The organism is Sinorhizobium kostiense (assembly GCF_017874595.1).
In the GTDB taxonomy this organism is placed as follows: Bacteria; Pseudomonadota; Alphaproteobacteria; order Rhizobiales; family Rhizobiaceae; genus Sinorhizobium; species Sinorhizobium kostiense.
In genome coordinates, this window is sequence record NZ_JAGILA010000012.1 from 54114 (window position 1) to 111784 (window position 57671).

The 57671-nt window shown below is 62.3% G+C and carries 50 protein-coding genes, 4 tRNA genes and 1 pseudogene (2 of these 55 cut by a window edge); 22 read left to right on the forward strand and 33 right to left on the reverse strand.

All coding sequences use genetic code 11. The annotated features are described in order from the left end of the window. Positions 1-214 carry the 5' portion of a 30S ribosomal protein S12 gene (gene rpsL / locus J2Z31_RS28430; RefSeq protein ID WP_003507760.1) on the reverse strand. It extends 158 nt beyond the left edge of the window, so 214 of the gene's 372 nt are visible here — the first part of the coding sequence; the start codon lies at positions 212-214; its stop codon lies off the left edge, out of view. 554 nt (positions 215-768) lie between these two features. Here rpsL and J2Z31_RS28435 point away from each other — a divergent pair. Beyond that, a complete protein-coding gene (locus tag J2Z31_RS28435; RefSeq protein WP_209607026.1) occupies positions 769-1065 on the forward strand; it encodes a transcriptional regulator in 297 nt (98 codons plus the stop codon). 105 nt (positions 1066-1170) lie between these two features. Here the strand turns inward: J2Z31_RS28435 and rpoC are convergent, their stop codons facing one another. From rpoC to J2Z31_RS28505, 14 genes are all read right to left on the reverse strand, one after another. Further along, positions 1171-5376, reverse strand: a complete 4206-nt coding sequence (rpoC, locus tag J2Z31_RS28440) for a DNA-directed RNA polymerase subunit beta' (protein ID WP_209607028.1) — start codon at positions 5374-5376, stop codon at positions 1171-1173. A 184-nt stretch (positions 5377-5560) separates the two neighbouring features. Continuing rightward, on the reverse strand, positions 5561-9703 hold the full coding sequence (rpoB, locus tag J2Z31_RS28445) for a DNA-directed RNA polymerase subunit beta (protein WP_209607030.1): 4143 nt from the start codon (positions 9701-9703) through the stop codon (positions 5561-5563). 264 nt (positions 9704-9967) lie between these two features. Further along, positions 9968-10351, reverse strand: coding sequence for a 50S ribosomal protein L7/L12 (gene rplL / locus J2Z31_RS28450; protein WP_209607032.1), 384 nt, complete (start codon positions 10349-10351; stop codon positions 9968-9970). A 58-nt stretch (positions 10352-10409) separates the two neighbouring features. Beyond that, positions 10410-10928 (reverse strand): 50S ribosomal protein L10, encoded by a 519-nt coding sequence (gene rplJ, locus J2Z31_RS28455; protein ID WP_209607034.1) that lies wholly within the window; start codon positions 10926-10928, stop codon positions 10410-10412. 326 nt (positions 10929-11254) lie between these two features. After that, positions 11255-11953 (reverse strand): 50S ribosomal protein L1, encoded by a 699-nt coding sequence (rplA, locus tag J2Z31_RS28460; protein WP_209607036.1) that lies wholly within the window; start codon positions 11951-11953, stop codon positions 11255-11257. 4 nt (positions 11954-11957) lie between these two features. Then, a complete protein-coding gene (gene rplK / locus J2Z31_RS28465) occupies positions 11958-12386 on the reverse strand; it encodes a 50S ribosomal protein L11 (protein WP_034858872.1) in 429 nt (142 codons plus the stop codon). A gap of 208 nt (positions 12387-12594) precedes the next feature. After that, positions 12595-13125 carry a transcription termination/antitermination protein NusG gene (gene nusG, locus J2Z31_RS28470; protein WP_209607038.1) on the reverse strand — a complete coding sequence of 177 codons (531 nt, stop codon included), beginning with the start codon at positions 13123-13125 and terminating at the stop codon, positions 12595-12597. Positions 13126-13142: 17 nt separating this feature from the next. Continuing rightward, positions 13143-13343, reverse strand: coding sequence for a preprotein translocase subunit SecE (secE, locus tag J2Z31_RS28475; protein WP_209607040.1), 201 nt, complete (start codon positions 13341-13343; stop codon positions 13143-13145). Positions 13344-13539: 196 nt separating this feature from the next. Beyond that, positions 13540-13615, reverse strand: a tRNA-Trp gene (locus J2Z31_RS28480). 194 nt (positions 13616-13809) lie between these two features. Further along, positions 13810-14709, reverse strand: a complete 900-nt coding sequence (locus tag J2Z31_RS28485; RefSeq protein ID WP_209607042.1) for an NAD-dependent epimerase/dehydratase family protein — start codon at positions 14707-14709, stop codon at positions 13810-13812. Between the two features lie 171 nt (positions 14710-14880). Then, on the reverse strand, positions 14881-15543 hold the full coding sequence (locus J2Z31_RS28490; protein WP_209607044.1) for a hypothetical protein: 663 nt from the start codon (positions 15541-15543) through the stop codon (positions 14881-14883). 235 nt (positions 15544-15778) lie between these two features. Next, positions 15779-16954, reverse strand: coding sequence for an elongation factor Tu (gene tuf / locus J2Z31_RS28495; RefSeq protein ID WP_209607046.1), 1176 nt, complete (start codon positions 16952-16954; stop codon positions 15779-15781). A gap of 263 nt (positions 16955-17217) precedes the next feature. Beyond that, positions 17218-17291: transfer RNA gene (locus J2Z31_RS28500), tRNA-Gly, on the reverse strand. A gap of 23 nt (positions 17292-17314) precedes the next feature. Beyond that, positions 17315-17399, reverse strand: a tRNA-Tyr gene (locus tag J2Z31_RS28505). A gap of 215 nt (positions 17400-17614) precedes the next feature. On the opposite strand from J2Z31_RS28505, the gene J2Z31_RS28510 reads away from it, so the two are divergent. Beyond that, entirely contained in the window at positions 17615-18490 is an 876-nt protein-coding gene (locus tag J2Z31_RS28510) for a TrmH family RNA methyltransferase (RefSeq protein ID WP_209607048.1), read from the forward strand. Between the two features lie 4 nt (positions 18491-18494). Here J2Z31_RS28510 and J2Z31_RS28515 read toward each other — a convergent pair whose 3' ends face one another. Further along, on the reverse strand, positions 18495-18770 hold the full coding sequence (locus J2Z31_RS28515) for a hypothetical protein (protein WP_209607050.1): 276 nt from the start codon (positions 18768-18770) through the stop codon (positions 18495-18497). A 107-nt stretch (positions 18771-18877) separates the two neighbouring features. Beyond that, positions 18878-19498 (reverse strand): FMN-dependent NADH-azoreductase, encoded by a 621-nt coding sequence (locus tag J2Z31_RS28520; RefSeq protein ID WP_209607051.1) that lies wholly within the window; start codon positions 19496-19498, stop codon positions 18878-18880. A 160-nt stretch (positions 19499-19658) separates the two neighbouring features. Here J2Z31_RS28520 and J2Z31_RS28525 point away from each other — a divergent pair, with 160 nt between their 5' ends. Further along, positions 19659-20600, forward strand: coding sequence for a LysR family transcriptional regulator (locus J2Z31_RS28525; RefSeq protein WP_209607053.1), 942 nt, complete (start codon positions 19659-19661; stop codon positions 20598-20600). A gap of 56 nt (positions 20601-20656) precedes the next feature. Here the strand turns inward: J2Z31_RS28525 and J2Z31_RS28530 are convergent. Next, a tRNA-Thr gene (locus tag J2Z31_RS28530) sits at positions 20657-20732 on the reverse strand. Positions 20733-20877: 145 nt separating this feature from the next. Here J2Z31_RS28530 and J2Z31_RS28535 point away from each other — a divergent pair. Together J2Z31_RS28535 and J2Z31_RS28540 are read left to right on the forward strand one after the other, a co-directional pair. Beyond that, on the forward strand, positions 20878-21648 hold the full coding sequence (locus J2Z31_RS28535) for an NAD kinase (protein ID WP_209607055.1): 771 nt from the start codon (positions 20878-20880) through the stop codon (positions 21646-21648). 103 nt (positions 21649-21751) lie between these two features. Continuing rightward, positions 21752-22249 (forward strand): hypothetical protein, encoded by a 498-nt coding sequence (locus tag J2Z31_RS28540; protein WP_209607057.1) that lies wholly within the window; start codon positions 21752-21754, stop codon positions 22247-22249. Between the two features lie 141 nt (positions 22250-22390). Here J2Z31_RS28540 and prfB read toward each other — a convergent pair. The 3 genes from prfB to J2Z31_RS28555 form a co-directional block, all read right to left on the reverse strand. After that, positions 22391-23522 (reverse strand): peptide chain release factor 2 gene (gene prfB, locus J2Z31_RS28545; protein ID WP_209607059.1). Its coding sequence is split into 2 segments (ribosomal slippage): positions 22391-23452 and positions 23454-23522, totalling 1131 coding nucleotides; the frame shifts between segments, so codons are not numbered across the junction. A gap of 93 nt (positions 23523-23615) precedes the next feature. After that, on the reverse strand, positions 23616-26072 hold the full coding sequence (locus tag J2Z31_RS28550) for a penicillin-binding protein 1A (RefSeq protein ID WP_209607062.1): 2457 nt from the start codon (positions 26070-26072) through the stop codon (positions 23616-23618). 362 nt (positions 26073-26434) lie between these two features. Beyond that, on the reverse strand, positions 26435-27676 hold the full coding sequence (locus J2Z31_RS28555) for an N-acetylmuramoyl-L-alanine amidase (RefSeq protein WP_408022072.1): 1242 nt from the start codon (positions 27674-27676) through the stop codon (positions 26435-26437). 749 nt (positions 27677-28425) lie between these two features. Here J2Z31_RS28555 and J2Z31_RS28560 point away from each other — a divergent pair. Further along, positions 28426-31221, forward strand: coding sequence for an Rne/Rng family ribonuclease (locus tag J2Z31_RS28560; RefSeq protein WP_209607065.1), 2796 nt, complete (start codon positions 28426-28428; stop codon positions 31219-31221). A 118-nt stretch (positions 31222-31339) separates the two neighbouring features. Here the strand turns inward: J2Z31_RS28560 and J2Z31_RS28565 are convergent, their stop codons facing one another. Beyond that, entirely contained in the window at positions 31340-32497 is a 1158-nt protein-coding gene (locus J2Z31_RS28565; protein ID WP_209607067.1) for a pyridoxal phosphate-dependent aminotransferase, read from the reverse strand. A gap of 230 nt (positions 32498-32727) precedes the next feature. On the opposite strand from J2Z31_RS28565, the gene J2Z31_RS28570 reads away from it, so the two are divergent. From J2Z31_RS28570 to aat, 5 genes are all read left to right on the forward strand, one after another. Further along, a complete protein-coding gene (locus J2Z31_RS28570; protein ID WP_209607069.1) occupies positions 32728-33492 on the forward strand; it encodes a DsbA family protein in 765 nt (254 codons plus the stop codon). A 128-nt stretch (positions 33493-33620) separates the two neighbouring features. Continuing rightward, complete coding sequence (aroQ, locus tag J2Z31_RS28575) at positions 33621-34067, forward strand: type II 3-dehydroquinate dehydratase (protein ID WP_209607071.1); 447 nt, start codon at positions 33621-33623, stop codon at positions 34065-34067. 23 nt (positions 34068-34090) lie between these two features. Beyond that, a complete protein-coding gene (gene accB / locus J2Z31_RS28580; protein ID WP_209607073.1) occupies positions 34091-34570 on the forward strand; it encodes an acetyl-CoA carboxylase biotin carboxyl carrier protein in 480 nt (159 codons plus the stop codon). A gap of 10 nt (positions 34571-34580) precedes the next feature. Continuing rightward, positions 34581-35924 (forward strand): acetyl-CoA carboxylase biotin carboxylase subunit, encoded by a 1344-nt coding sequence (accC, locus tag J2Z31_RS28585; protein WP_209607075.1) that lies wholly within the window; start codon positions 34581-34583, stop codon positions 35922-35924. 9 nt (positions 35925-35933) lie between these two features. Beyond that, a complete protein-coding gene (gene aat, locus J2Z31_RS28590; protein ID WP_209607077.1) occupies positions 35934-36548 on the forward strand; it encodes a leucyl/phenylalanyl-tRNA--protein transferase in 615 nt (204 codons plus the stop codon). Positions 36549-36598: 50 nt separating this feature from the next. Here aat and J2Z31_RS28595 read toward each other — a convergent pair whose 3' ends face one another. The 4 genes from J2Z31_RS28595 to gatB all read right to left on the reverse strand — a co-directional run bounded on the left by J2Z31_RS28595 (position 36599) and on the right by gatB (position 39813). Then, on the reverse strand, positions 36599-36991 hold the full coding sequence (locus J2Z31_RS28595) for a DUF2155 domain-containing protein (protein ID WP_408022073.1): 393 nt from the start codon (positions 36989-36991) through the stop codon (positions 36599-36601). A gap of 178 nt (positions 36992-37169) precedes the next feature. Continuing rightward, positions 37170-37565 (reverse strand): NADH:ubiquinone oxidoreductase subunit NDUFA12, encoded by a 396-nt coding sequence (locus J2Z31_RS28600; protein WP_209607080.1) that lies wholly within the window; start codon positions 37563-37565, stop codon positions 37170-37172. A gap of 245 nt (positions 37566-37810) precedes the next feature. After that, positions 37811-38308 carry a GNAT family N-acetyltransferase gene (locus J2Z31_RS28605; RefSeq protein ID WP_209607082.1) on the reverse strand — a complete coding sequence of 166 codons (498 nt, stop codon included), beginning with the start codon at positions 38306-38308 and terminating at the stop codon, positions 37811-37813. 2 nt (positions 38309-38310) lie between these two features. Beyond that, entirely contained in the window at positions 38311-39813 is a 1503-nt protein-coding gene (gatB, locus tag J2Z31_RS28610; RefSeq protein WP_209607084.1) for an Asp-tRNA(Asn)/Glu-tRNA(Gln) amidotransferase subunit GatB, read from the reverse strand. A gap of 312 nt (positions 39814-40125) precedes the next feature. On the opposite strand from gatB, the gene J2Z31_RS28615 reads away from it, so the two are divergent. Further along, positions 40126-40380, forward strand: coding sequence for a YjhX family toxin (locus J2Z31_RS28615; RefSeq protein ID WP_209607086.1), 255 nt, complete (start codon positions 40126-40128; stop codon positions 40378-40380). Positions 40381-40470: 90 nt separating this feature from the next. Here the strand turns inward: J2Z31_RS28615 and J2Z31_RS28620 are convergent, their stop codons facing one another. The 4 genes from J2Z31_RS28620 to J2Z31_RS28635 form a co-directional block, all read right to left on the reverse strand. Further along, positions 40471-40959 carry a GNAT family N-acetyltransferase gene (locus tag J2Z31_RS28620; protein WP_209607088.1) on the reverse strand — a complete coding sequence of 163 codons (489 nt, stop codon included), beginning with the start codon at positions 40957-40959 and terminating at the stop codon, positions 40471-40473. A 71-nt stretch (positions 40960-41030) separates the two neighbouring features. Beyond that, entirely contained in the window at positions 41031-42512 is a 1482-nt protein-coding gene (gene gatA, locus J2Z31_RS28625) for an Asp-tRNA(Asn)/Glu-tRNA(Gln) amidotransferase subunit GatA (RefSeq protein WP_209607090.1), read from the reverse strand. A gap of 49 nt (positions 42513-42561) precedes the next feature. Next, complete coding sequence (gatC, locus tag J2Z31_RS28630) at positions 42562-42849, reverse strand: Asp-tRNA(Asn)/Glu-tRNA(Gln) amidotransferase subunit GatC (protein ID WP_209607092.1); 288 nt, start codon at positions 42847-42849, stop codon at positions 42562-42564. Positions 42850-42953: 104 nt separating this feature from the next. Next, complete coding sequence (locus tag J2Z31_RS28635; protein WP_209607094.1) at positions 42954-43658, reverse strand: metal-dependent hydrolase; 705 nt, start codon at positions 43656-43658, stop codon at positions 42954-42956. A gap of 119 nt (positions 43659-43777) precedes the next feature. Here J2Z31_RS28635 and ruvX point away from each other — a divergent pair, with 119 nt between their 5' ends. Further along, entirely contained in the window at positions 43778-44266 is a 489-nt protein-coding gene (gene ruvX / locus J2Z31_RS28640) for a Holliday junction resolvase RuvX (protein WP_209607096.1), read from the forward strand. A 51-nt stretch (positions 44267-44317) separates the two neighbouring features. On the opposite strand, the gene J2Z31_RS28645 is transcribed toward ruvX, so the two are convergent. Both J2Z31_RS28645 and J2Z31_RS28650 read right to left on the reverse strand, forming a co-directional pair. Then, positions 44318-44626, reverse strand: coding sequence for a DUF6105 family protein (locus tag J2Z31_RS28645; protein ID WP_209607098.1), 309 nt, complete (start codon positions 44624-44626; stop codon positions 44318-44320). Further along, positions 44623-44775, reverse strand: a complete 153-nt coding sequence (locus tag J2Z31_RS28650) for a hypothetical protein (RefSeq protein WP_209607135.1) — start codon at positions 44773-44775, stop codon at positions 44623-44625. The genes J2Z31_RS28645 and J2Z31_RS28650 overlap by 4 nt, the downstream gene beginning before the upstream one ends. Positions 44776-44940: 165 nt before the next feature. On the opposite strand from J2Z31_RS28650, the gene J2Z31_RS28655 reads away from it, so the two are divergent. Continuing rightward, the gene (locus J2Z31_RS28655; RefSeq protein ID WP_209607100.1) at positions 44941-45876 is read left to right on the forward strand and encodes an AEC family transporter; all 936 of its coding nucleotides are present in this window, start codon (positions 44941-44943) and stop codon (positions 45874-45876) included. Here J2Z31_RS28655 and J2Z31_RS28660 read toward each other — a convergent pair. Next, a complete protein-coding gene (locus J2Z31_RS28660; protein WP_209607102.1) occupies positions 45858-47510 on the reverse strand; it encodes an acyl-CoA dehydrogenase family protein in 1653 nt (550 codons plus the stop codon). The genes J2Z31_RS28655 and J2Z31_RS28660 overlap by 19 nt on opposite strands. 157 nt (positions 47511-47667) lie before the next feature. On the opposite strand from J2Z31_RS28660, the gene J2Z31_RS28665 reads away from it, so the two are divergent. The 8 genes and pseudogenes from J2Z31_RS28665 to J2Z31_RS28700 form a co-directional block, all read left to right on the forward strand. After that, positions 47668-48609, forward strand: coding sequence for an aspartate carbamoyltransferase catalytic subunit (locus J2Z31_RS28665; RefSeq protein ID WP_209607104.1), 942 nt, complete (start codon positions 47668-47670; stop codon positions 48607-48609). Continuing rightward, positions 48606-49898, forward strand: coding sequence for a dihydroorotase (locus J2Z31_RS28670; RefSeq protein ID WP_209607106.1), 1293 nt, complete (start codon positions 48606-48608; stop codon positions 49896-49898). Before J2Z31_RS28665 ends, J2Z31_RS28670 begins: the two co-directional genes overlap by 4 nt. A gap of 23 nt (positions 49899-49921) precedes the next feature. Then, positions 49922-50533, forward strand: coding sequence for a glycerol-3-phosphate 1-O-acyltransferase PlsY (plsY, locus tag J2Z31_RS28675; RefSeq protein WP_209607108.1), 612 nt, complete (start codon positions 49922-49924; stop codon positions 50531-50533). Continuing rightward, a pseudogene (dprA, locus tag J2Z31_RS28680) lies at positions 50533-51689 on the forward strand (DNA-processing protein DprA). The gene plsY and the pseudogene dprA overlap by 1 nt, the downstream one beginning before the upstream one ends. A 228-nt stretch (positions 51690-51917) precedes the next feature. Then, a complete protein-coding gene (gene topA, locus J2Z31_RS28685; RefSeq protein ID WP_209607111.1) occupies positions 51918-54581 on the forward strand; it encodes a type I DNA topoisomerase in 2664 nt (887 codons plus the stop codon). Between the two features lie 2 nt (positions 54582-54583). Next, positions 54584-56950, forward strand: a complete 2367-nt coding sequence (gene rnr / locus J2Z31_RS28690) for a ribonuclease R (protein ID WP_209607113.1) — start codon at positions 54584-54586, stop codon at positions 56948-56950. 36 nt (positions 56951-56986) lie between these two features. Continuing rightward, entirely contained in the window at positions 56987-57442 is a 456-nt protein-coding gene (locus J2Z31_RS28695) for a DUF983 domain-containing protein (protein WP_209607114.1), read from the forward strand. Further along, a protein-coding gene (locus tag J2Z31_RS28700) for an NUDIX hydrolase (protein ID WP_209607116.1) crosses the window boundary here: on the forward strand, positions 57439-57671 show its beginning. 487 nt of this gene lie beyond the right edge of the window; the window shows 233 of its 720 coding nt (coding positions 1-233); the start codon lies at positions 57439-57441; its stop codon lies off the right edge, out of view. The genes J2Z31_RS28695 and J2Z31_RS28700 overlap by 4 nt, the downstream gene beginning before the upstream one ends.

Consider the following 57671-nt stretch of genomic DNA (forward strand, 5'->3'; position numbering starts at 1 on the left):
GGCCTTCACCGGGAATGTAGCCGATCACCTCAAAGCCGTTCGTCAGGCGGATCTTTGCAACCTTACGCAGAGCCGAGTTCGGCTTCTTCGGGGTCGTCGTGTAGACGCGAGTGCAAACGCCACGCTTCTGCGGGTTTTCCTGCAGGGCAGGAACCTTGTTGCGCTTTACCTGTGCCTGACGGGGCTTGCGGATCAGCTGGTTTACGGTAGGCATGTAACCATCCCTTGCAAAAACTTGTCACGTTACCCTTTCGGGCGGATCGTTGCCGTCGCCGGCGGTGTCGAACGCCTATGAGATGCGCAAAACGAGGGCCGATCCGCCGGTTGCGGATGGCCCCATCAAAAGCAGAGGACGCGCTATCTTGCGCGTCTTGCGTGCAGCATTGTGTCTTCAGCGTGCGTTTTGAACCTTGTTTGAGGCGAACTCCAGAACGCGCCGTTCCGAACCAGCCAGCCTCACATGGGCTCTGATGCGGCGGGGTGTAATGTTTTCAGGCCGATCCGTCAAGGGCAATTAACAAATAATCTCGGCGTTGCAGCCCTGATATGCCTGAAAAACAAGGCTTTGCGCCGAGACAGCAGCCGCAACCGCGGCATTGGGCGGCGAGACTCCCGCTTTCCGGCAAAAATTTAAGGAATCGGCAACTTCGCTGCGAAGTTCCGTCCCGCACCGAGTCGGCCCGTGCCGTGGGTGGAGACCGGCGTTATTTCCTTACCATGGCGATCCAAACCGGGCTAAGGTGAAATCACTTCAGGAAGGAACCTCTTATGACGATCACACCCGACAACGACAATCTGCCCGAAGAGCCGCTGGTCTTCATCATTATCGGCAAGGCCTACGAAGCCAACGGAGACGACGAGGGTGTCGAGATCCACGTGATGCTGCGAGCGCCGGATGACGACACGGCCGTGCGGGAAGCGCTGAACGCGCTCGCCGAGGAAGGCTTCCTCCAGGCGGATCTCGATCAGATCGGCACCTTGACCGACATACCCGACGAGGAGCCGCACGCTTCGGCATATCAGGGAGCCCTTGAAGGCGAGGTCGCGATCATTCGCTTCAGTTGATGATAAGCCGCCGCCCGACTGACAGAAGATAAAGACAAAGAGGCCGCCCGGCGCAAACCGGGCGGCCTCTGAAATTCTCGAAAGGGCGGTGGCCGCCCTTCCCTATCACTCCGCTGCGGCGTTCTCGTTCGCCATGTCGGCGAGCATCGGGGTAGCGGCCTCCGCGCCGGTGCCCTTGCGACGCTCTTCGAGGATGAGCTCGTCGCGCGCCGTCGCGATGCGGCGGATCTGCGTCATCGTACCGCCGGTACCGGCCGGGATCAGGCGGCCGACGATGACGTTCTCCTTGAGCCCCTGCAGGCCATCCGTCTTGCCGGCGACCGCGGCTTCGGTCAGGACCTTGGTGGTTTCCTGGAACGAAGCGGCCGAGATGAAGGACGGCGTCTGCAGCGATGCCTTGGTGATGCCGAGCAGGACCGGCTCGCCGAAGGCGGGCTTCTTGCCTTCCTCGATCAGCGCATCATTGACGTCCTCGAGCTCGATGCGGTCGACATTGTCGCCGACGATGTAGGTCGAGTCACCGGCATCGGTAATTTCAACCTTCTGCAGCATCTGCCGGACGATGACCTCGATGTGCTTGTCATTGATGACAACGCCCTGGAGGCGATAGACTTCTTGGATCTCGTTGACGAGGTAGGAAGCAAGCGCTTCCACGCCCTTGATCGCCAGGATGTCGTGCGGCGCCGGATTGCCGTCGAGGATGTAGTCGCCCTTTTCGATGTAGTCACCGTCCTGAAGATGGAAGGGCTTGCCCTTCGGGATCAGGTATTCGACCGGTTCGACGCCGTCTTCGGCCGGCTCGATCAGCACGCGACGCTTGTTCTTGTAGTCGCGGCCGAAACGGACTGTACCGTCGATCTCGGCGATGATGGCGTGATCCTTCGGACGACGCGCCTCGAAGAGTTCGGCAACGCGCGGCAGACCACCGGTGATGTCCTTGGTCTTGGCGCTCTCCAGCGGCGAGCGGGCAAGAACGTCACCCTGGCTGACCTTCTGCCCCGGCTCGACGGACAGGATCGCGTCGACCGAGAGCATGAAGCGGGCCTCGCCGCCGCGGGCAAGCTTGGCAATGTTGCCGTTCTTGTCCTTGACGACGATTGCCGGCTTCAGGTCCGTACCGCGCGGCGTCGAGCGCCAGTCGATGACCTGGCGCTTGGTGATGCCGGTCGACTCGTCGGTCGATTCGAGAACCGAGATGCCGTCGACCACGTCTTCGAAGTGAACGGTGCCTTCCACTTCCGTCATCATCGGACGAGTGTAGGGGTCCCACTCGGCGAGGCGCTGGCCGCGCTTCACCTTGTCGCCATCGTCGACGAAGATCTTCGAACCGTAGGCGACGCGCTGCGAGGACCGCTCGACGCCGCGCTCGTCCAGGATCTGGATCGCCATGTTGCGGCCCATGGCGACGAGTACGCCATCGGAATTGCGCAACATGTTGCGGTTCTTGATCTGAACCGTGCCCTCATAGGAGGCTTCCAGGAACGACTGGTCGACCACGGTCGCCGTACCGCCCAGGTGGAAGGTACGCATGGTGAGCTGCGTGCCCGGCTCGCCGATCGACTGCGCCGCGATGACGCCGACGGCCTCGCCCATATTGACCGGCGTACCGCGCGCCAAGTCGCGGCCGTAGCAGACGCCGCAGACACCGGTCTGGATTTCGCAGGTCAACGCCGAGCGAATACGGACGGACTGGATGCCGGCCTTCTCGATCTCGACGACATCGGCTTCCAAGATCATCTTGCCGGCATCGACGATGCGCTCGCCGGTGACCGGGTTGTCGATGTTGTCGAGCGCCGTGCGGCCAAGGATGCGTTGGCCGAGCGACGCCACGACCTGACCGGCATCGACGATCGCCGTCATCGTCAGGCCCTTGTCGGTACCGCAATCCGTGTGGGTGACGATGCAGTCCTGCGCCACGTCGACGAGGCGACGCGTGAGGTAACCGGAGTTCGCCGTCTTCAAGGCGGTGTCCGCCAGCCCCTTACGGGCGCCGTGGGTCGAGTTGAAGTACTCGTTCACGGTCAGGCCTTCCTTGAAGTTCGAGATGATCGGCGTTTCGATGATCTCACCCGACGGCTTGGCCATCAGGCCGCGCATGCCGCCGAGCTGGCGCATCTGGTTCGGAGAACCGCGGGCACCCGAGTGCGACATCATGTAAATCGAGTTCATCGGCTTCTGGCGGCCGTTCTCGTCGAACTCGACCGCCTTGATGCGCGCCATCATCTCTTCGGCGACCTTCTCGGTCGCCTTGCCCCAGGCGTCGACGACCTTGTTGTACTTCTCGCCCTGCGTGATGAGACCGTCATTGTACTGCTGCTCGTATTCCTTCACGAGCGCTTCGGTGTCGCCAACAATCTTTACCTTGGTGTCCGGGATCACCATGTCGTCCTTGCCGAACGAAATACCGGCGCGGCAGGCATGCGAGAAGCCGAGCTGCATGATCCGGTCGCAGAAGATCACCGTGTCCTTCTGACCGCAATGGCGGTAGACCGTGTCGATCATCTTGGAGATGTTTTTCTTGGTCATCTCCTGATTGCAGATGTCGAACGGAATGCTCGGATTCTTCGGCAGCAGCTCGCCGATGATCATGCGGCCGGGTGTCGTTTCATAGATCTTCGAAACCGGGTTGCCCTCGGCATCGACGCTCTTGTAGCGACCACGGATCTTGGCATGCAGGGTGACGGCCTTGGTTTCCAATGCATGGTGCAGTTCGCCCATGTCGGAGAAAGCCATGCCTTCGCCCGGCTCGTTCTGGTTCATGATCGAGAGGTAATAGAGGCCGAGAACCATGTCCTGCGACGGAACGATGATCGGCGCCCCGTTTGCCGGATGCAGGATGTTGTTCGTCGACATCATCAGCACGCGCGCCTCAAGCTGCGCTTCGAGCGACAGCGGCACGTGAACGGCCATCTGGTCGCCGTCGAAGTCGGCATTGAAGGCGGTGCAGACGAGCGGATGCAACTGGATCGCCTTGCCTTCGACCAGGATCGGCTCGAAGGCCTGGATACCCAGGCGGTGCAGCGTCGGCGCGCGGTTCAGCAGGACCGGATGCTCGCGGATGACCTCGTCGAGGATATCCCAGACTTCCGGCTTTTCCTTCTCGACCAGCTTCTTCGCCTGCTTGACGGTCGAAGAGTAACCCTTGGCGTCAAGGCGCGCATAGATGAACGGCTTGAAGAGCTCGAGCGCCATCTTTTTCGGCAGGCCGCACTGGTGCAGCTTCAACTCCGGACCGGTCACGATGACCGAGCGGCCGGAATAATCGACGCGCTTGCCGAGCAGGTTCTGGCGGAAGCGGCCCTGCTTGCCCTTGAGCATATCCGACAGCGACTTCAGCGGGCGCTTGTTGGCGCCGGTGATGACCCGGCCGCGGCGCCCGTTGTCGAACAGGGCGTCGACGGACTCCTGCAGCATGCGCTTTTCGTTGCGGATGATGATGCCCGGTGCGCGAAGCTCGATCAGCCGCTTCAGACGATTGTTGCGGTTGATGACGCGGCGATAGAGATCGTTCAGGTCCGACGTCGCGAAACGACCGCCATCGAGCGGGACCAGCGGGCGCAAGTCCGGCGGAATCACCGGGATGACCTTCATGATCATCCATTCCGGCCGGTTGCCGGAGTCCATGAAGTTCTCGACGATCTTCAGCCGCTTCATCAGCTTCTTCTGCTTAAGATCGGACGTCGTCTCGGCCATTTCGGAGCGCAGGTCGCCCGCAATCTTTTCGAGATTCATCGACGCGAGCATCTCATAGATCGCCTCGGCGCCGATCATCGCGGTGAACTGGTCTTCACCGAACTCGTCGACGGCGAGCATGTACTCTTCTTCCGTCAGGAGCTGGTTTTCCTTCAGCGACGTCAGGCCCGGCTCGGTGACGATGTAGTTTTCGAAATAGAGGACGCGCTCGATATCCTTCAGCGTCATGTCAAGCAGCGTGGCAATGCGGCTCGGCAGCGACTTCAGGAACCAGATGTGGGCAACGGGTGCAGCGAGCTCGATATGGCCCATGCGCTCGCGGCGAACGCGCGACAGAGTCACTTCGACGCCGCACTTTTCGCAGATGATGCCCTTGTACTTCATGCGCTTGTACTTGCCGCACAAGCACTCGTAGTCCTTGATCGGCCCGAAGATGCGGGCGCAGAACAGACCGTCGCGCTCCGGCTTGAAGGTCCGGTAGTTGATCGTCTCCGGCTTCTTGATCTCACCGTAAGACCAGGAAAGAATCTTCTCCGGAGACGCGATCGAAATCCGGATGGAATCGAAGGTCTGCGCAGGCACCTGCGGATTGAAAAGATTCATGACCTCTTGGTTCATGCCTGTCTCCTTTGCGGGCGTTACGCCCTGAGCTTGGCGAGGGTGCCGGCAAATCCCGGGCGCCGGCCCCTGCCCCATAAACGGCTAAAACCGCATCGCGTGCGGCCGTGTCCCTGCCGCGGGCACTCGAGAGACCCGCCGGCGGAACGGTGCGCGCCGCTTGCGGCACGCACCTGATGTCGTCTTACTCCGCTGCGTCCGGCAGCTGTGCCGCGGCGCCGAGGTCATCGACTTTCGAGTTCTCCAGCTCGACCGAGAGGCCCAGCGAGCGCATTTCCTTGACGAGAACGTTGAAGCTCTCCGGAATGCCCGCCTCGAACGTGTCGTCGCCACGTACGATCGCCTCGTAGACCTTGGTGCGGCCGGCCACGTCATCCGACTTGACCGTCAGCATTTCCTGCAGCGTGTAGGCGGCGCCGTAAGCTTCCAGCGCCCAGACTTCCATCTCGCCGAAGCGCTGACCGCCGAACTGCGCCTTGCCGCCGAGCGGCTGTTGGGTGACGAGCGAGTACGGACCGATCGAGCGGGCGTGGATCTTGTCGTCGACCAGGTGGTTGAGCTTCAGCATGTAGATGTAGCCCACCGTCACCTGCCGGTCGAACGCCTCGCCCGTGCGGCCGTCGAACAGCGTCGACTGACCGGTCACCTTCAGGCCTGCCTTCTCAAGCATCTGGTTGACGTCGGCTTCGACAGCACCGTCGAAGACCGGCGTCGCGATCGATACGCCGCGGCGGGTCTGTTCCGCCAGCCGGACGATCGATTCGTCGTCGTACTGCTTGATCGGCTCGCCCTTCGGACCGGATCCGATGACGTCGTCGATCGTATCGCGAAGCGGCTTGATGTCGCCGTTGTCGTGATAGGCGTCGAGCATCGCCCCGATCTTCCGGCCCATGCCGGCGCAAGCCCAGCCGAGATGCGTCTCGAGGATCTGGCCGACGTTCATGCGCGACGGCACGCCGAGCGGGTTCAGAACCACGTCGACATGCGTCCCATCTTCGAGGAACGGCATGTCTTCGATCGGCACGATCCGCGAAACGACACCCTTGTTGCCGTGACGGCCGGCCATCTTGTCGCCCGGCTGGATCTTGCGCTTCACGGCGACGAAGACCTTGACCATCTTCATGACGCCCGGAGGCATTTCGTCACCGCGCTGGACCTTCTCGACCTTGTCCATGAAGCGCTGTTCAAGGCGCGACTTGGACTCGTCGTACTGAGCGCGCAGCGCCTCGATCTCGCCCTGGGCCTTCTCGTCCTCGACGGCAAACATCCACCATTGTGAGCGCGGATATTCGCTGATGACGGCATTCGAGAGCTCGGTGCCCTTCTTGAAGCCCTTCGGACCGGCGACTGCGACGTGACCGCGCAGCATGTCGATCAGGCGGGCATAGACGTTGCGATCGAGGATCGCCTGTTCGTCATCGCGGTCCTTGGCGAGACGCTCGATTTCCTCGCGCTCGATCGCCATCGCACGTTCGTCCTTCTCCACGCCGTGGCGGTTGAAGACGCGAACTTCGACGACCGTGCCGAAGGTGCCCGGAGGCATGCGCATCGAAGTGTCGCGAACGTCGGAGGCCTTTTCGCCGAAAATGGCGCGCAGGAGCTTTTCTTCCGGCGTCATCGGGCTCTCGCCCTTCGGCGTGATCTTGCCGACCAGGATATCACCCGGCTGAACCTCGGCACCGATGTAGACGATACCGGCTTCATCCAGGTTCTTCAGAGCTTCTTCCGAGACGTTCGGAATGTCGCGCGTGATTTCTTCCGGACCGAGCTTCGTGTCGCGCGCCATCACCTCGAATTCCTCGATGTGAATCGACGTGAACACGTCGTCGCGCACGATCCGCTCGGAAAGCAGGATCGAGTCTTCGTAGTTGTAGCCGTTCCACGGCATGAACGCGACGAGCGCGTTGCGGCCGAGCGCCAGATCGCCGAGGTCGGTCGACGGACCGTCAGCGATGATGTCACCCTTGTTGATGACGTCACCGACGGTCACCAGCGGGCGCTGGTTGACGCAGGTGTTCTGGTTGGAGCGCTGGAACTTCTGCAGCCGGTAGATATCGACGCCCGACTTCGACGGATCGAGGTCTTCGGTGGCGCGGATAACGATACGCGTCGCGTCGACCTGGTCGACAACGCCGCCGCGGCGGGCTGCGATCGCAGCACCCGAGTCTCGCGCAACGACCGGTTCCATGCCGGTGCCGACGAACGGCGCCTCGGCGCGCAGCAGCGGCACAGCCTGACGCTGCATGTTCGAGCCCATCAGCGCGCGGTTCGCGTCGTCGTTCTCAAGGAACGGGATGAGCGCGGCCGCCACCGAAACGAGCTGCTTCGGCGAGACGTCCATCAGGTTGATGTTGTCGCGCGGTGCCAGCATGACCTCGCCGGCGTGACGGCAAACGACGAATTCTTCCGCGAAGGAGCCGTCATCGTTCAGCACCGAGTTTGCCTGCGCCACGTGGTACTTGGCTTCTTCCATCGCCGAGAGGTAGACGACGTCGTTCGTCACCTTGCCGTCGACGATCTTGCGGTACGGGCTTTCGATGAAGCCGTACTTGTTCACGCGGGCGAAGGTCGCGAGCGAGTTGATCAGACCGATGTTGGGGCCTTCGGGCGTCTCGATCGGGCAGATGCGGCCGTAGTGCGTCGGATGCACGTCGCGGACTTCGAAGCCGGCGCGTTCGCGGGTGAGACCGCCCGGGCCGAGAGCCGAAAGACGGCGCTTGTGGGTGATCTCCGACAGCGGGTTCACCTGGTCCATGAACTGCGAGAGCTGCGAGGAACCGAAGAACTCGCGAACGGCGGCCGCGGCCGGCTTCGCATTGATCAGATCCTGCGGCATGACCGTGTCGATCTCGATCGAGGACATGCGTTCCTTGATAGCGCGCTCCATCCGCAGGAGACCCAGGCGGTACTGGTTCTCCATGAGCTCGCCGACCGAACGGACGCGACGATTGCCGAGATTGTCGATGTCGTCGATTTCGCCCTTACCGTCGCGCAATTCGACCAGCATCTTGACGACGGCCAGCATGTCTTCCTTGCGAAGAATGCGAACCGTGTCCGGCACGTCCAGATCGAGGCGCATGTTCATCTTCACGCGGCCGACGGCCGAAAGGTCGTAACGCTCCGGATCGAAGAACAGCGCGTTGAACATGGCTTCCGCCGAATCCATGGTCGGCGGCTCGCCCGGACGCATCACCCGATAGATGTCGAAGAGCGCGTCCTGGCGGTTCTCGTTCTTGTCGGCGGCGAGCGTGTTGCGGATATAGGCGCCGACATTGATGTGGTCGATGTCGAGAACCGGAATCTCGTCGAAGCCAGCCTCGAGAATAACCGGCAGAGACTTCTCGTCGATCTCATCGCCCGCTTCGAGATAGATCTCACCCGTCGCGACGTTGACGATGTCCTCGGCAAGATAGTTGCCATAGAGATCGTCGTCGGTTGCCTTCAGCGCCTTCAGGCCCTTTTCCTGCAACTGCCGCAGGAGGCGGGGCGTCAGCTTCTTGCCTCCCTCGACGACGACCTCGCCGGTGTCGGCGTCGATCATGTCGGCAACGGCCTTCTGGCCCTTCAGGGCATCCGGCTGGAACGGTACGCGCCAACCATCGCCGTCGCGCTGGTAGATCGACTTCGTGTAGAAGGTGTCGAGGATTTCCTCGCCGTCCATGCCGAGCGCCATCAGGAGCGACGTCACCGGAATCTTGCGGCGACGGTCGATGCGGGCGTGGACGATGTCCTTGGCGTCGAATTCGATATCGAGCCAGGAGCCGCGATAGGGAATGACGCGCGCAGCAAAGAGCAGCTTGCCGGAAGAATGGCTCTTGCCCTTGTCATGATCGAAGAAAACGCCCGGCGAGCGGTGCATCTGCGAGACGATGACGCGCTCGGTGCCGTTGACGATGAAGGTACCGTTGTCCGTCATGAGCGGCATGTCGCCCATGTAGACGTTCTGCTCCTTGATATCCTTGATCGACTTGGCGCCGGTATCCTCGTCGATATCGAACACGATGAGGCGCAGCGTCACCTTCAGCGGCGCCGCGTAGGTCAGGTCGCGCTGGCGGCACTCCTCGACATCGAACTTCGGCGGCTCGAATTCATAGGAAACGAATTCGAGCATCGAAGCGCCCGAAAAATCCTTGATCGGAAAGACCGATTTGAAAACGGCCTGAAGTCCCTCGTCCGGACGCCCGCCCTCGGGCTCTTCCACCATGAGGAATTGGTCGTAGGACGCCTTCTGAACCTCGATGAGGTTCGGCATCTCCGCGACTTCTGGGATTTTACCAAAAAACTTGCGTACGCGCCTACGACCGTTGAACGAAAGGGTCTGAGCCATCGTCGCTCCTTGTCAATCTTGCATCCGGGCCTGCAACGGACGGGAACCGCTGGCCAGTCGATCCCGTCGATCAATGGGTAGTTCAATCTCGTCAAGCTTCCGGGAGACGCCAGCGCGGATTGCTGTGCTGTCTTCCGATCGCGACCATCCTCTTGAAGAACCCATTACCCAAAGGCCGTTTTTGACAGGCCTTTGGGTAATATGTTCCAAAAACGGTCAAAGAGAGGCGGCCACAAGGGCCCCCTCCCTTCGCATGTCGTCGAATTACTTGACGTCAACCTTGGCGCCAGCGTCTTCGAGCTTCTTCTTGAGGTCGGCAGCTTCAGCCTTGGAAACGGCTTCCTTGACCGGCTTCGGAGCGCCTTCGACGAGGTCCTTGGCTTCCTTCAGGCCGAGGCCGGTGATGCCGCGGACTTCCTTGATGACGTTGATCTTGTTGGCGCCAGCGTCAACGAGGATGACGTCGAACTCGGTCTTTTCTTCCTCAGCAGCGGCAGCAGCACCGCCAGCAGCGCCGCCGGCAGCTGCAACGGCAACCGGAGCAGCGGCAGAAACGCCCCACTTTTCTTCGAGCATCTTGGAAAGCTCGGCAGCTTCCAGGACGGTCAGCGAGGACAGGTCTTCAACGATCTTTGCGAGATCAGCCATTTTACTTTTCCTTTTGTTCGGTTCGAACTGGTATCAATTACAACAGCGAAATTCCGCCTCAGGCGGCTTCGTCCTTCTTGGCGTAGGCCGAGAACACGCGGGCAAGCTGGCTTGCCGGTGCGGCGACAACCGTCGCGACGCGGGTTGCCGGGGCATTGATGAGGCCCAGCAGCTTCGCGCGCAGCTCGTCGAGCGAAGGCAGCGTCGCGAGCGACTTGACACCTTCGGCGTTGAGCGTGGTTGCCCCCATGGAGCCACCGAGAACAACGAGCTTGTCGTTGGTCCTGGCGAAGTCCATGACGACCTTCGGAGCCGTTATCGGATCGGCGCTGAATGCGATCAGCGTCTGACCCTTGAAGAGATCTGTCATCCCTTCAGACTCCGTACCCTGAAGAGCGATCTTGGCCAGGCGGTTTTTCGCGACTTTGACGGTGCCGCCAGCAGCGCGCATCTTCGAACGGAAGTCGTTCATCTGCGCAACTGTGACACCAGCATAGTGGGCCACGACAACCGAACCGGAAGCCTTGAAGACTTCGTTCAGCTCCGTGACGAATTCGCGTTTTTCCGCTCTTTCCACTGTCTGTCTCCAGTTGACAGGGATGCTTGTCGCAGCCCTGCCGGGTTTGCCTTTGTCACCCAGGATCAACGACGATCCCAAGCGACGCTTAAGGATCCTGTCCCCTGGCGTCCCCGGGCGTCCCGGGTCAGACAAGGCAAGCGAGGTTCGAACCGAATTCCAGCGCCTCCGGCGCCATAATCCAGATCTTACCCGTCTCATGCGGGCAACGGTGATTAAGGTAAAACCACCCGCAATCTCGGACAGGAGTTCCGGACCTTCGAGGTCCGGACATTTCCGGCCCCGAAAGGCCGGAAATCGAGGTTCGGGCCGAGGCCCAAAACTTATCAGGCGGCGGTAAGCGTCGCCGGGTCGATCTTGAGGCCGGGCCCCATGGTCGACGAAAGCGCTACGCGCTTGACGTAGTTGCCTTTGGCGCCGGTCGGCTTCGCCTTGACGACGGCGTCAGCGAAGGCGCGAATGTTTTCTTCGAGCGCCTTGGCATCGAAGGATGCCTTGCCCACGCCGGCGTGAACGATACCGGCCTTCTCGACGCGGAACTCGACCGCGCCGCCCTTGGAGGCCTTCACTGCACCGGTGACGTCCATGGTTACGGTGCCGACCTTCGGGTTCGGCATCATGCCGCGCGGGCCGAGGACCTTACCGAGACGGCCGACGAGCGGCATCATGTCCGGGGTGGCGATGCAGCGATCGAAGTCGATCTTGCCGCCCTGGACGATCTCGACCAGGTCTTCCGCGCCGACGACATCGGCGCCAGCGGCCTTGGCTTCGTCAGCCTTGGCGCCACGGGCGAAAACGGCAACGCGAACCGAGCGGCCGGTGCCGTTCGGCAGGTTGACAACGCCGCGGACCATCTGGTCTGCGTGGCGCGGATCGACACCGAGATTCATCGCGACTTCGATCGTCTCGTCGAACTTGGCCGTTGCACGCTCCTTGATCAGCGTCACGGCTTCGGCGAGACCATAAAGCTTTGCCGGATCGATGCCCTCGCGGGACTTCTGTACACGCTTTGCAATCTTCGCCATGGTCTTAGCCCGTCACTTCCAGGCCCATGGACCGGGCAGAGCCCTCGACCATTGCCATTGCGCCTTCGATATCAGCCGCGTTGAGGTCCTTCATCTTGGCCTCTGCGATGGTGCGGATCTGAGCCTTGGAGATCGAGCCGGCCTTGGCCTTGCCCGGCGTCTTCGAGCCAGACTGGATCTTCGCTTCACGCTTCAGGAAGTAGCTGACCGGCGGCTGCTTCATGACGAAGGTGAAGGACTTGTCCTGGTAATAGGTGATGACGACCGGAATCGGCATACCCTTTTCCATCTCCTGCGTGGCGGCATTGAACGCCTTGCAGAATTCCATGATGTTAATGCCACGCTGACCAAGCGCAGGACCGATCGGCGGCGACGGGTTTGCCGAGCCGGCCTTCACCTGCAGCTTGAGCTGGCCTGCAACTTTCTTAGCCATTTCTCTCTGCCTCTCATTGCCCTCCCCGACCGAAGTCGACGAGGGAACTCTTCAGCCGGTCGCCCGGCCCTTTGCCGGCCGAATGGCCGGCGGCTGCGGTTGCGTGGTAGCGATTGCCCGATCCGGCTAAGACCGGCCATCTCCCACGCGCATGCGGATCACTCCGCCGAGCAGGCTCAAGCCCACCCATTCCTGTAACCTGTGTTCGTCAGACCTTTTCGACCTGGCCGTATTCCAGCTCGACCGGGGTTGCACGACCGAAGATCGATACTTCGACCTTCAAGCGCGACCGCTCCTCGTCGACATCCTGAACGGTGCCGTTGAAGGAGGCGAACGGACCATCCGAGACGCGGACCTGCTCGCCGATCTCGAACGAGACGGAAGGCTTCGGACGTTCGACACCTTCCTGAACCTGGCCGAGGATACGGTCGGCTTCGTGATCGGGAATCGGAACGGGCTTGCTGTCCGTACCGAGGAAGCCGGTGACCTTCGGCGTATTCTTGATGAGGTGGTAGGCCTCGTCGGTCAGATTGGCGCGCACGAGAACATAGCCCGGGAAGAACTTCCGCTCGGCATCCACCTTGCGCCCGCGGCGAACCTCGACCACCTTCTCGGTCGGCACGAGAATCTTCTCGAACAGATGCGACAGGCCCTTCTGCCTGGCCTTCTCCTCGATCGATTCGGCGACCTTCTTCTCGAAATTCGAATAGGCGTGAACAATATACCAGCGCGCTGCCATGCTACTCCCCACCCCGATCAAGCGCCAATATTGAGGATCAGGCTCATCAGCCAACCCAGCAACTGGTCCGCACCAAAGAAAAAGGCGGCGGCAAGAGAGACCATGACAAAGACCATCAGCGTCGAGATCGTCGTCTCGCGCCGCGAAGGCCAAGTCACTTTCGACGTTTCAGAGCGCACCTGCTGCAGAAACGCAAACGGATTCGTTTTGGATGCCATTGAATGCTCACGCCATTACGGCGCGTAAAGCCGATCTTTCAGCCCCACGCACCGCGTGTCTGTTTGGACCCTACATAAAGACCGATTCTGAAAACCACAAGAGCCAATCAGTCTTTTTTTGAATGTGTAACACGGCAAAGCCGCCTGCCCTCGGCATTCTGACTGAACTCGAACATCGAGGCAAGAATGCAGAGGCTGGCAGGGGCAGAGGGGCTCGAACCCCCGACCTGCGGTTTTGGAGACCGCCGCTCTACCAACTGAGCTATACCCCTTGACGCTGGCGCAATCCAGACTTCGGAAGCGCTCAAGTCAGCGGCTTCTTATTCAGTTTGCCGGGCGCTTTCAAGCGCATTTGCAACAAAAGCCGAAAAAGTTCCAGGAAAATTTCGGCGCCCGCCTTCGTTTCTGAAGAAGGTTGGCGCCTCGCGCCGCGTCTCCTTGGATCAAGTTCGATGAAGTACCGAACTCAACGGTCCGCTTGCACGTATTTCCGCCAGTTATGCTCCTCCTTGAAACCAAGCATCTCGCGGATCTTGCGATTCGAAAGAAGCCCCTCGAACTCCCCGATCTCCCGTCTGAAGGGAACGTTCGGGTAGAAGCGCTTGGCGAGCTCGCGAGACGGAGTATCCGCAGAAACGGTGTCATTGGCGGCGTTGAAGATCGCAAAGCCGAGCCCATCCTTCTCGACGCAGAGCTTGACGATCTGCCCAAGGTCCCGCGCGTCTATATAGCTCCAGGCAATCCGCTTGCGAATCTCCGGGTGCGCGAAATAGTGCGGGAAGTGCTCGTATTCGTGCGGCTCGATCACATTGCCGATACGCAAGGCATAGATGTCGAATCCGGAACGCTCCGCGAAGGCCCGCGCCGTCTGCTCGTTCACCACCTTGGAGAGCCCGTAGGAATCCATCGGGTTGACGTCGTAGTCCTCCTCGAGCGGAAAGTGATGGAAGTCCCGGTGGCCCTCGGCGAAGCAAACGCCGTAGGTCGTTTCGCTGGATGCGACGATGATCTTGCGGATACCGAGCTTCACCGCCGCTTCGATCACATTATAGGTTCCCATCACATTAACACGGAATGTCTCGTTGTCCGGCTTGATGAGAATGCGTGGAACGGCGGCGAAGTGGACGACGGCGTCGAAGCCCTGCGGCCCCCGCCCCGGATCGAGATCGGGGAAATCGCGGTGCATGGAAAGCGCGTTGAACATCTGGCCGCTGTCGGTGATGTCGGCGATCAGGTTGGTTACGCCTGGACTGTCGAGCGGCACAAGATCGACATTGTGCACTTCATAGCCTGCATCGACGAGATAGGGCACGGCATGCCGGCCGGCCTTGCCGGCACCGCCGGTGAACAGAATGCGCTTCTTCATGACGCCTCCCCGAGATTCGACACCACTACGGGCCGCACGTCATGTCAGAGGCGCGGCGCTGTAGCACGTTAATTTGCTGCATGTCTCCTTAAAACGAGGTCGATTTAAGGAGACATGCAGTAGGTTAGTTGCTTCGCCTCGCAACGCAAGATGCGAGCCGGAGCTCACCGCTCACCATTTCAGACCGTAGCGCAGAGTGATCAGGCTGCGCGGAGCCAACAATGGATCGACGACGGCAGCCCCGAGCTTGAGATTCCCGAACCGCTGTTCGACGCCAATGCGATCGAGACCACTGAGGCCTTCACCCGATAGCCTGCTGTCGACCACAATCGAAGTCCTGGTTGCGGTCGAGGAGAGCCTGGCGGATTGCGTCAGTTTCGGTCGACCGCAGTGTTTTTCGTAGACATTGCACTGCACGGCTATGTTCCGCTGGACCTCGGCATCTACCGTCGGCGTGACGATCCACGTCCTTGCGGTCCCGGCACCCATATTGCCGACACCGGTCAGCGGATTGAAGCCCATGCTGACCCGTGAGGAGCGTGTCACCGCCCGCGGACCGCCCTGGCGTGAAACCGTTCCCCAAAGGCGAACCGGCGCCTCCGGCGGGATGATCTTGCCGGAGGGGGCCGCTTTCAAGGAGAGCTCGGCACCGCTCGCCGCCTCCACCCGTCCCGGCGAGCGAAGGCCGAGCCGCAGCTTATAGGTGTTGGAGCCAGTCCTCGTGGGAGCCCAGACAAGCGGACCGTCTTCGCCTGCCGTTGCCGGCGCGAAAGAACCCACGCAAATCAGAGCGATGCCAGCAGCGGCGAGCCGCGCAGCGATACGTCTTTTCATTTGGGATTCCGATCCTCGGCCGTAACGGTGCCACCGGGGCATTCATCGGGATCGGAGAATAACACAGCCTGGCGGCAAAGGCCTTCGACAATCGGCGACGGCGGGCAGAACCCTGTGCCCACTGTTGCAGAGATCACACGGCGCGGTCCGACTTGACACATGCCCGACGCTGACAAGCGCGCATAAAAAAACCCCGCGGTCGCCCGCGGGGTTTCGAGATCCGGTTGTACCGGAATTACTTGATGATCGATGCGACGATGCCGGCGCCGACGGTGCGGCCGCCTTCGCGGATGGCGAAGCGCAGCTTTTCTTCCATCGCGATCGGCACGATCAGCTCGACGTCGACCGTCACGTTGTCGCCCGGCATCACCATTTCCGTGCCTTCCGGCAGCGTCACCACGCCCGTCACGTCCGTCGTGCGGAAGTAGAACTGCGGACGGTAGTTGGTGAAGAACGGCGTATGACGGCCACCTTCTTCCTTCGTCAGGATGTAGGCCTCGGCCTTGAACTTCGTGTGCGGCGTCACCGAACCCGGCTTGCACAGAATCTGGCCGCGCTCGACGCCGTTGCGGTCGACACCGCGCAGCAGCGCGCCGATGTTGTCGCCGGCCTGGCCCTGGTCGAGCAGCTTGCGGAACATTTCAACGCCGGTGCAGGTCGTCTTCGTCGTCGGACGGATGCCGACGATCTCGACTTCCTCACCGACCTTGATGATGCCGCGCTCGACGCGGCCGGTGACGACCGTGCCACGGCCGGAGATCGAGAACACGTCTTCGATCGGCATCAGGAACGGCAGGTCGACCGGACGCTCCGGCGTCGGGATGTAGGCGTCGACCGCTGCCATCAGCTCACGGATCGCGTCTTCGCCGATCTTCTTGTCGGAATCTTCGAGAGCGGCGAGCGCCGAGCCCTTGATGATCGGAATGTCGTCGCCCGGGAATTCGTAGGACGACAGCAGCTCGCGCACTTCGAGCTCGACGAGCTCGAGCAGCTCGGCGTCATCGACCTGGTCGACCTTGTTCAGGAACACGACGATCGCCGGAACGCCGACCTGGCGGGCGAGCAGGATGTGCTCGCGGGTCTGCGGCATCGGGCCGTCGGCGGCCGAAACGACGAGAATCGCGCCGTCCATCTGCGCCGCACCGGTGATCATGTTCTTGACGTAGTCGGCGTGGCCGGGGCAGTCGACGTGCGCATAGTGACGGTTCGGCGTCTCGTATTCGACGTGCGCCGTCGAGATCGTGATGCCGCGGGCCTTCTCTTCCGGCGCGGCGTCGATCTGGTCATATGCCTTGAACTCGCCGAAATACTTCGTGATCGCTGCAGTCAGCGACGTCTTGCCATGGTCAACGTGGCCAATCGTGCCGATGTTGACGTGCGGCTTGGTGCGCTCAAATTTGCTCTTTGCCATGGGTACGCTTCCTGTGGTCAAGTACGATGGATCAGCCGGCCGGGCCGGTTTGTCGAGCCGTTTAAGGGTTTCGCAGACTTTGCGCAAGACCTAATTGCGACCGCCGGATGGTACAGCCTGACCGCACTTCGCAAGTTTGTCACGAAGATTCGCCCGGTCCTGGTCTGTAGATCGTCCGCCTGTCCGAACCTCAACACAATCAGCGGCATGCGCGCATTCATTAAAGTCGTATGCGAACCAATGCGGAAACCGAGCTGGGTGGTTGGAGCGGGTAGCGGGAATCGAACCCGCGTATTCAGCTTGGAAGGCTGCTGCTCTACCATTGAGCTATACCCGCGGGCCTAAGATCCTGAAGCAGAATGGTGGAGGGAGTTGGATTTGAACCAACGTAGGCTGAGCCAACGGATTTACAGTCCGTCCCCTTTAACCACTCGGGCATCCCTCCATTATCCTGTCGGGATCAATCGACCAAGCTTTTGAGATCGTGGAAGAACCGGCGCCGTTTCGTTGCCGCCTCGCGATCTGGGCCGGGTATATGACCGTCCGCATACTTCCTGTCAACAGAGCGAAACCGAATTTTTCAGAATTTCTCCACAGCCGTGGACAGCGAGATTTCCAAAAGCGTTTCCAAGCACGGGGGAACCTCACTATAAGACGCGCATGAGCAAGGATAAGACGGGCGACAAGAGCGCCAGAGACAGCCACTATGCCAATCTTCGGCGCGCGCATCGCGATGCGCGCCGGGACCGCGGCGAGATTCCGACCCCACGGCCAGACAAGCGCAGGAAGCTGCCGCCCGACTGGAAGCCGCCGGCGCTCGCGCCCGACGAGGTCCTCCTCTATGGCCTGCATACGGTCCGTGCCGCGCTGGACAATCCTGAGCGCAACATCATCCGCCTCAGCGTCACGCAGAATGCGGCTGCCCGGCTGGAACTCGGCGAGCCGTCAAACCTCCCCTTCCCCGTCGAGATCGTGACGCCGCAGGACCTGGACCGTATTCTCGGCCCGGATGCCATTCATCAGGGGGTGATGCTGGAGACGCGGCCGCTGCCGCACCGCAGACTCGAGGCGCTGCGCGACTGCCCTTTGATCCTGGTGCTCGACCAGGTGACCGACCCGCACAATGTCGGTGCAATCATGCGTTCCGCGGTCGCCTTCGACGCCGGCGCACTGATCACGACAATGCGCCACAGCCCGACCGAATCGGGCGTGCTGGCGAAGTCCGCCTCCGGCGCACTGGAACTCATTCCCTATATCCAGATCACCAATCTCGCCGACGCGATTGAGGAACTGCACAAGCTTGGCTTTCAGACAATCGGCCTCGATTCGGAAGGCCCGCAACCGCTCGAGGCCACCTTTGCGGGAGAGCGGATCGCCCTCGTCCTCGGATCGGAAGGCAAAGGGCTGCGTCAGAAGACGCGGCAGACGGTGACGGCTCTGGCCAGGCTCGACATGCCGGGCGCCATCAAGTCGCTGAACGTCTCGAATGCCGCCGCGATCGCCATGTATGCGGCGAGGCGGCACCTGAAAAAGTGATAACTCAGTACATTCGGACGCTGGTTTGCGCGAGCTCAGCCGTCGGGCATCCGTCGCGCAATTTCTTCCAGGTGGTGACATTGAGGTTCATTTCGCAGCGCGCCAGATAGGCGACGTCGCCGACGCGAATGCAGGCGAGCTGGCCGAGCTCATATTTCACTCCATCGCGATTGCGACAGGTGCACCGCCGGTCCGGCGGGGACGCGGAAACGCTGCCGGCGACCATCGCGGCGGCCGCCAGTGACAGCGCCAGAAGCCTGAAAACGCCGAGCCCCATCATGACGGCAGAATACCGCAAATCCGCGGGAAGCTGAAACGAAGAATGCCGGTCGCTGGCGCAACCGGCATCCTTCCGCAACCGACCGGCGTGGGCGCCGGCCGAGGTGATTAGCTTGCGAGCCTGAGCACGCTGCGCTCGGCAATCGCCTTCTCCGCCTCGCCAATCGCGAACTGCTTCTGGTCGGCGCCGAGGTTCAGGCCCTCGGCTCGCACGAACTCGATGTCGGTGATCCCGAAGAAGCCGAAGACTGCCTGCAGATAGCTCTCCTGGTGGTCCATGGCAGCGGCGGCTCCGGCGGAATAGTGCCCGCCACGCGTGGAAGCGACGATGACCTTCTTGCCCTTGGCGAGGCCTTCCGGCCCGGCTTCGCTATAACGGAACGTCTTGCCGGAAACCGCCACGCGGTCGATCCAGGCTTTCAGCTGGCTCGGGATGGAGAAATTATACATGGGCGCGCCGACGACGACGATGTCGGCGGCGAGGAATTCCTCGAGCATCTGACGCCCAGCCTTGACGTCCGCCGCCAGCGCAGGCTCGACACCATCGAGGTCCGCGGGCGCCATGATCTGCGCGCCGGTCAGATGCGCCACCGGCTCGGAGACGAGGTCGTGATAGGTAACTTTCGCATCCGGCCGGTCGACCTTGATCTGCGCGACGATCGCTGCCGTCAGGCGGCGGGAAACCGAATGTTCTCCGAGGATGCCGGAGTCGATATGAAGAACGTTCATGGGAAGCACCTTTTCTTTGGGGTTGCGGTGCTCAACATATGATTTGAAAACAATCGGCCGATAAGATCGGGTATAATTGACATTGCGTTTCCCGAGGGAAACAATAGCACGAACAGGCCCGGCCGAATGATTGGGCAGTTGCCTCTGCATGGACATAAAGATGCACGATCTCAACGATATCGCCCTCTTCGCCGCGGTCGTGAAGAACAATGGCTTCAGCGCCGCCGCGCGCGACCTGAACATTCCCAAATCCAAGCTCAGCAAGCATGTGGCGCGGCTCGAGGAGCAGTTGGGCGTGCGCCTTCTTGAACGCTCGACGCGCAAACTTCGCGTCACCGAAATCGGCCGCGTGTTCTACGAGCATGCCCGGGGGGTTCTGGACGGCGTTGCGGCGGCGGAAGCCGAGGTCGCTGCCGCGCGCGGCGAGCCGACGGGCATTGTGCGGCTTGGTTGTCCGCTTGGCTTCACGCCGATGCTGGCCGATATTCTGCCCGGCTTTCATCGCCGATATCCCGGCGTGCGGCTGCTGATCACCGCGACCAACCGGCGCCTCGACCTGATCGAAGAGCGATTCGATGTCGCTCTGCGAGCCCGTGAGCAGCTCGATACCGACAGTCAGTTGATCGTGAGAAAGTTCGGCGAGACACGCTCACGACTCGCCGCCAGCCCGACGCTCCTTGCCCGTCTTGGCGACGTCACCACATCCAATCTCTCCGAGATGCCGTCGCTTTCGATGAACGAGCAGCATGCGCACGACGTCTGGCGCCTCTTTCATACCGACGGCGGATCGATCGAGATCACCCACCGGCCGGTGATCGGCTGCAGCGACTTCGTCATTCTCGAGCGTGCCGCGATCGAAGGCATGGGAATCGCGCTGCTGCCGGACCATATCTGCGAACGCGACTTCCGCGCCGGCGTGCTCGTTCCGGTGCTGCCCGAATGGACGTCCGGCGACGTGATGGTCCATCTCGTTTTTCCCTCGCGCCAGGGCATGCTGCCGGCCACCCGCGCGCTGATCGACTATCTGGCCGAGAACCTGGTCAAGGCCATGGAGCGCTGCCGCGAAATCGAACCCAAGCCGGCGATGTCGTTCGAGATTTGAAGGATGTTCCTGCCTCGTGGCAACGAACATCGAAGACGGGGTATGTCCTTGAAAAATGGTGCCCCCAGAGAGACTCGAACTCCCGACCTACTGATTACAAATCAGCCGCTCTACCAACTGAGCTATAAGGGCACTTTCCGGGGATCGGAGTTACCATATTCTCTTTCCGTGTAAAGCAAAAATGCGGATTCCCTCGATTTTTCGGGTGCGCCGGTCGCACGGGCGTGCCAGAAATCGAGCATGGCTCCACTGCCGCAATGACCAACGGACTGAATTCATGGCCCAGTTCAGCACACTCGCCTTCATCGCTTCACCGACGGAAGAGGCCCAGAAGGCAGCGAGGGAACTCACGGAAGTCTACGGCGACCACAACCCGGAAGAGGCCGACGTGATCGTCGCGCTCGGCGGCGACGGCTTCATGCTGCACACGCTGCACAAGACGATGAATTCCGGCAAGCGCGTCTATGGCATGAATCGCGGCTCGGTCGGGTTCCTCATGAACCGCTACAGCACGAAGAACCTGCGCGAGCGCATCGCCAGTGCGGTTGAAAATGCCTTCCATCCGCTTGAGATGACCACAGCCGACGTCCATGGCAACGCGTTTACTGCGCTGGCGATCAACGAGGTCTATCTCTTCCGGCAGTCCTATCAGGCCGCCAAGCTCAAGGTTATCGTCGACGGCAAGGTACGGCTTGACGAACTGACCTGCGATGGCCTTCTCCTTGCAACGCCCGCCGGCTCGACGGCTTACAATCTCTCAGCGCACGGACCGATCCTGCCGCTCGAGGCTCCCCTCCTCGCGCTGACCCCCGTCAGTCCCTTCAGGCCGCGGCGTTGGCGCGGTGCTCTACTGCCCAACCACGTCACCGTCGAGATCGATATCCTCGAAGCGGAAAAGCGCCCGGTCAACGCCGTTGCGGACCATCAGGAGGTCAAATCGGTCGTCAAGGTGACGATCGCGGAATCGGAGAAACTTACGGCGCGCATCCTATCCGACCCGGACCATTCCTGGTCGGACCGCATCCTCGCCGAGCAGTTCTCCCATTGAATTCGCGGTGCGGCGCGGTCGCGATATGGCTCAAAGCGGCAAACTTCGGAGCCTTCGCACCGTCAGAGGATCGATCGGCCGAACGGCAAAGGAATATTCGACAATGTTAAAGACGCTCTTGTTCGCACTCGGCCTGGCACTGCCCACGGGCGCACTGGCGCAAGAAGCGGACATCCTTCCCCCGAATGTCATTTTCGTCACGAGCACCGGCTACTGGGAAGAAAGTGCCGGAGGACTTTCCGGCGACAGGACAGGTGTGGACGGCAATGCGGCCGGGATGAAGGGTGATGCAGGACAACGCGGCTATTACAAGCTCGTCGCCGTGCGCCAGTCCGACGGAACCGCTGAGATACATCTGCAACAGATCGCGCTCGGGCCGGCGGGGCCCGAGGTCGTTTCATCCGCCGAATTGGACGAGTTCACCGCGTTGAAACCCTACGTCACCGACATTCGCCCCGAGACGTCGACCGGCGTCACGCGGCAGCCCGGCATGTTTGCGACGGTCTATCTGAAGACCGATCCGTCGGCGGCGGAACCGGAGTCCTGGACGGTGCTGATCGACGATCTCGGCGAGATCAAGATCGAACGCGCGACGAACTGATAAAGGAGCGGGCCGCAGGGATGAGAATTGCCCCTCTTCAAGGGTTTAACCCGAGGGAGGACTAACCCTCTTCCCGCTCGCGGAGAGAGGGGCGCCCATCGGAACGGGCACCACCAGTGGCGATCTCGGTTGGGAGGCTTATCAGCTCAGGTCCTCGACGATCGCGTCGGCTCCGCCGCTAACTCGATGAGCGAGGGCGGCTTCCATGAAGTCGTTGAGCTCACCGTCGAGCACGTCGCCTGGGCTCGTGCTTTCCACACCGGTCCGCAAGTCCTTCACCAACTGATACGGCTGCAGGACATAGGAGCGGATCTGGTGGCCCCAGCCGATCTCGGTCTTGGAGGCTGCTTCGGCGTTTGCCGCTTCTTCCCGCTTCTTCAGCTCCGCCTCGTAAAGGCGTGCGCGCAGCATGTCCCAGGCCTTGGCGCGGTTCTTGTGCTGCGAGCGTTCCTGCTGGCACTGCACGACGATACCGCTCGGCATGTGCGTGATGCGCACCGCCGAGTCGGTCGTGTTGACGTGCTGGCCGCCGGCACCCGAGGAGCGATAGGTATCGATGCGGCAATCGCTCTCGTTGATGTCGATCTGGATCGAATCGTCAACGACCGGATAGACCCAGATGGACGAGAACGAAGTGTGGCGACGCGCATTGCTGTCGTAAGGCGAGATGCGGACGAGCCGGTGGACGCCGGATTCCGTCTTCAGCCAACCATAGGCGTTGTGGCCCTTGACGAGCAGCGTCGCCGACTTGATGCCGGCCTCTTCACCGTCCTGAATTTCCAGGAGCTCCACCTTGTAGCCCTGGCGTTCGGCCCAGCGGCTGTACATGCGAAGCAGCATGTTGGCCCAATCCTGGCTTTCCGTGCCGCCGGCCCCCGAATGGACCTCGAGATAGGTGTCGTTCTGGTCGGCCTCGCCGGAAAGCATCGCCTCGACCTGCTTCTTCGCAGCCTCGCTGCGCAACTGCCGGAGCGCTTCCTCGGCCTCGCTGACGATGGCCGAATCGCCTTCCTCTTCCCCGAGCTCGATCAGTTCGATGTTGTCCTTGAGCTGCTGCTCGAACCGACGCAGGCCGTTGATGCTATCGTCGAGCTGCTGGCGCTCGCGCATCAGTTTCTGCGCCTCGGCGGCGTCGTTCCAGAGCGAAGGGTCCTCCGCCTTGTTGTTCAACCAGTCCAGTCGTCTTACCGCCTGATCCCAGTCAAAGATGCCTCCTCAGCAGGCTTATGGCCTGCTTGATTTCGTCGACAATGTTCTCGATTTCGCTGCGCATGATCCTGTTTCTTGTCGTTGTCGGATTGTGAGCGTCAAATAACGATGCCCGCCGCCGATGTAAAGGCGACGGGGACAGCCTGACGGGAAGCGATCAGAAGAGGCCGTTCGAACCGGAGGTCACGGCCTGGTTGGCCTGCGGCGAGTTCTTCAGGATCTCCTCCGGCGGTGCGTATTCGTCGACGTCGCCGATGACAGAGAAGGAGTCGGCGGGTCCGGTGCCCGGTTTGAATGCCTCGATGATCGTGTCCGGTTCCCCTTCGAAGGCCGCCATGCCGGTCTTGCGATTGACGGCTGTGAGGCTCATGCCTTCCGGAACGACGAACTTGCCGGGGCGCGTGCCCTTGACCGCCTCCTGCATGAAAGCATTGAAGATCGGAGCGGCCAGACTGCCGCCGGTCGCACCGCGGCCGAGCGGGGCCGGGTCGTCAAAGCCCAGATAGAGCCCGGCGACGATATCCGGCGTGTAGCCGACGAACCAGGCATCCTTCTCGTCGTTGGTCGTGCCGGTCTTGCCAGCCACGGGGCGGTCGAGCTTGATCTTGCCTGCTGCCGTGCCTCGCGTGATGACTCCCTCCATCATGGAGGTGATCTGATAGGAGGTCATGGGATCGAGCACCTGCATGCGGTTGTCGGTCAAGACTGGCTCTTCCTGTTCCGCCCAATCATCGGCATTGCAATTTTCGCAGGTACGGTCCTCGTGGCGGAAGATCGTTTTGCCAAAGCGGTCCTGGATGCGGTCGATCAGCGATGGCTTGATCTGCTTGCCGCCATTGGCAAGGACCGAGTAGGCGGAGACCATGCGCAGCACCGTCGTCTCGCCGGAACCGAGCGACATGGAAAGCAGGGGCTGCATCTTGTCATAGATGCCGAAGCGCTCCGCATATTCGGCGACGAGGTTCATTCCCATGTCGTTGGCGAGCCGCACCGTCATCAAGTTGCGCGATTTTTCGATGCCGAGGCGCAGCGTCGAGGGACCGGCGGACCCACCGCCATAGTTTTCCGGACGCCAGACCTGGCCGCCGGCGACGATCTCGATCGGCGCATCCAGGATCACCGAAGCGGGCGTGTAGCCACTGTCGAGCGCCGCGGCATAGACGAAGGGCTTGAAGGCGGACCCCGGCTGGCGCATCGCCTGCGTCGCGCGGTTGAATTCCGACTGGGCGTAGGAGAAACCGCCGACCATTGCCAGCACGCGCCCCGTGTGCGGATCCATCGCCACCAGTCCACCCTGGACCTTCGGCGGCTGGCGAAGGCGGTATTCGCCCTTCTCCTCGCTGAGGGGTTCGACATAGACGACGTCGCCCGGCCCGAACACGCCTTCCGGCGATCTCGCCGTCTTGCGGTCGCCTCGGGCGGAGCGATAGGCCCATTGCATGTTCTTCGCCGCAATATGCCCGGTCACGCGTTCGGCGACGATCTTGCCGGAGGCTTCCTTCTCCGGCTGGATGCCGACGACAGCACCTTCGCTATCGACGGAGAGCACGACCGCGAGCTTCCATTCCGGAACGTCGCTCAGTGCCGCGACCTTGCTCAGCGGCTCACCCCAATCACCGCCAATCTCGATCGTGCTGATGGGGCCGTGGAAACCGCGGCGCTCGTCGTAACTCGTGAGGCCTTGCTGCAACGCCTTGCGGGCGATCACCTGCAGGTCGGGATCGAGCGAGGTGCGCACAGAAAGGCCGCCCTCGTAAAGAGCATTGTCGCCATACTTCTGGATGATCTGCCGGCGGACCTCCTCGGCGAAGTAGTCGGAAGCGAAAAGGTGAGCACCGCCACGGCGAGGCGTGACGCCGAGCGGCTGCTTCTTCGCGTCCTCTCCGTCCGCCTTGGCCACGTAGCCGTTCTCGACCATTCGGTCGATTACCCAGTTGCGGCGCTCGATAGCCGCTTCCGTCTTGCGGAACGGATGATAATTGGCCGGCCCCTTCGGGAGAGCGGCCAGATAAGCGCTCTCGGCGACGGTCAATTCGGTGACCGACTTGTCGAAATAGGTCAGCGACGCTCCGGCGATGCCATAGGCATTCAGCCCGAAGAAGATCTCGTTGAGGTAGAGCTCGAGGATGCGATCCTTGCTGTAGGCCTGCTCGATGCGGAAGGAAAGGATCGCCTCCTTGATCTTGCGGTCGATCGTCTGGTCGGCGGAGAGCAGGAAGTTCTTCGCGACCTGCTGCGTGATCGTCGAGGCGCCGACGGGCCGCCGGCCGGAGCCGAGATTCTGGACGTTGACGGCTATGGCCCGGACGAGACCGGTGACGTCGATACCCGGATGCTGATAGAAATTCTTGTCTTCGGCGGAAATGAAGGCGGCCTTCACGCGGTCCGGTATGGCCTGGATCGGCAGATAGAGGCGGCGCTCGCGCGCATATTCGGCAATCAGTTCGCCATTGCCTGCGTGGAACCGGGTGGTTACCGGCGGCGCGTATTTTGCCAGCACCTCATAGTCAGGCAAATCCTTCGTAATGGCGGCGACGTAGAGCGCGACCGCCCCGGCGACACCCAGCAGCAGAAACGCACCAATGCCGAAAAAATATCCAATAAGCCTGATCATCAGTCAGATACCGGTACCTGTTTATCGCCCATTCGCGAAGCCTCCGATTTCGAAAGTCCCACTTTCGCAAACACGTTGGCCCCGCCAAACTCTTCCGTCAGAAATCGTCTGGTATTGCAGCTATACGCCTAGCGGGCTCCCTCATATGGCGAGGAAGCCCACGCATCAACACCGTTTCCCAACAAAACGGGACGCCCCTCCCCCCAAAGGCCCGGATTGTGAGTAAAATAGGGCTGGTCCTCGATTATCCCGCGCGCATCCGCGTCAAAACATACCGCTGTTACAGGAGCGACACAAATCACATCCGGCGCGCGGCGGCTTGGGATCGTGGAACCGAGTGACCCGCTTCCGAGCGATCGGGATCAGCCGCCGTTCGCAACCGCTGCTTGCCGATAGCGTTGGACGGCACTCGCGATCAGGCCCGATACCTTCTTGCGCCATTCCGGGTCGAGCAGCAATTTCTCGTCCTCCGTATTGGAGAGAAAGCCGAGTTCGAGCAGCACCGAAGGTACGTCAGGCGCCTGCAGGACGCGGAACCCGGCGTAACGGTGGGGATTGTTGATCAGCTGAATCTGCCCTTCGAAGGAAGAAACGACGCTGCGGGCCAGATTGATCGAGAACGCCTGGGTCTCGCGCCGCGTCAGGTCGATCAGGATGTCCGCGACCTCCGGCGGTTCGCTTTCGAAGGGCATGCCGGCGATCTCGTCGGAGAGGTTTTCGCGCGCCGCCAGCTCGGCCGCGAGGTGGTCGGACGCCTTGTCGGAAATCGTATAGACTGTGGCGCCGCGAATATCCTTCTGCTTCAACGTGTCGGCATGAACGGAAATAAAGAGGTTGGCGTTTCGCTGCCGCGCTATCTGGACGCGCTGCGGCAAGGAAAGAAACTCGTCGCGTTCCCGCGTCAAAAACGCCTCGACGCCAGCCTCACGGCTGAGCGTCTCCACGAGAACCCGCGCAAAGTCGAGGGTGACTTGCTTCTCCTCGATCTTGCTCGCGGTGCCGATCGCGCCGGTGTCGATGCCGCCGTGCCCCGGGTCGACGGCTATGATAAAGGCGCCTGGGGTCTTGGCTGGCGCGACCGGCCGATCGGCTTTGGTGGCGCGGACGGTGCCGGTCCATGTCTGCTCGCGCAGGAGTTTTTCGAAGCGCGCCCCACCGATCCGTTCGGCGTCAAGCACAAGGCGGAAGCCTTTGCCGTCTTCGTCCGGCATCACTTCGGCATGGGTTATCTCCGTCGGCCCTCTGGCGGAGAGAACGAGTCTGGAGGCCCCTGCCCCCATCCCGCCATAGCGGATCTCATTGAAGAGACCCCTCGGCTCGAGACTTTCCGGTTTCAGCCCGAAGGACGTCTCAGGCAGGTCCACGATGACGCGAACCGGATTGGAGACATAGTGAACCGAGTAATCAGGCTTCCGGTCGAAGGATATGACGAGCCGTGTACGCGCATCGTCGCCGGCGATTCGCGCACTGAAGGCGAGCAGCGGCGGTGGCCCGTCGGCGCCATGGCCCGTCGACGGCAGCATGAAGGCGAATGTTGCGAACAGTACGGCGAAGGAGCGCATGGCGCGCCCGAACCGTCCGGTCACGAACACAGCCCGCAGCATTGTTACCGAAAGCCTCACCTCAACTCCCCCGTCCATCCTTTGCACATGCCGAAGCGCCGCGCTCCTTCATGCCGGCCCCGTGACTACCCAACCAATGCCCCTCCATGGTTAACCAAAGCTTGACGCGGGTCCGGCGGCGGCGAATCGATCAGGTTCCAGGCTCTCATACCGCCATCCTGCCCGTGTTTTCACCCCTTCAAGTGAATCGATCAATATTGTGGCAGCACAGGCTTTTCCCTTGCCAATGTGACATAGAAAACATAAAAGCGTCACAAGGAGAAAGTGTTGACGGGATAGAATCGTCGGCCGGGCAGCCGGAGCTTTCCCGAGCTTGGCGCCAGGAGTGATCGAGCCGGACAGCCGGTTGCAACCGTGTCGTGTTTCCGCGGCCGCAGGTATTCATCCGCCGTCGCCGCATTTCCTCCTTCTGGATCGCAAATTTCCGGCGGTGGCCGGAGTTCTTCATGGTGATTTTCACCGAGATGCCCGCAAGCGGGCGTATTCATCGGGCCTCCTCTCGGAGGCCCAGGACATTGGCATTCTTGTTTGGTCTTTGATGTGAATCAGCAGTATCGGTCAGAAGTAGAGAGGCCCCGGGACGTGACCGTTCCGGCTGCCGTCTGGCTGCTGCACCATCGCTTGCGCCAAACAGGACCTATCACATCCGGCGCAGCTTCCGACGTCTTGGGCAGGCTTCCTTTAGAAGCGATCCTGTCTGCCGTCCGCCTGCGCCGAGGAGCACAGCTTAGATGGCAGAGAAAATGCTTATCGATGCGTCCCACTCAGAGGAGACGCGCGTCGTTGTCGTTCGCGGGAACCGCATAGAAGAATTCGATTTCGAATCGGAGCACAAGAAGCAGATCCGCGGCAATATCTACCTGGCGAAGGTTACCCGGGTGGAGCCTTCGCTCCAGGCCGCCTTCGTCGATTACGGCGGCAACCGCCATGGCTTTCTGGCCTTTGCCGAAATCCACCCCGACTACTACCAGATTCCGCTTGCCGATCGTCAGGCGCTCCTGAAGGCAGAAGCCGAGGAGGCGCGCCGGGAGGAAGAGAGCGAGCCGCTCGAACCCGTAGCCGAGCGGCAGACCGCTGCCGAGGCGAAAGCCGAGCCGGTCGTGGCGACGGAAACGGCAGAGTCAGCCGAGCCGGTAGAGGACGTTGCCGAAGCTGCCGCCGAAAAGCCGAAGGCCAAGGCGAAGCCGAAGCGCACCCGCCGCACGAAATCGAAGGCCAGCGAGGAGGCCGCCGAGACGGAAGGTTCCGAAGATGCAGGCCAGGCTGGCGGCGAGATGGCTGCCATGGTCGACACCGATGCGATCTCAGAGGAGGTCGATACTCGCCGGCGCGGTGACGAGGACGACGACGACAACCATGACGGCGAGAACGAAGTAATCGAGTCGGTCGGCGCCGAAGACGCGATGGAAGAGGTTCCGGATCGACAAAGCCGCAAGCCGCGCAAGCAATATCGCATCCAGGAAGTCATCAAGCGCCGCCAGATCCTCCTGGTTCAGGTCGCCAAGGAAGAGCGCGGCAACAAGGGCGCCGCGCTGACGACCTATCTTTCACTCGCAGGTCGCTACTCGGTGCTGATGCCGAACACCGCCCGCGGCGGCGGCATCTCCCGTAAGATCACAAATCTGCAGGATCGCAAGCGTCTGAAGGAGATCGCCCGCGGCCTCGATGTACCGCAGGGCATGGGCGTGATCCTGCGCACGGCCGGTGCGAACCGTACAAAGGTCGAAATCAAGCGCGACTTCGAGTATCTGATGCGACTTTGGGAGAACGTCCGCACGCTGACGTTGAACTCGACCGCGCCGTGCCTCGTTTACGAGGAAGGCAGCCTGATCAAGCGCTCGATCCGCGACCTCTACAACAAGGACATCAACGAGATCATCGTTTCCGGCGAAGAAGGCTACCGTGAAGCCAAGAGCTTCATGAAGATGCTGATGCCGAGCCACGCGAAGGTCGTGCAGCCCTATCGCGATGTGCACCCGATCTTCTCGCGCTCCGGCATCGAAGCGCAGCTCGACCGCATTTTGCAGCCGCAGGTGACGCTGAAGTCCGGCGGCTACATCATCATCAACCAGACCGAAGCGCTCGTCTCGATCGACGTGAACTCCGGCCGCTCGACGCGCGAGCACTCGATCGAGGATACGGCGCTCCAGACCAACCTCGAAGCCGCAGAGGAAGTGGCGCGGCAGTTGCGCCTGCGCGACCTCGCCGGCCTGATCGTCATCGACTTCATCGACATGGAGGAAAAGCGGAACAACCGCGCCGTCGAGAAGAAGCTCAAGGACTGCCTGAAGAACGACCGCGCCCGTATCCAAGTCGGCCGCATCTCGCATTTCGGCCTGCTTGAAATGTCGCGCCAGCGCATCCGTGCCTCGGTACTCGAAAGCACGATGCAGACCTGCCCGCATTGCAACGGCACGGGCCACATTCGATCCCAATCTTCCGTTGCGCTGCACGTGCTGCGCGGCATCGAGGAATATCTGCTGAAGAGCACCACGCATGATATCAACGTGCGGACGGTTCCGGAAATCGCGCTGTACCTACTTAATCACAAGCGGAGCACGATCAGGGACTACGAACAACGCTTCGGCGTTTCGATCATCGTCGAGGCGGATGCCCATGTCGGCGCGCAGCACTTCGCGATAGACCGCGGTGAGCCGGTGGAAAATCCGGTCAAGATCGAACAGCTCCTGCACTTCGAGCCGGAACCGGAAGAAGATGACATCGTCGTCGAAGAGGATCTGGACGGAGAGGAAGCCGAAGAAGCCGCCGAACGTCCGGAGCAACCGAAGGCGCAAGCCAATGACGATCAGGGTGGACGCAAACGCAAGCGTCGCCGTCGCCGGCGCGGCAAGGCGGCGGGCCAGGGCGCCGAAGCACTTGCGGCCGACGTCGGAGAAGCAGCCGTCGCAGCCGAGGAGGCCAATGGTGCCGAAGACGAAGACGAAGGCGAGGCCGACGATCAGGACGCCGATGCCCAGGACTCCGAAGCCATGGCGCTCGACGGCGACCAGAAGCGCAAGCGTCGCCGCCGCGGCAAGCGCGGTGGCCGCCGCAGCCGGACGGAAGAGGCAGAGGGCATAGCCGAAGAAGCAGCCGAGATTGAGGCTGGGGTAGAAGAGGCAGAGGAGTCCGTTGAGGCCGCAGACGTCGACGTTGCTGCGATTGCGGCCGTCGAGGGAACGGATGGCGATTCCGCGACGACCGCCCCGGCAACGGCGGAGGAACAAAAACCGGCAAAGCCGAAGCGTGCCCGCAAGAAAACGGCAAAAGCCGACGTCGCGGCAGAGAACGCCGACGCGACGGCCGAACAGACGGTCGAATCGAGACCGGATGAAGAGGCCCCCGCTCCGTCATTCGTAGAGGAGGCAGCGGCAGACCTCGAGGGCGCGAAACCCGCACGGGCAAATCGAGACCTGACGACGATCGCCTCCGAACCGGTGGTAACCTCCAACAAGCCCGAGGGCAGCGAAGGCGAGTCCGTCAAACCGAAGAAGGGCGGCTGGTGGCAGCGCCGCGGTTTCTTCTGAGGGATTCGACCTGCTGAAACGAAAGCCCGGGGCGCGCGCCCCGGGCATTTTTTTTTGATCTGTTTGTCACGAAAAGAGCCTAAGTCCTCGGCGTCGACCGGGGCGCCCAGGAGGACGGCTACTTCAGCCAACGAGCGATGCGGTCCATCGCTTCTGTCATCTCTTCCGCAGAGCCCGCATAGGAGAAGCGCATGGCGCGGTGCCCCTCCACCGGATCGAAATCGTGCCCGGGTGTTGCTGCGACATTGATCTCGGCCAGCATCCGACGTGCGAAGGCCATACTGTCATTGGTGAAACGGCTGACGTCCACATAGGCATAGAAGGCGCCGTCCATCGGGGAGGCGATCGAAAGACCGATTTCCGGCAGGCGCTTCAGCAACAGGTCTCGATTGGCGGCATAGGAACGCTTGTAGCCATCGAGTTCCTGCCGGGCGCCGAGCGCGGCTTCAGCGGCGATCTGCGAAAGCTCCGGCGGGGAAATGTAGAGGCTTTGGGCGATGCGCTCGAAAGCGCGCACCTGGGATTCGGGCAAGACCATCCAACCAATGCGCCAGCCCGTCATACAGTAGTATTTCGAAAAGGAATTGATCACGACGACGTCGTCGGAAACCTCGAGCGCGGTCGCCTCCTCGCCGGCGAACGTCAGCCCGTGGTAGATCTCGTCGGAAATGAAGGCGATCGACTGCGCCCGGCAGTACTCCGCCAGCGACTTCAACCGCGCCCTGCCCGTCACGGTCCCGGTCGGGTTGGCGGGGCTGGCGAGAAGCACGCCGCGCAACGGTCTGCCGGCCTCTGCGGCCGCCCGCTCAAGGCTTTCGGGCGTCAGGGTGAAACCGGTCTCGGCATTCGCTTCGATCTCGACCGCCCTCAGGCCGAGCGCCGCCATGATATTGCGGTAGGCGGGGTACCCGGGACGAGCAATCGCAACGCAATCGCCCGGATCAAAGAGCGCCAGAAAGGCGAGATTGAAGCCCGCCGACGAGCCGGTAGTGACCGCAATGCGCTGCGGATCGATGACTAGCCCGTGCCGGCCTTGGTAATCTTCGGCAATCGCCGTCTTCAAGGATAGCGTCCCGAGCGCATCCGTATAGCCGAGGCGGCCATCCTCGAGCGCCCGTCGTGCCGCCTCGAGCGCCGCTTTCGGAGCGGGATGAACCGGTTGGCCGACCGCCATCGAGATGACCGGGTGGCCGGCCTCGCGCCGCCGCGTGGCTTCGGCCAGGACATCCATTGCGTGGAACGGTTCGACCGCACTGCGTTTCGACATCTGTGTCAATGGCCGATCCTCACGAACTCTTCTGATGCCTGCCCCTTTGCCCGATCGTTTTGCGCTTCACAAGTGTGCGAGTGCCGCAATTCGGCCGATTTTGCCGTTTCGTTTCGCCGCCGCACACCCTATGCTCCCGTCTAGCCGGCAAAGCCGGGGAATTATCGTTGTCTTTCGAACACGCATCGACGCGACCGGAAAGGAACGATGGGCAGCGCAGGGAAGACAATGAGGAAGAGATGACACTCAGGAAGAAGATGATTGCCGCCGGAACGCTGGTCGCGCTCGCAGCCGGTACCCTGCCCCAGTCCGCAGCGGCCCTTGATGCGAAAGACAAGGAGGAACTGGGCGCTTTCGTTAAGGAATACCTGCTCGCCAACCCGGAAATCCTCCTGGAGGTACAGGAGGCCCTCGCCGCCAAGCAGCGGGCCAAGCAGCAGGAGGCGGCTGCGGCTGCGATCGCCGGCAACGAAAAGGCGATCTTCAACTCCGCCCATGACGTCGTCCTCGGCAATCCCAAGGGCGACGTCACGATCGTCGAATTTTTCGACTACAATTGCGGCTACTGCAAACGCGCGCTCTCCGATATGGACCAGATCCTCGCCAAGGACGACAACGTCCGCTTCGTGCTCAAGGAGCTTCCGATCCTCGGTCCCGACTCTCTGGCCGCGCACAAGGTGAGCGCCGCGTTCCGCGCGATCGCACCGGAAAAATACGGCGACTTCCATCGGGCACTCCTGGGTGGTGAGGATCGCGCGACGGAGGAAACGGCAATCGCCGTCGCCGTCAAGCTCGGCGTCGGCGAAGAGCAGTTGCGAGAGAAGATGGAAGACGATCCGCAGGATGCGGCGGTACGTGAGGCCTATTTGCTCGCAAACGATCTCGGCGTCACGGGCACGCCCTCCTACGTGATTGGCAATGAGGCGGTCTTCGGAGCCGTGGGCGCCGGCGAGCTGACGACCAAGGTTGCCAACATGCGTCAGTGCGGCAAGGCCACCTGCTGACCCGTTCCTCCCTTCAATCGACCCGAAAGCTCCGCGACTTGTGGACAAATCGCCGGGCTTGCCTGGGGGCTTTCCCTCGCGGAACCGTCGGTCTATAGGTAACCCTACATTATCGACCGGAATACCTTATGTCCTCGACCATCTTCGTGCTGAACGGCCCAAATTTGAACGCCCTCGGCAAGCGCGAGCCGGGCATCTACGGCGGCCAGACGCTGGCTGACATCGAGGCCATGTGCAAGGCGCAAGGCCAGGCGCTTGGTTTTGAAGTCGACTTCCGCCAGTCGAACCATGAGGGCGTGCTGGTCGACTGGCTGCACGAAGCCGGTGAGAAGGCAGCCGGCGTCGCAGTCAATCCCGGCGCCTACGGGCATACGTCGATCGCTATGCACGATGCCATTCGCGCGATCGCTGTCCCCGTCGTGGAACTGCATCTTTCGAACATTCATGCACGCGAAGAATTCCGCCACAAGTCGATGATCGCGCCAGCGGTCAAGGGCGTAATCTGCGGCTTCGGAGCGCAGAGTTACATTCTTGCGCTGCATGCGCTAAAGAACCTGACAGACAAGTCGAAATAAGAAGAACACGAGGCTCATATCCCATGGCTGAAAAGAAATCCGGTATCGATCAGGCGCTGATCCGCGATCTCGCCAATATCCTCAAGGAGACCGACCTGACCGAGATCGAAGTGGAACAGGAAGACCTGCGCATCCGCGTTTCGCGGAATGGCACGCCGGTCGCGATGTCCATGCCTGCGATGCCCACTTACCAGGTCCCACCTGCAGCCGCTGCAGCGCCCTTGCCCGGCGCGCCCGCACCGGCAGCCGTCGAGGCAGGCCATAACGCCAAGAACGCCATCACCGCTCCGATGGTCGGCACCGCCTATCTCGCCCCCGCTCCCGGCGCCCGCCCCTTCATCGAGGTCGGCGCGACGGTCAAGGAAGGCCAGACGATCCTGATCATCGAAGCGATGAAGACGATGAACCAGATCCCCGCGCCCCGCGCCGGCAAGGTGACCGAAATTCTCGTGCAGGACGCGGCCCCGGTCGAATACGGTGAACCCCTGATCGTGATCGAATAAGGCGGGGCGGATGATTTCGAAAATTCTCATTGCCAATCGCGGCGAAATCGCGCTCCGAGTGCTGCGCGCCTGCAAGGAACTCGGCATCGCCACCGTTGCGGTCCATTCGACCGCCGACAGCGATGCCATGCACGTCCGGCTCGCGGACGAAAGCGTCTGCATCGGCCCGCCTCCCTCTCGCGAAAGTTATCTGAACATCCACCAGATCGTCGCCGCCTGCGAGATCACCGGCGCCGATGCGGTTCATCCGGGCTATGGCTTCCTGTCTGAAAACGCCAAATTCGCCGACATCCTGGATGCACACGGCATCACCTTCATCGGGCCGACGGCGGAGCATATCCGCCTCATGGGCGACAAGATCACCGCCAAAAAGACGGCGGAAGAGCTCGGCATCCCCGTCGTTCCCGGCTCCCATGGAGAGGTCAAGCCCGAAGATGCGCTCAAGGTCGCCCGCAAGATCGGCTTTCCGGTCCTCATAAAGGCGACCGCCGGCGGCGGCGGCCGCGGCATGAAGGTGGCCAGGACCGAGGCGGATCTGGAAAACGCCGTCGCGACGGCGCGCGCCGAAGCGGCGGCTGCCTTCGGCAACGATGCCGTCTACATGGAGAAGTTCCTCACAAAACCGCGTCACATCGAGATCCAGGTGGTCGGCGATGGCGCAGGCAATGCGATCCACCTTGGTGAACGCGACTGCTCGCTCCAGCGCCGCCACCAAAAAGTCTGGGAAGAAGCCAACTCTCCGGCACTCAACGTCGATCAGCGCATGAAGATCGGCCAGGTCTGCGCGGACGCGATGAAGAAAATGAAGTATCGCGGCGCCGGCACGATCGAGTTCCTCTACGAGAACGGTGAGTTCTATTTCATCGAAATGAACACGCGCCTGCAGGTGGAGCACCCGATTACCGAAGCGATCACCGGAATCGACCTCGTGCACGAGCAGATTCGCGTCGCTTCTGGCGCCGGTCTGTCGGCCAAGCAGGAAGACATCGTCTTCTCCGGCCACGCCATCGAATGCCGCATCAATGCCGAGGATCCGCGCACTTTCGTCCCCTCCCCGGGCACGATCACCCATTTCCACGCGCCCGGCGGCCTCGGCGTGCGCGTCGATAGCGGCGCCTATCAGGGCTACCGAATTCCGCCCTACTACGACAGCCTGATCGGCAAGCTGATCGTGCACGGGCGCACACGGGTCGAATGCATGATGCGCTTGCGCCGCGTGCTGGACGAATTTGTCATCGACGGCATAAAGACGACCTTGCCGCTGTTCCAGGAATTGATCAACAATCAGGATATCGCCAACGGCGACTATGACATCCACTGGCTCGAGCATCATCTCGCCGCAACATCGGCATAGGGTACGGCATTGAAGGGGTCGCGCAGCAGAGAACCGGAAATTACCCCGGAAATGTTGTTGCGCGCCTATTCCATCGGTCTGTTCCCGATGGCCGATTCCGCCAACGACCCGGAACTCTTCTGGGTCGAGCCTGAAATCCGCGGCGTCATACCGCTGGACCGTTTCCACGTTTCGCGCAGTCTTGCCAAGACAATGCGCAGGCGCCCTTTTGAAATTCGCTGCGATACCGCATTCGAAGCGGTTGTCGAAGGGTGTGCGCGACCGGCGCCGGGTCGGCCGACGACCTGGATCAACCATAAGATCCGCGGGCTCTATGCCGCGCTCTACAGGATGGGCTATGCCCACAGCGTCGAGGCTTGGGAAGGCGACAAGCTCGTCGGCGGCCTCTACGGCGTCTCGCTTGGCGCCGCCTTTTTTGGCGAGAGCATGTTCTCGCTGCGACGGGACGCCTCGAAGATCTGCCTCGTCCATCTCGTCGAACGGCTACGCGCCAGAGGCTTCCAGCTGCTCGATACGCAATTTACCACCGAGCACCTGAAGGCCTTCGGCGCGATCGACGTGCCAAAAGCGGAATACGACCTTCTGCTCGCCAAGGCGATCGCTTCACCAAATCTGGATTTTTAGGCTAGTAGGACGGTAAAGTGGGGGGGGTCGCATGCAAGCCCCTAGCGAAATCACTGTTTCGCTGCGGTGTCCGGTGGCGGCACTTCGGACGTCGTCTTGCAGGATTGCAGCCAGACGTCATAGACGGGGTGCTCCACCGCATTGAGGCCGGGGCTATCGGCGAACATCCAGCCGGTGAAGATGCGCCGGATCTTGCGGTCGAGGGTGATCTCGTCGACCTCGACGAAGGTGGTCGTCTTCGGCGCCTCGGTTTCGTCTCGGCTGTGGCAGACGCGGGGCGTGACCTGCAGCGCCCCGAATTGCACCGTCTCGCCGATATAGACGTCGAAGGTTGTGATGCGGCCGGTGATCTTGTCAATGCCGGAAAAGACAGCGACGGCGTTGGAGAGGCGCGTGGCGCCCGCCGGGGCGGTAGTCGAAATTAGCGGCAAAGCCAGGAGCAACCCAAGTCCTGCCGGCCGAGCCAGACGACCGATCAAACCGCGCAGACTGAACTCTGCCATTCCCGCCATTCCCCGCGTGCTCGCTGTTATCCTGCTACCAAGCGCTAGACATGAATTGTGGCTGCGCCGTGGTCGGCTCTCGAGGTGGAGAGCGATGCGGTTGAGCCTGCCTCGATTTTTAAGAACGCGGCGTCCACGCGTCGTAGTCACCGGTCACGCGCGGGCGCTCGCCGGCGCGTGCGAGAGAACCTCTCGGCCGGTAGGCTTGGGGAGTGCCGGTCAGGTTCGGGCGATGCGGCTTCTGCCACTCGCGCGGAACATAATTGTCGTCAGCAGGAGCAATGTCGGTGCGATGATGCATCCAGCCATGCCAGCCGGGCGGAATGGCCGAGGCTTCGGCAGGACCGTTGTAAATAACCCAACGGCGGGTCCGGCCCTCGGAGTCCTTGCCGCCCTGGTAATAGACATTGCCGAACTCGTCTTCCCCGACGCGCTGGCCATGGCGCCAGGTGTGAAAGCGCGTACCGATCGTCTGTCCGTTCCACCAGGTGAAAATCTGCAGCAGGAGCTTCATAGGCGTCGTCCTTCACCGGCGATGGGACAGCCGGACATCAACATCTCGCACCGCTTATGCCGTGCCACTCCCGCCTTGTCCAGTGATTCCAACCGGCTCAGGTTCATTTCACCTGCGCCTTGAGACACGAAGTAGCTGCGCTCGAAAGAGCCCCTCACACTGGCCTCGCACTGCCTGCCACATCAATCGCCAGCGCGCCATTGCGGACTGGCATTGAGGGGTGGCACTACGGCCTCGGGAACAACTCAGGAAAGACGCTTCTCGAGCACTAGCGCCGGTATGCCGGATTGCTCGCCGCCGCAATGGGCGGTGCTTGCAACCTCAGAAAATCCGTGCGCCCGGTAGAAGGCAAGCGCATGCAAATTCTGTGGCTCGACTTCGACGCGCATGTGCTCGGCATCGGGAAAGCAGGTTTCGAGCTCGGCGAACATATCGCGGCCGACGCCTTGGCGCTGATACTTCGGCAAGACGTAGAGCTGGTGGAGGATGACCGTCTTCTCAAGCGCGTCCGACATGGCCGCGAAGCCCATTCCGGCGATCTCGCTGCCGCTATCTGCAACGACGAACTCCGCGTTCTCGCGCCTCAACCTGGCCTTCAATGCCTCGACGGAGTGCCATCTGGCGGTGAGCTCGTCGACCTTCTCGGCGCCATAAAATGTATCGTATGTCGCATGCCAGGTCTCGACGAGCAGGGCGCGGATCTGCTCGAGATCGCGCTCGCTCGCCGTGCGCACGAAGAACATCGTCACTCTTCGAGGCCGAGCTTGGCCTTGACGAGGGCCTGGACCGCCTGTGGGTTCGCCTTGCCGCCGGTCGCCTTCATCACCTGGCCCACGAACCAGCCCGCGAGCGAAGGCTTCGCCTTGGCTTTTTCCACCTGGTCCGGATTGGCGGCGATGATCTCGTCGACAGCCTTTTCGATGGCGCCGGTGTCGGTGACCTGCTTCATGCCGCGGCTTTCGACGATCTCCGCCGGATCGCCGCCCTCGTTCCACAGGATCTCGAAGAGATCCTTGGCGATCTTGCCGGAGATCGTTCCGTCCTTGATGAGGTCGATGACACCACCTAGCTGCGCGGGAGACACCGGAGTCTCCTCAATGCTCTTGCCGGCCTTGTTCAAGGCGCCAAGCAGATCGTTGATCACCCAGTTGGCTGTGATCTTGCCGTCGCGGCCCTCGGCCACCGCTTCGAAGTAATCGGCGATCGCCTTTTCCGAAACGAGGACGGAAGCGTCATAGATCGAGAGGCCGAGGTCGCGGACGAAACGCTCCTTCTTGTCGTCCGGCAGCTCCGGAAGATCTGCCGTTAGCGCCTCGACGAAAGCGTCGTCGAATTCCAGCGGCAGGAGATCGGGGTCGGGGAAGTAGCGGTAGTCGTGCGCTTCCTCCTTCGAACGCATCGAGCGTGTCTCGCCCTTGTTCGGATCGAACAAACGCGTCTCCTGATCGACGACGCCGCCATCCTCGAGGATCGCTATCTGGCGACGGGCTTCGTATTCTATCGCCTGCCCGACGAAGCGGATCGAGTTGACGTTCTTGATCTCGCAACGCGTGCCGAACGCCTCGCCCGGGCGGCGGACCGAAACGTTGACGTCGGCCCGCATCGAGCCCTCGTCCATATTGCCGTCGCAGGTGCCGAGGTAGCGCAGGATCGAGCGCAACTTGGTGAGGTAGGCTTTCGCCTCGTCGGATGAGCGGATGTCGGGCTTCGACACGATCTCCATCAGCGCCACGCCCGAGCGGTTGAGGTCGACATAGGACATCGAAGGGTGCTGATCGTGCATCGATTTTCCGGCGTCCTGTTCAAGGTGCAGGCGCTCGATGCCGATTTCCACATCCTCGAACTGGCCCTGGCGGTCGGGCCCGATGGAGATGATGATCTTGCCCTCGCCGACGATCGGATCCTTGTATTGCGAGATCTGATAGCCCTGCGGCAAATCCGGATAGAAATAGTTCTTCCGATCGAAGATCGAGCGGTGGTTGATCTTGGCCTTGAGGCCGAGACCGGTGCGTACTGCCTGCCGCACGCATTCCTCGTTGATGACCGGCAGCATGCCGGGCATGGCCGCGTCGACGAGCGAAACATTGGCGTTCGGCGCATTGCCGAATTCGGTCGATGCCCCCGAGAACAGCTTCGAATTGCTCAGCACCTGGGCATGGACCTCCATGCCGATGATCACCTCCCAGTCGCCGGTGGCGCCGGGAATGAAACGTTTTGGATCGGGGGTGCGGACGTCGACGATGCTCATATCATGCTCTTCTCTGAAGCCTGAATTCGAGGTTTCTCGGTAGAGCAATTGGTCCTGCGGTGCAAGGCTTGTGAGGCGCGCCGCGCCTGCCCGGGACCGGTCCTTGCAACCTTGACGTTCCAGCGCCAGCTGGGTAGAAAATCGGAAATCCGAATGGAGCCTTGATGTTCAATCAGTCTGAGTCCCGGTGAGGGCCCTGCCCGCATTCTTCAGAATCGCGAGCACGGGCCGGAAACGTGAGCCCCGTCCTTCCTGCGAAGAACGGAACGTTTTCTTGCGTTCTGACGAACGCCATTCCGGAACACTCTACTCATGGACATTTCGCGCGCAGAACAGCGCATCCTTCATTATTTGGCCCAGGGCGGCCGCATCGAGATCATCCGCGACGGCAAGGCGATTGCCGAGATCCGCTGTTTCACACGCGACGGCTGGGTCTATCCCGGCATTGATCTCATGCTTTTTCGCAAGCTGAAGCGGAAGCGGGCGATCAAATCGGCCTCCGGCAGACCCTATCGGATCACCGAGCACGGCCTCAGACTCGTTCGCTCGGAACTCGACAACCGCTGAGCCGCCGACACGCCATTCACGAACCGAACGCCGGAGATCCCCCGGCGTTCGGCCCGAAGGACCATCCTGTTCAGGCCCGGAGGGAACCCGTCACCTTTCCACCTCCCCAAGCTCCTTGGCGAGGCCGATGAATTCGACATCGCGGTCGAGCCTTTGCGAATAGGCCGTCGAAAGCCACGTCACCCGATAACCGGCGCGCTCAAAGAAGGCGACTGCGGCGGTGTTCTGGGCGTGGGTTTTTGCACTTGCGACGTCGAAGCCATCGGCGGCGATGCGCCTCTCGACGTCGGCAAGCAGGGCAGCACCAAGACCCCTGCCCTGTGCTTCCGGATCGATCCAGAGGTCGGAGATGATGCCGTCGAGACCTTCGCGGGCGGCCCAGCCGCAGACGCGCTTCTCGTTCTCCACCAGGATTACGGAAAGCCAATGGCTCGTCAGGAAATCGTCGAAGGCGCGTCTTGCCGGACCACGCATTGCTGCAACGTCGCCGATGCCGGCGGTAGCGTTCTCCCAAGCGCTCAACCCAATCTCTAGGAGAAGGCCGATCTCATTCTGGCGTGCGTGGCGAATCACAACCATGAAGCGAAACCCCTTGCCGCTTCACTACATCATACCGTCCATGGCTTGACCACCAGCCGGCGAGGGCCCGGTTACCACCACTTGGACGGCGTGAAGCGTCCCGCGGCCTGCTCGATGATGTGAGCGGTCTTGAAGAGCGTTTCCTCCTCAAAGGGCTTGCCGATCAGCTGCAGGCCAAGCGGCAGGCCCTTGTGGTCGAGCCCGCCTGGCACGGCGATGCCCGGCAGCCCCGCCATGTTGACGGTCACCGTGAAGATATCGTTCAGATACATCTTGACCGGATCGGAGGCGAGGTCCTCGTCGGCGATGCCGAAGGCGGAGGACGGTGTCGCAGGCGTCAGGATCGCGTCGACGCCCGCCTGGAAGGCGAGTTCGAAGTCGCGCTTGATCAGGGTGCGGACCTTCTGCGCGCGCAGATAATAGGCGTCGTAGTAGCCGGCCGAGAGCACATAGGTGCCGATCATGATGCGGCGCTTGACCTCGCGGCCGAAGCCGGCGGCACGCGTCTTTTCATACATGTCGACGATATCCTTGCCATCGACGCGCAAGCCGTAGCGCACGCCATCGTAGCGCGCGAGGTTGGAAGAAGCCTCGGCCGGCGCGACGATGTAATAGGCAGGCAATGCGTATTTGGTGTGCGGCAGCGAGATATCGACGATCTCGGCGCCGGCGTCCCTAAGCCAGGCGACGCCTTGCTGCCAGAGCGCCTCGATCTCCTCCGGCATGCCGTCGACCCGGTATTCCTTCGGTATGCCGATCTTCATGCCCTTGATCGACTGGCCGATCGAAGCCTCGTAGTCCGGAACCGGCAGGTCTACGGAGGTCGTGTCCTTGGGGTCGACGCTTGCCATCGACCCCAACAGGATCGCCGCGTCGCGCACGTCGCGAGCGATCGGGCCGGCTTGGTCGAGCGACGAGGCGAAGGCGGCGATGCCCCAGCGCGAGCAGCGACCATAGGTCGGCTTGATGCCGACGGTACCGGTGAAAGCCGCTGGCTGGCGGATGGAACCGCCGGTGTCGGTCGCTGTTGCGCCGGCGCAAAGATGCGCAGCAACCGCGGCCGCCGAACCGCCCGACGAACCGCCCGGCACGAGATCGAGGTTGGAGCCCCGGGCGCGCCACGGGTTCTTCACGACACCGTAATAGGAAGTCTCGTTGGACGAACCCATCGCGAACTCGTCCATGTTCAGCTTGCCGAGCATCACTGCGCCGTCGTTCCAGAGGTTCTGCGTCACGGTCGATTCGTAGCGCGGCTTGAAGCCGTCGAGAACGTGACTGCAGGCCTGAGTATGGACGCCCTCGGTCGCAAAGAGATCCTTGATCCCAAGCGGAATTCCCTCGAGCGGCCGGGCCCTGCTTTCGGCAATGCGGGCATCTGAGGCTTTGGCCATCTCGCGTGCCTTCTCCGGCGTCACGGTGATATAGGCATTGATTCTTTCGTTGGCTGCCTCGATCGCGGCGATATAGGCATCGGTCAGTTCAACCGCTGTGATTTCCTTGGCGGAAAGCTTCGCGCGCGCTTCGGCGATCGTCAGGCTCGTAAGGTCGGTCATGGTGCAATCGGACTTTTTTAAAAACTGGCGTCGGGGGCGGGAAGGACGTTTATTCGACCACCTTCGGGACGAGGAAGAAACCCCGATCCGAGTTCGGTGCGTTGGCAACGATATCGGTCGCCTTGTCGCCGTCCATGACGGTGTCTTCGCGCTTCTTCATCTGCATCGGCATCACGGATGTCATCGGCTCGACACCGTCGACGTTCACTTCCGAAAGCTGCTCGACGAAGCCGAGGATGCCGTTGAGCTCGCTCGTCATCCGTTCGGCTTCCTCTTCGGTGAGGGCGATGCGGGAAAGGTGCGCGACGCGCTTCACGGTGGCAAGGTCTACGGACATGATCGTCTCCGGTCTATCGAGAGTTCCCCCGCTATAAAGGCGAGTTCAATGCTGTGCAACGGGGGAATGTCGCTAACCGGTCTCACGTCGGAGATCGCCGGCCGTCAGGCTGCCACGATGCCGCCGACCTCGGGCGTGGCGACCAGCGTCGAAGCTCCATCCATGCCGGTGACGAAAGTCTCCGGCGTCTGGTCGACGATCGGGAAGGAGCCGTAGTGGCAAGGAATCGCGGTCTGGAACTTGAAATAGCGCTGGCAAGCAAGTGCCGCCACGGCCCCGCCCATGGTGAACCGGTCGCCGATCGGCACGATTCCGATAGCCGGCTCATGCAATTCCTGAATGATCGCCATGTCCGAGAAGATGTCGGTGTCGCCCATATGATAGACCGTCGGCTCGTCGTCGAAATGCAGCACGAGCCCGTTGGCGTTGCCGAGCGAATGGGAGACGCCGTCCTCCGTGATCTGCGCCGAGGAATGGAGCGCATTGACGAATGTTGCCGAGAAGGCGCCGAGGTGGATCGTGCCACCGGTATTGCCGGGCTCCATATTCGAGATGCCGTGCCGACCGAGCCACATGCAGAGATCGAAATTGGCGACCACCGTGGCGCCCGTTTCCTTGGCAATCGCCACGGTGTCTCCGACATGGTCGCCATGGCCGTGGGTGAGCAGGATGTGGGTGAGCCCCGCGGTTGCCGCCTTGCGCTCGCTTTCGCGGAAGGCCGGGTTGCCGGTGAAGAATGGATCGATCAGGATTTTCGCCTTCGCGGTTTCGAGGTGGAAGGCGGAGTGGCCCAGCCATTTGATCTTCATGACACTCTCCCTCGGATCACGACTGTGCGGCAGCCGGAACCATAAACGTGATCGCTTTATCTGACAGACAAGCATATGGATCAAACCAACGAAGTGGAAAGATCGAATCGGCATATCCTATGGCAATTCTCACCATCGAAGAACTCGCGGCGCGGCTGCCGCCGCATCAAGCGATCGCCGGCCTCGACCTCGGCACGAAGACGATCGGTATCTCCGTTTCCGATCTCGGCCGGCGCTTCGCCACCCCGCGCGAGGTCATCCGGCGCGCAAAGTTCGGTATCGATGCGGCGGCGCTGCTGGCGCTTGCGGAGAAGGAGAAGATCGCGGCCTTCGTTATCGGACTGCCGGTCAACATGGACGGGAGCGAGGGGCCGCGCTGCCAGGCGACACGCGCCTTCGTGCGCAATATGGGCGAAAAGACGGACATTCCATTCGTGCTCTGGGACGAGCGGCTTTCGACAGTTGCGGCCGAACGGGCCCTCATAGAAATGGACGTCTCGCGAAAGAAGCGCGCCGAACGGATCGACTCGGCAGCCGCCTCCTTCATCCTTCAAGGCGCTCTCGATAGGTTGGCCACGCTCGCGAAGAATGGCGCGGCCGCCGACTGAAACCTACAGCGGAGAAATCCGATCGACCGGTCCACCCCACCCATGGAGCGGTCAGATTCCGCCGTTGGTATGAGCCGCCGGCGAGCCGAACCGCTGCCGATACCAAGCGATGATCTGCCGGCGCTTCCTGAGTGCGACGAGCCCGAAGAGCACAAAGGTGTCGACGACCATTGCCCGCGCCACCAGCGGCGGAATCGTCTCGGGCGGAATCCCTAAAACACGGCCATAGACCCGGAAAACCAGGTCGTGCGCCTCGCGCGTCAGCATGAAGATGCCGAAGCTCATGTCGTGATAGGAAAGTCCGTACCAGCCGGTCAGCAGCAGCACGGGGCCGCCCCAGAAGATCATCAGCCACTTCATGCGCCTCTCCCCTCTGCCCAGCCACTGATGAGCGGGTAGATCGCCCGGTCGGCCAGAACAACGGCGACGATGGCTACCGTCAGCGACGCTATGTCGAGCGCCAAGCCGGCGAAAAACATCATCAGGATGATCAGCAAGCCAGTTCTCACCGAACCGCTCCGTTGCGAATACATTGAACTACGGACACTATCCCAGCGCTTGCCGGTCCAGTGCAATGTAAACCATTTGTTAAGGTTAATATTCACAAGGGGGCAGAGAGTTGCGAGCAGCGCTCCACCGCTCTATGCATAGCACCTCCCTCTCATAGGCCCGTCATGACCGTCATCTTCGAAAGCATTGTGCCCGTTTTCCTGCTCGTGCTTCTCGGGGTCTGGCTGCGGCGGTCGAAGCTCGTCGACCAGGGCATGTGGGCCGGGCTCGAGCAGTTCGGCTACTACTTCCTCTTCCCCGCGCTTCTGTTCTCGACACTGGCGAAGGCGGACTTCACCGGCATGAAAGCCGACGCGACGGCGATCGCGACGATCGGCAGCGTGACCGTAATGTCGGCAGCCCTGCTCCTGAGCTGGCCCTTTTTGCGGGTGCGCGACGTATCCGGCGCCACCTTCACGTCGATATTCCAGACTGCGACGCGTTGGAACGGCTTCATGGCTCTCGCCATTGCGCAGAAGCTTTATGGCGCGGTCGGACTCAGCCTGACGGCCCTGGTGATGACGCTGATCATCATCCCGATCAATTTCTATAATGTCGCGGTACTCGTCTGGTTCAGCGGCCGCAGCCGCGGACTCGGATTTTTTTTCTTCAAGATCGTCACCAACCCGCTGATCGTCGCGTCGGCGGCCGGGATCCTGCTCAACCTCGCCGGCACCAGTCTCTATCCGCCGGCGATGACAGCGATCGACATGCTGGCGACCGCCTCGCTCAGTCTCGGCTTGGTCATGGTCGGTGCCGGCTTGAAGATCGCGGACGCGCTGAGGCCAAGCACGCCCGCTCTGCTCGCGGTGATGCTTAAGCTGATCGTCATGCCGATCTTCATGGTGGGCGCAAGCGCGCTCCTCGGAATCCGCGGTGATGCCCTGCTCGTCATCGCGCTTGGCGCGGCGGTCCCGACGGCGATGAACGGCTATGTCCTTGCCAAGCAGATGGGAGGAGACGCGGAACTCTATGCCGCCGTTGCCACGCTTCAGACGGCCGCGTCATTCTTCACCATACCGCTCGTCATCTTCGTCACCGGCTATGTGGCTGCCGGGTAGAGCAGATCGACGACGTAGGCTGAATCGAAGCGCGAATCGAGCATGCCATAGGTGGAGCGCCAGCCGGCCGCCAGGCGCGACTCGAGAAAGGCGTCGGCAATGCGGCCGGCACCGAGCCGATAAAGCTCCGCTGCCGCCGCCGCGAGCGCCAGTTGTTCGACCAGCAATCGGGCAGCCCCCTCGTCGCGCTCGCAGAGCGCCATGGCGGCCCGCAGCACCTCGATCGTCTTGCGTCCAGCGGGGCCAAGATCGCGGCTGAAAACGCTGAAAAGCTGCTCGAACAGTTCCTTGCGCCGCCCAAGCACCCTCAGGATGTCGAGCGCCATTACGTTGCCGGAGCCTTCCCAGATCGCGTTGACCGGGGCCTCTCGATAGTGCCGCGCGAGCGAACGCTCTTCTACATAGCCATTGCCGCCGAGGCACTCCATCGCCTCGTAGATCAGCGCGGGGGCGATCTTGCATGACCAATATTTCGCGACCGGCGTCATGATCCGCGCATAAGCGGCGTCCTCGGCGCTGGCATGAGCCTTGTCGAAGGCCTCGGCGAGGCGGAACGACAGCGCGCTCGCAGCCGCAACGTCGAGCGCCATATCCGCGAGCACCCGGGTCATGATCGGTTGGCTGACGAGCGCCTTGCCGAATACCTTGCGCCCGCGCGTGTGATGCACAGCCTCGGCGAGCGAGGCACGCATCATGCCGGCGGACGCGAGCGCGCAATCGAGCCGCGTCAGCGTCACCATGTCGAGGATCGTACGAATGCCGGCGTCCGGCGTCCCGAGCAGGAAACCGAACGTATCCGAGAACTCCACCTCCGAAGAGGCATTGGAGCGGTTGCCGAGTTTGTCCTTGAGGCGCTGAAACCGCAGGCCGTTCGCCGCGCCATCTTCGAGCAGCCGCGGCACCAGGAAGCATCCGAGCCCCTCGCGGGTCTGGGCGAGCATCACGAAGGCATCGCTCATCGGCGCCGACATGAACCATTTATGGCCGTTGAGGCGATAGATGCCCTCGCCGACGCGTTCCGCGGTGGACGTGTTGGCCCGCACATCCGTGCCGCCCTGCTTCTCTGTCATACCCATGCCGATGGTGACGGCGGACTTCTGCATCCAGGGGCGATTGGAGGAATCATATTTGCGCGAGAGGATCTTCGGCGCCCATTCCTTCTGGACGGCCGGAGACGCCGTGATCGCGGCCACCGACGCGCTTGTCATGGTAAGCGGGCAGAGATGGCCGCATTCGAGCTGCGCGGTCAGATAGAAGCGGATCGCCCTCACTTTGTGAGACTGGCCGCGCTCGTCCGGCAAATTCTCCCAGGCGGAGGAGTGCAGTCCCGTCGTCATCGAACGGCGCATCAGCGCATGCCAGGCGGGATGGAACTCGACGACGTCGAGGCGCTCGCCGCGGGGTCCATGCGTCCTCAGTTTCGGCGCGCCCTCGTTCGCCATGCGCGCCAGTTCCTGCGCCTCCGGCGAGGTTACATAGCGGCCAAGCGCGTCGAATTCATCGCGCAAGATCTTCGGCGTGCCGGACGTGATGTCGACCACCAGCGGGTCGGAGCGGTAGGCATTGGCACCGGACCAGGGCTTGGGCTGGTTCAGTTCTGCAAGTTTCTGTTCGGTCCGGTTCATCTGATTCATGGGCCGGTTCTAGCGCAAGTTTCGCGGGTGCGAAACAGGCCGGCGGAAAGAAGGACCGCGGCGGATAAGTTTTCTACGGAAGGGGTGGCGCGCCGCTTGCCGCTGCATGGACCACGTTCTATAGAGCGAGCCAAATCCCAGCATGCAAGGGCGGCTCATGATCACTTTCCCGCATCGCCACCTGCTCGGCATCAAGGGGCTGACGGAACAGGACATAACGCTCCTGCTCGATCGCGCCGACGAAGCCGTGAAGATCTCCCGCCAGAGGGAGAAGAAGACCTCTTCGCTCCGTGGCCTGACGCAGATCAATCTTTTCTTCGAAGCCTCCACCCGAACGCAATCCTCCTTCGAGCTCGCCGGAAAGCGGCTCGGTGCGGATGTGATGAACATGTCCGTCGGCAACTCTTCGGTCAAGAAGGGCGAGACGCTGATCGATACGGCGATGACGCTGAATGCCATGCACCCGGACGTGCTCGTCGTGCGCCATTCGTCCGCCGGCGCGGCAGCCCTTCTCGCGCAGAAGGTCTCCTGCTCCGTGGTCAATGCCGGCGACGGCCAGCACGAGCACCCGACGCAGGCGCTTCTCGATGCGCTGACGATCCGCCGTGCCAAGGGCAAGCTGTCGCGCATCATCGTCGCGATCTGCGGCGACGTGCTGCATTCGCGCGTCGCCCGCTCCAATATCCTGCTCTTGAACCAGATGGGAGCGCGCGTGCGGGTCGTGGCGCCAGCGACATTGCTTCCCGCCGGGATCGAGCAAATGGGCGTGGAAGTCTACCATTCCATGATCGAGGGCCTGAAGGATGCGGACGTGGTGATGATGCTGCGGCTGCAGCGCGAACGCATGGCCGGTTCCTTTGTGCCGTCGGTACGCGAATACTTCCACTATTACGGACTCGACTCGGAAAAGCTGAAGGCCGCCAAGGACGACGCGCTCGTCATGCATCCGGGACCGATGAACCGTGGCGTCGAGATCGCCTCGGAAATTGCCGACGGCCCGCAAAGCGTGATCGAGCAGCAGGTGGAAATGGGCGTCGCCGTCCGCATGGCGGTGATGGAAACGCTTCTCTTGTCCCAGAACCAGGGGCCGCGCCTATGACCAGACCGCTCGTCCTGCAGAACCTCCGCATTGTCGATCCGTCACGGAGCCTCGATGAGACCGGCACCATTGTCGTCGGCGGCGACGGCCGCATCCTTGCGGCGGGAAAGGATGCCCAGAACCAAGGCGTCCCGGCGGGTGCCTTCATCAAGGATTGCGCAGGCCTGGTCGCTGTTCCCGGCCTCGTCGATGCCCGCGTCTTCGTCGGCGAGCCGGGCAGCGAGCACCGCGAGACGATCGAGTCGGCCGCGCGCGCGGCAGCGATCGGCGGCGTCACCTCCTTCATCGCCATGCCCGATACGGATCCGGTGATCGATGACATCGCGCTCGTCGAATTCGTGCAGAAGACCGCCCGCGACAAGGCGCTCGTCAACGTCCATCCCGCCGCGGCGCTCACCAAGGGGCTCAAAGGCGAAGAGATGACCGAATTCGGCCTGCTGCGAGATGCCGGCGCCGTCTGCTTCACCAACGGCCGCAAGCCGCTCCACGATGCGCTGGTGCTGCGCCGCGCCATGACCTATGCGCGCGAGTTCGGCGCCGTCATCGCGCTCGAGGCCCGCGACAAGTATCTTGGCGCCAACGGCGTGATGAACGAGGGTCTGCTTGCAAGCTGGCTCGGCCTTCCCGGCATCCCGCGCGAGTCGGAGATCATTCCGCTCGAGCGCGACCTGCGCATCGCAGGCCTGACGCGTGCCGCCTATCATGCCGCCAAGATCTCCGTTCCCGAATCGGCCGATGCCGTGCGCGTGGCGCGCGAACGCGGCGTAAACGTCACCTGCGGGATATCGATCAACAACCTGACGCTCAACGAAAACGACATCGGCGAGTACCGCACATTCTTCAAGCTGTCGCCGCCGCTCCGCAGTGAAGATGACCGGGTGGCGATGGTCGAGGCGCTTGCCGACGGCACGATCGACATCATCGTCTCCTCGCACGATCCGCAGGACGTCGACACCAAGCGCCTGCCGTTCGGCGATGCGGCTGACGGCGCGGTTGGCCTCGAAACGCTTGCGGCCGCGGCCCTGCGCCTGCATCACAGCGGCCAGGTTCCGCTGATGCGGCTGATAGATGCGTTGTCCACGCGGCCGGCCGCCACTTTCGGCCTTGATGCGGGCACGCTCAAACCTGGTGCGAAAGCGGACATCGCAATCCTCGATCTCGACGAACCCTGGATTCTCTACAGGGAGGCACTGGTCTCCCGCTCCAAGAACACGCCATTCGAAAATGCGCGCTTTACCGGCAGGGTCGTGCAGACCTATGTTGCCGGCAAGCTCGTGCATTCGGTGTGATGGGGTTAAGCGGGGGACAACCGGTGGACATTCTTTCCTGGCAGCTGGGACTGCCTGCGACGCTTCTGTGTCTGGCTTTCGGCTATCTTCTGGGGTCGATCCCGTTCGGCCTCATCCTCACCCGCATGGCGGGACTCGGCGACGTGCGCAAGATCGGCTCCGGCAATATCGGCGCGACGAATGTGCTGAGGACCGGCAACAAGAAGCTTGCCGCGGCGACGCTGCTGCTCGATGCCTTCAAAGGCACGGCCGGCGCGGCGATCGCCTCTTATTGGGGTATCGAAGCGGGGATTGCCGCCGGATTTGCAGCCTTTCTCGGGCACCTCTTTCCGGTCTGGCTCGGCTTCAAGGGCGGCAAGGGGGTCGCGACCTATATCGGCGTGCTGCTGGGCCTTGCGCCCATCATGGTGCTCGCCTTCGCGGCCGTGTGGCTCGCTATGGCAAAGATTACCCGCTACTCTTCCTTATCGGCGCTGGTCGCGACCGCGAGCATTCCCGTCGCGCTCTACGCATCGGGATATGGAAAGATCGCACTGCTCTTTGCGGCAATGACCGTCATCAGCTGGATCAAGCACCGCACCAATATAGAGCGACTCCTGAGCGGCACGGAAAGCCGGATCGGAGAAAAGGGATAATGCCGAACGGCAGTCGACGAACCGGAACTGCGTTGACGGAACGGCAGAAGATCGCCTGGCTGCGGCTCATCCGCAGCGACAATGTCGGCCCGGCGACCTTTCGCGACCTTGTCAATCACTTCGGGTCCGCGGAGGCGGCGCTCGACGCACTGCCGGAGCTTTCGCGGCGCGGTGGCGCCGGGCGGACCACACGAATCGCTTCGGTTGACGATGCCGAGCGCGAGCTCGAAGCCGCGCACCGGTTCGGCGCCGTCTTCGTCGGCATCGGCGAGCCCGGTTATCCGCCGGCGCTCACGGAGATCGACGGGGCTCCTCCGCTCATTGCTGTAAAGGGCGATCTCGAAGCTGCGAGCCGGCCGGCCCTCGGCATCGTCGGCTCGCGCAATGCCTCGATCAGCGGGGCCAAATTCGCCGCGATGATCGCTCGCGAGGCTGGTGCGGCCGGCTACGTGGTCAGTTCCGGGCTCGCCCGCGGTATCGATACGGCCGCCCATCGTGCGAGCCTTCAGACCGGCACGATCGCCGCGCTCGCGGGCGGGCTCGATCGGCCTTACCCGCCGGAAAATGTCGGGCTCTTGCAGGAGATCACCTCCGGTGCCGGATTGGCAATCAGCGAGATGCCCTTTGGCTGGGAGCCGCGCGCCCGTGATTTCCCGCGGCGCAACCGCCTTATCGCCGGCGTCAGCCTCGGAGTCGTGGTCATCGAAGCGGCCAGCCGTTCCGGCTCGCTGATCACAGCGCGTTATGCTGCCGATTTCGGCCGCTGGTCTTCGCTGTCCCGGGCTCGCCACTCGATCCGCGTTGCCACGGGACGAACGACCTCCTGAAGCAAGGCGCGACCGTCACCACCTCTCCGGCCGATTTCATCGAGGCGCTGGCGCCGCTGAGCCGCGACGATCTGTTCTCGCGCCGGGAAGACAAGGCGCCCGCGGTCGAGGAGATGCGGTCCCCTCGGCCGGCAGCGGCGACGCCGGGCAATGGCGACCGCGCGCGGATCGTCGAGGCGCTCGGGCCGACTCCCGTCGAGATCGACGACATCATCCGGCATACGGGGCTCTCCGCCTCGGAGGTCCATCTGATTCTCCTGGAACTCGACCTTGCGGGCCAGCTCTGCCGCCACGGCGCCAATCTGGTCTCGCTCACTTCCGTTGAATAGAGCCGTCAAAGGCGCCCGCGGCGGCATGATATCGCCGGCCAAAACTCCAAATACGACAACAAACGGTTGCAGACCTTCGAGTTTTGCCGCTTGGTTGCGGTCGACGGCGATATCGCTATTTTCGATGAGACCTCTTGACCGCGCCCGAATCCCTGTCCATTTCGTGGCGTCGATGTTCGGCGCACAGGAGCTTGCGCCTCGCCATGTGAGTTGTGTCAGAAAATGACGATGAATGTTGTAGTGGTGGAATCGCCTTCCAAGGCCAAGACGATCAACAAGTACCTAGGCCCAGGCTACAAGGTGCTTGCCTCGTTCGGCCATGTGCGGGACCTGCCGGCCAAGGATGGCTCGGTGCGCCCGGACGAAGACTTCGAGATGTCGTGGGAAGTCGATGGCGCCTCCGCCAAGCGGATGAAGGACATTGCCGACGCGGTGAAGTCCTCCGACGGCCTCATCCTCGCAACCGACCCGGATCGCGAAGGCGAAGCGATTTCCTGGCACGTGCTCGACCTTCTCAAGAAGAAGAAGGTGATCGGCGACAAGCCGGTCAAGCGCGTCGTCTTCAACGCGATCACCAAAAAAGCTGTGCTCGACGCGATGGCGGAGCCGCGCGACATCGATGCTTCGCTCGTCGACGCCTATCTCGCCCGCCGCGCGCTGGACTATCTCGTCGGCTTCAACCTTTCGCCGGTTCTCTGGCGCAAGCTCCCGGGGGCGCGTTCTGCGGGCCGCGTGCAGTCGGTGGCGCTGCGCCTCGTCTGCGATCGCGAGGCGGAGATCGAGCGCTTCGTCACGGAAGAATACTGGAATATCTCGGCGCTCCTGAAGACGCCACGTGGGGACGAGTTCGAGGCGCGGCTCGTTTCGGCCGACGGCAAGCGGTTGCAGCCGAAGGCAATCGGCAATGCGGAGGAAGCCAACCGGCTGAAGACGCTGCTCGACGGAGCGAGCTACGTGGTCGAAAGCGTCGAGGCGAAGCCCGTCAAGCGCAATCCGTCGCCTCCTTTCACCACCTCGACGCTGCAGCAGGCCGCCTCCTCCAAGCTCGGCTTCTCGGCCTCGCGTACCATGCAGGTGGCGCAGAAGCTCTATGAGGGCGTAGACGTTGGCGGTGAGACTGTCGGTCTCATCACCTATATGCGTACCGACGGCGTGCAGATGGCGCCCGAGGCGATCGATGCCGCACGCCGCGCGATCGGCGGCCAGTTCGGCGAGCGTTACCTGCCGGAAAAGCCGCGCTTCTATTCGACCAAGGCAAAGAACGCCCAAGAAGCGCACGAGGCCATCCGGCCGACGGACTTCAACCGCACCCCCGAGCAGGTGCGCCGCTACCTCGACGGCGACATGCTGAAGCTCTACGATCTCGTCTGGAAGCGCGGCATCGCAAGCCAGATGGCGTCGGCCGAGATCGAGCGGACGACCGCCGAGATCACGGCCGACAACAGCGGCAAGAAGGCCGGCCTCAGGGCCACAGGCTCCGTCATTCGCTTCGACGGTTTCATCGCCGCCTATACGGACATGAAGGAGGACGGCGAGCAGGCGGACGATGGCGACGAGGGTGGCCGCCTGCCGGAGATCAATGCGCGCGAGAGTCTCGCCAAGCAGAGGATCAACGCCAGCCAGCACTTCACCGAGCCGCCGCCGCGCTATTCCGAAGCGACGCTGATCAAGAAGATGGAGGAGCTCGGCATCGGGCGTCCGTCCACCTATGCTGCAACCGTGACGACGCTTATCGATCGCGACTATGTGGCGATCGACAAGCGCAAGCTGGTGCCCCAAGCCAAGGGTCGGCTGGTGACGGCCTTCCTCGAAAGCTTCTTCACCCGCTATGTGGAATACGATTTCACCGCGTCTCTCGAAGAGAAGCTCGATCAGATTTCCGCCGGCGAGCTCAACTGGAAGGACGTGCTGCGCGAATTCTGGAATGATTTCTTCTCGCAGATCGAGGACACCAAGGAACTGCGCGTCACCAACGTGCTGGATGCGCTGAACGAGGAACTTGCGCCGCTCGTCTTCCCGAAACGCGAGGATGGCGGCGATCCGCGCATGTGCCAGGTCTGCGGCACCGGCAAGCTGTCGCTGAAGCTCGGCAAGTATGGTGCGTTCGTCGGCTGCTCGAACTACCCCGAGTGCAACTACACGCGCCAGCTTTCGTCCGAAAGCAACGGCGACGCGGAAGCCGCAGTCTCGAACGAGCCGCAAAGCCTGGGCCGAGACCCGCATACGGGCGAGGAGATCACCTTGCGCAGCGGCCGCTTCGGTCCCTATGTGCAGCGCGGCGACGGCAAGGACGCCAAACGCGCCAGCCTGCCGAAGGGCTGGACCCCCGCAGCCATGGATCATGAGAAAGCGCTCGCCCTTCTGTCGCTGCCCCGCGACATTGGGAAGCATCCGGAAAGCGGCAAAATGATCTCATCCGGGATCGGCCGCTACGGTCCCTTCGTGCTCCATGACGGTACCTATGCCAATCTTGAGTCGGTCGAAGACGTTTTCTCGATCGGCCTCAATCGCGCCGTCTCCGTACTCGCCGACAAGCAGTCGAAGAACGGCGGAGCCGCACGCGGTCGAACCGCGGCGGCGGCATTGAAGGAACTTGGGGAACATCCGGAAGGCGGAGCGATTACGGTGCGCGACGGACGCTTCGGTCCCTATGTCAATTGGGGCAAGGTGAACGCCACGCTGCCGAAGGGCAAGGACCCGCAATCCGTCACCGTCGAAGAGGCGCTGGCGCTCATCGCCGAGCGCGCCGGCAAGGCCGGTGCTTCGAAGGGAAAGTCGGCCAGGGGCAAGTCGGCGGCCGCAGCGACGAAGAGTGGCGGGTCGAAGGCGGAAAAACCCAAGGCCGCTGCGAAGGCGAAAGCGAAAACGGCCGCCAAGGCGAAGAAGGACTGACATTGACCAGGATTCCGGGCGACCCAACCGAACGGCCCCTGAAAGGCTCCGGCAAGAAGCAGCTCCGCGCCGCCAAGGCGGCGCCCGCCGCGAGCGAGACGATCATTCACGGCGAGGTTCCGTCTCGCGAGGTGCTGTTGCGCTTCATCGCCGAAAACCCGCAGCAGGCATCGAAGCGCGAGCTCGCCAAGGCTTTCGGCCTGAAGGGCGAGGCTCGGGTCGAGCTCAAAGCGCTCCTCAGGTCGCTCGAGGAGGACGGGCTGGTGGAGAAAAAGCGCAAGTCGCTCGTCCGCCCCGGCGGACTGCCTCCCGTCACCGTTCTCGACATCACCGTCCGCGACGTCGACGGCGAACTCATCGGGCGCCCGGCTGAATGGCTGGACGATGACGGCGTCGCGCCGGCCGTGCTCATCAAGCAGTCCAGTGTTGCGAAAGCGAAGGGCAAGGCCCCGGTTGCCGGCCTCGGCGACCGGGTGCTCGCCAAGATCTTTCCCGCAAAGGAGCGCGGAGGCCCCGCCTATACCGGACGCGTCATCAAGGTTCTCGACAAGCGCAAGGATGCGGTGCTCGGGGTCTTCCGCTCGACCCCTGGCGGCGGCGGCCGGTTGCTGCCGATCGACAAGCGCGGCGAGGAGGTGCTGGTCGATCCGGACTTCACCGGCGAGGCGAAGGACGGCGATCTGGTCGAGGTGCATCTCGCGCGTCTCGGGCGCTATGGATTGCCGCGCGCGCAGGTGCAAACTGTCATCGGCTCGGTGGCGTCCGAGAAGGCGATCTCGATGATCGCCATCCACGCGCACGGGATTCCCCATGTCTTCCCCGAGCGGGTGTTGAAGGAGGCCGAGGCCGCCGAGCCCGCGACGATGGCGCATCGCGAAGACTGGCGTTCGCTGCCGCTGATCACGATCGACCCGGCGGATGCCAAGGATCACGACGACGCCGTTTTTGCCGAGCCGGACCCCTCACCCGAAAATCCCGGAGGCGTAATCGTCACCGTCGCGATCGCCGACGTGTCCTGGTATGTCAGGCCGAAATCCGCACTCGACCTCGAGGCGCTGAAGCGCGGCAATTCGGTCTACTTCCCGGACCGCGTTGTACCGATGCTGCCGGAGCGGATCTCCAACGACCTCTGTTCCTTGAAGGAGGGCGTCGATCGCCCGGCGCTCGCGGTGCGGATGCGCTTCTCGAAGGAGGGCCGCAAGGCGGCCCACAGCTTCCATCGTATCATGATGCGCAGCGCCGCAAAGCTGTCCTACAGCCAGGCCCAGGCAGCGATCGACGGCAGTGCCGACGACAAGACAGGTCCCATCCTCGAATCGATCCTGCAGCCGCTCTGGGAGGCCTACCGGATACTCACACGCGGTCGGGAGCGGCGCCAGCCGCTCGAACTCGATGTGCCTGAGCGCAAGATCGTTCTGAAGCCGGACGGCACCGTCGACCGGGTCTTCGTGCCGGAACGCCTCGATGCCCACAAGCTGATCGAGGAGATGATGATCCAGGCCAATGTCGCGGCCGCCGAAACGCTGGAGCAGAAGCGGCAGGCGCTGATCTATCGTGTCCACGACCAGCCCTCGCTCGCCAAGCAGGAGAGCCTGCGCGAATTCCTGGCGACGCTCGATATCTCGCTCTCCAAGGGCGGCAACATGCGGGCGAACCACTTCAACGGCATCCTCGCGAAGGCCGACGGCAAGCCATACGAGACCATGGTCAACGAGATGGTGCTGCGCTCGCAGAGCCAGGCGATATACAGCCCGGAAAACATCGGCCATTTCGGCCTGAACCTGATGCGCTACGCCCATTTCACCTCGCCGATCCGCCGCTATGCGGATCTGGTGGTGCACCGGGCGCTGGTTGCCTCGCTCAGCCTCGGCGAAGGCGGGCTGACGCCGCAGGAGGAGGGCGTGCTGGACGACATCGCCGCCGAGATCTCCACCTTTGAGCGGCGCGCGATGGCGGCGGAGCGCGACACCGTCGACCGGCTGATCGCCCATCACTTGAGCGGGCGCGTCGGCGAGGAGTTCGAGGGGCGTGTTTCCGGCGTGACCAAAGCGGGACTTTTTGTCACGCTGCCTTCCTATGGCGCCGACGGCTTCATACCTGTATCGACGCTCGGACGCGATTATTTCATCTATGACGAGGCCCACCAGGCCATGTCGGGCGAGAAAACCGGTCTCGGTTACCGCCTGGGCGACCCGGTGCGCGTCAAGCTTGCGGAAGCGGTGCCGCTTGCCGGTGCGCTTCGCTTCGAGATGGTGAGCGAAGGGCGCAAAATGCCCACGGCAATGCGCTCGTTCCACAAGGCCGGCCGGCGCAATCGCGTAAATGCGGGCAAACGGCCGGGAACGCGACCGCCGCGCGGCAGGCGCTGACGCAGCAGCTTCCGCCCGGCATGAGGGACTTTGCACATGAAGGCAACGGCGACGGATATACTGCATCTCGGTGGCGCTGAGAAGGATGAACGGCCGGTTGGCCGCTCGATCAAGCGCGGGTTTTTCGGCCGTTGCCCGGCCTGCGGGAACGGCCGCCTGTTTCGCAGCTTCCTGAAGTCGGTCGATTCCTGCGCCGCCTGCGGCGAGCGCATGGATCATCACCGCGCCGACGACTTCCCGCCCTATATCGTCGTGACGATCGTCGGACATCTGGTGCTGACCGGTTATATGATGACCGATCTGATACTGCCGCTTTCGACCTGGCAGCACCTGGCGTTCTGGGCGCCGGTGACGCTCGCAAGCTCCTTGGCACTGATGCAGCCCGTCAAAGGCGCGGTCATCGGCCTGCAATGGGCCCTGAAGATGCACGGCTTCGGCGGCCATGAGGACACTCCGGAAGATAGCTTGCCGCCGCGAGATCCTTCGGCATGACGCGCGAAGGCGCCAGCGCCAGCCCTCCCCTTCCGCAACTTCAATCGGCGAGCCCTGCTCCATTACGGCCGCGCGATGCAGCATCCATTATGCTTCTCGACCGATCCGGCGGGAATGTGCGCGTCCTCATGGGAAGGCGCCACAGCGGCCATGCTTTCATGCCGGACCTTTACGTTTTCCCGGGGGGACGCTGCGACCCCACCGATTACCGGCTGGAGTTTTCGGGCGA

Bases quoted from the DNA above. Each gene is read 5' to 3' on its own strand.
- J2Z31_RS28435 (WP_209607026.1), top strand. From the start codon at position 769: ATGACGATCACACCCGACAACGACAATCTGCCCGAAGAGCCGCTGGTC.
- rpoC (WP_209607028.1), bottom strand. From the start codon at position 5,376: ATGAACCAAGAGGTCATGAATCTTTTCAATCCGCAGGTGCCTGCGCAG.
- rpoB (WP_209607030.1), bottom strand. From the start codon at position 9,703: ATGGCTCAGACCCTTTCGTTCAACGGTCGTAGGCGCGTACGCAAGTTT.
- rplL (WP_209607032.1), bottom strand. From the start codon at position 10,351: ATGGCTGATCTCGCAAAGATCGTTGAAGACCTGTCCTCGCTGACCGTC.
- rplA (WP_209607036.1), bottom strand. From the start codon at position 11,953: ATGGCGAAGATTGCAAAGCGTGTACAGAAGTCCCGCGAGGGCATCGAT.
- rplK (WP_034858872.1), bottom strand. From the start codon at position 12,386: ATGGCTAAGAAAGTTGCAGGCCAGCTCAAGCTGCAGGTGAAGGCCGGC.
- nusG (WP_209607038.1), bottom strand. From the start codon at position 13,125: ATGGCAGCGCGCTGGTATATTGTTCACGCCTATTCGAATTTCGAGAAG.
- secE (WP_209607040.1), bottom strand. From the start codon at position 13,343: ATGGCATCCAAAACGAATCCGTTTGCGTTTCTGCAGCAGGTGCGCTCT.
- J2Z31_RS28485 (WP_209607042.1), bottom strand. From the start codon at position 14,709: ATGAAGAAGCGCATTCTGTTCACCGGCGGTGCCGGCAAGGCCGGCCGG.
- J2Z31_RS28490 (WP_209607044.1), bottom strand. From the start codon at position 15,543: ATGAAAAGACGTATCGCTGCGCGGCTCGCCGCTGCTGGCATCGCTCTG.
- tuf (WP_209607046.1), bottom strand. From the start codon at position 16,954: ATGGCAAAGAGCAAATTTGAGCGCACCAAGCCGCACGTCAACATCGGC.
- J2Z31_RS28510 (WP_209607048.1), top strand. From the start codon at position 17,615: ATGAGCAAGGATAAGACGGGCGACAAGAGCGCCAGAGACAGCCACTAT.
- J2Z31_RS28515 (WP_209607050.1), bottom strand. From the start codon at position 18,770: ATGATGGGGCTCGGCGTTTTCAGGCTTCTGGCGCTGTCACTGGCGGCC.
- J2Z31_RS28520 (WP_209607051.1), bottom strand. From the start codon at position 19,498: ATGAACGTTCTTCATATCGACTCCGGCATCCTCGGAGAACATTCGGTT.
- J2Z31_RS28525 (WP_209607053.1), top strand. From the start codon at position 19,659: ATGCACGATCTCAACGATATCGCCCTCTTCGCCGCGGTCGTGAAGAAC.
- J2Z31_RS28535 (WP_209607055.1), top strand. From the start codon at position 20,878: ATGGCCCAGTTCAGCACACTCGCCTTCATCGCTTCACCGACGGAAGAG.
- J2Z31_RS28540 (WP_209607057.1), top strand. From the start codon at position 21,752: ATGTTAAAGACGCTCTTGTTCGCACTCGGCCTGGCACTGCCCACGGGC.
- J2Z31_RS28550 (WP_209607062.1), bottom strand. From the start codon at position 26,072: ATGATCAGGCTTATTGGATATTTTTTCGGCATTGGTGCGTTTCTGCTG.
- J2Z31_RS28555 (WP_408022072.1), bottom strand. From the start codon at position 27,676: ATGCTGCGGGCTGTGTTCGTGACCGGACGGTTCGGGCGCGCCATGCGC.
- J2Z31_RS28560 (WP_209607065.1), top strand. From the start codon at position 28,426: ATGGCAGAGAAAATGCTTATCGATGCGTCCCACTCAGAGGAGACGCGC.
- J2Z31_RS28570 (WP_209607069.1), top strand. From the start codon at position 32,728: ATGACACTCAGGAAGAAGATGATTGCCGCCGGAACGCTGGTCGCGCTC.
- aroQ (WP_209607071.1), top strand. From the start codon at position 33,621: ATGTCCTCGACCATCTTCGTGCTGAACGGCCCAAATTTGAACGCCCTC.
- accB (WP_209607073.1), top strand. From the start codon at position 34,091: ATGGCTGAAAAGAAATCCGGTATCGATCAGGCGCTGATCCGCGATCTC.
- accC (WP_209607075.1), top strand. From the start codon at position 34,581: ATGATTTCGAAAATTCTCATTGCCAATCGCGGCGAAATCGCGCTCCGA.
- J2Z31_RS28600 (WP_209607080.1), bottom strand. From the start codon at position 37,565: ATGAAGCTCCTGCTGCAGATTTTCACCTGGTGGAACGGACAGACGATC.
- J2Z31_RS28605 (WP_209607082.1), bottom strand. From the start codon at position 38,308: ATGTTCTTCGTGCGCACGGCGAGCGAGCGCGATCTCGAGCAGATCCGC.
- gatB (WP_209607084.1), bottom strand. From the start codon at position 39,813: ATGAGCATCGTCGACGTCCGCACCCCCGATCCAAAACGTTTCATTCCC.
- J2Z31_RS28615 (WP_209607086.1), top strand. From the start codon at position 40,126: ATGGACATTTCGCGCGCAGAACAGCGCATCCTTCATTATTTGGCCCAG.
- J2Z31_RS28620 (WP_209607088.1), bottom strand. From the start codon at position 40,959: ATGGTTGTGATTCGCCACGCACGCCAGAATGAGATCGGCCTTCTCCTA.
- gatA (WP_209607090.1), bottom strand. From the start codon at position 42,512: ATGACCGACCTTACGAGCCTGACGATCGCCGAAGCGCGCGCGAAGCTT.
- gatC (WP_209607092.1), bottom strand. From the start codon at position 42,849: ATGTCCGTAGACCTTGCCACCGTGAAGCGCGTCGCGCACCTTTCCCGC.
- J2Z31_RS28635 (WP_209607094.1), bottom strand. From the start codon at position 43,658: ATGAAGATCAAATGGCTGGGCCACTCCGCCTTCCACCTCGAAACCGCG.
- ruvX (WP_209607096.1), top strand. From the start codon at position 43,778: ATGGCAATTCTCACCATCGAAGAACTCGCGGCGCGGCTGCCGCCGCAT.
- J2Z31_RS28645 (WP_209607098.1), bottom strand. From the start codon at position 44,626: ATGAAGTGGCTGATGATCTTCTGGGGCGGCCCCGTGCTGCTGCTGACC.
- J2Z31_RS28655 (WP_209607100.1), top strand. From the start codon at position 44,941: ATGACCGTCATCTTCGAAAGCATTGTGCCCGTTTTCCTGCTCGTGCTT.
- J2Z31_RS28660 (WP_209607102.1), bottom strand. From the start codon at position 47,510: ATGAATCAGATGAACCGGACCGAACAGAAACTTGCAGAACTGAACCAG.
- J2Z31_RS28665 (WP_209607104.1), top strand. From the start codon at position 47,668: ATGATCACTTTCCCGCATCGCCACCTGCTCGGCATCAAGGGGCTGACG.
- J2Z31_RS28670 (WP_209607106.1), top strand. From the start codon at position 48,606: ATGACCAGACCGCTCGTCCTGCAGAACCTCCGCATTGTCGATCCGTCA.
- topA (WP_209607111.1), top strand. From the start codon at position 51,918: ATGAATGTTGTAGTGGTGGAATCGCCTTCCAAGGCCAAGACGATCAAC.
- J2Z31_RS28695 (WP_209607114.1), top strand. From the start codon at position 56,987: ATGAAGGCAACGGCGACGGATATACTGCATCTCGGTGGCGCTGAGAAG.